This window comes from Shewanella sp. SM55, assembly GCF_025654025.1.
Taxonomy (GTDB): Bacteria; Pseudomonadota; Gammaproteobacteria; order Enterobacterales; family Shewanellaceae; genus Shewanella; species Shewanella oncorhynchi.
The window spans coordinates 1-57,671 of the sequence record NZ_JAKKRS010000021.1 but is presented as its reverse complement, the minus strand read 5'-3'; the positions used below and the strand labels follow the sequence as shown (position 1 = coordinate 57,671).

The window sequence follows — 57,671 nt, the reverse complement described above, 5'->3', positions numbered from 1 at the left end:
CATCTTGATTATCCTGCGACCGAGCGAAATGAATTGGTACGGCATTGCTGTGCTGTTTTCTGCTTTTACCTTTGCAGTGAATCAGTTAGCACTTAAAAAAGTGCCCCATGCTGAGCATCCCGTGCTAACGCTAATGCTATATAACTTGCTGGGTATTCCGGCAACGTTAGTGATTGCAGCGTTTCAGGGGATTGAGGGTTTGAGTTGGGAGCTGGTGGGCGTGGCCTTGCTGAGCAACGCATTTTTATTGGTTTATCACTGGTTTTGTGTGCTGGCTTACCGCAAGGCCCAGGCGAGTGATATCGCGATTGCGGAATACACAGGCTTGTTGTTTATTGTCTTTTTAGGCTGGTTGTTGTTCGATGAATGGTTGGATAACTTAAGTTGGCTCGGTGCCGCCTTAATCGTATTGCCTTCGTTGTTTTTACCTTGGCTAGGATCGCTCCTATCAAAATCGGCACCTAAGATAGCAGATACACTCACGGGAAAATAACAGCGAGGGTTAAAGCCTAAGTGGGCGAGTTAGCTCACCACTTAGGCTCAAGTTTTAAATAGGTAAACTGCAAAATTACTTAGCATACTCAAATACTTTCACCACTTTACGCACGCCAGCAGTATTACGGGCGATATCAACAGCTAAGTCTGCTTGTGAGCGATGAATAACCCCCAGCAGGAAGACTTCACCATTTTCAGTGATGACTTTAATGCGAGTCACATCCAAATCTTTTTCGTTCAGCATGCGGCCCTTCACTTTGGTCGTAACCCAAGTGTCATTGCTGCGGGTGGTGAAAGAGGTTGGATTGCCAATGCGGATTTGATTATGTATTTTGCCGCCGAGCTTAAGATCTTGTACGACCTTGATGGCTTTATCCCTTAACGTAGAGTTAGGGGCTTGGCCTATCATAAGTACATTGCCATTGACGGATACACCTGTGATATTCGTTTGTTTTTTAAGATCTTCTTGCTCTAGCAGTGCGCTGGTGATCTTAAAATCAGTATTGGTATCATCAAGCTGAGTCTTAACAGTACGTTCGTCGTTGGCCATCATAGCGCCACTGACTGCGCCCACCATAACGGCACCGGCGCAGCCCTGAAGCAGCAAGCAAACCATTAACAGCGGGGCAGCGTGTCTCATTGCTGCTCGTCCTGTGGGAAGAGGGTGCGGTCAATATTGTCACACAGGCAATGGATCACCAGTAAGTGCACTTCTTGGATACGTGCAGTGACATTTGAAGGCACGCGGATTTCCACATCGTTCACGCTCAGTAGGCCAGCCATAGCGCCGCCATCTTTACCTGTTAGCGCTACGATAGTCATGTCGCGGCTTAATGCGGCTTCAATGGCTTTAATCACGTTACCTGAGTTACCACTGGTCGAGATTGCTAGCAGAATGTCGCCCGGTTGACCTAAGGCAAAAATCTGTTTTGAGAAAATCTCATCATAGCTATAGTCGTTGGCGATAGCTGTGATGGTTGAAGTATCGGTAGACAGAGCGATGGCTGGTAAGGGGGGACGCTCAATCTCGTAGCGGTTTAGCAGTTCTGCTGAGAAATGTTGCGCATCACCAGCACTGCCGCCGTTACCGCAAGCAAGGATTTTATTGCCACCCAAAAGACAGTGCACCATCATCTCGGCCGCTTTGGCGATGGATTCTGGCAGTGCTTCGGCTGCATCGATTTTTGTCTGGATAGATTCAGTAAAGCTGTCTTTAATGCGTTCTAACATGGATAAATCCTTTCAGGATAAAGTGTTGCTATCATGCCATATTTCCACAAGCGTGTTGAGGCACAGACGTTAAAATAATTTGTGTAGTCACTCTTTTACTATTGGCGCTTAAAAGGCATCGACCAGCCAATGAATTTGATCGGCTTCCATGGCGATGACATCGAAACGACAGGGCACATCGAGTCTATTGAGTTGTAAATAGTGGCTAGCCGCTTTGCGAATTCGCGAGATCTGCGCGCTGCTTAGGGCCTGTAATGCGCCGCCATATTGATTTGCCGAACGATACTTCACTTCGACAAATACCCAATGGTTTTTATGGCGCATGATTAAATCAATTTCCCCAAACGGATAGCGGACATTACGTTCGACAAAAGTTAAGCCTTGTTGTTCAAGGTAACGTTGGGCGTGCGATTCTGCCTGCTGTCCGAGTGTCATAGCTGGCGGAAGCTACCTCTTTCATAACGTCCCCAGCTTAATTGGCGGTTGACTATGCCATCTGGACTGACAGATAAAGCACCACTGCGACCATTGAATTGATAACCCGTGAATGAGCGCATTTGCGCCAAACGGCCGATCAAATCCATTGCATCATAACCCATAACAAACAAACGTTTCTGACTGTTATTCCAGCCCGAAAATAGTGTGTTGACCATCAGATTTTCTTCGCCGTTTTGCATTAGCCAAGGTGCGTCGCTTAGGGTCAGGTTATTTAAATCCTGCGCCGTTTGTGTGCTTTCATTTTCAACTCGGCTGCGGCTTGAGGTATATAAAGGCACAGGTTGTGTGAAAACGCTAAAGTTGACGTCGATAAAGGCCTTGAGCAGGGTTAGATCCTGTGGCGTTGAAATCATATAAATGGCATCAATATCTTGGCGTGAACGGAAGTCGGCTTGTACTGAATTGCCTAACAGCTCTTTAATACGGGCGATCCGCTCTTGGCTATCGCGCACGCCAAGGGCATCTTGTACTGTGGTGCGCATTTTATCACCGCCATCGAAGTAGTGAACTTCGACAGGGTTATCGCTCTTCTTTTTCCATGCTTGAATAAAGCTTTCGGCCATGCGTTTGCCAAGGGTATCGTTACTGGCCAGCAGTAACGGCATAGTTACGCCATCTTGATATAAATGCTCCGCCGCATCGGCCGCCTCTTGTGCGGGAGATAATGCAAAGTAGAACTTATTTGGATCGGGGGTGAACTTATCTACTTGATTTAAAAATAGTTGCGGCACAGGCGTAGCAGGTGCTGTATTGGCTGTTTTGTCTGGGTTAGCAGTATTAGTCACCGCATTAGTGGTGGCTGTGTTTGCCGCATTGATCACTTGCAGTTGTTCAATTTCAGTAGGCAATAATGGGCCAATAATAAATTCGGCTCCCGCAGTTAGCGCCTGTTGGTAAGCGCTGGCAGCATCGTTTGCCGTGTCATAAAAGTTGACTGCGACTTGGTCATTTTGCTTGGCCATGTAACTGGCTAATATGCCTTGGCGAATTGCATTGGCAGCGTTAGCTCTTGAGCCTGTCAGCGGCAACAGCACAGCAATGTTTTTTGGCGTAAATGGCTTAGCGTTTAAGGCTCTGTCAAGATCGGCGGGCAGCTTAGCCGCTGCAGGATGATAAGGATTTTGTTTCTGCCATTCGCCTAAGTAGCGTACTAACTGTGTCGGATCGACAGCATAATGCTTCGCGATATAAGCCAGTTGTAACCAACCCGTAAACACAGGAGTCTTAGCATCTTGGGTAAAGGCTTTTAAGGTTTGTTCGTGCATTGGCTGCAGAACTTGCCAAATCGCGTTATTCACCTCGTTGGCTTGGGCGGGGGGCAAGTAAGTCGTCAGCAAACTCAGTTCACGCACTTGTTCAATAGGCTGTTTATTCAATTGATATAAATGCGCCTTGAATTGGTGATAAGCCGTCATCTGCCAGCTTGGCAAACTCCAATTGCTTGGATAATTCAGAACTTTAAGTGCATCACTATAGGTGGACGTGTGTTCAAGCACGCGCGCGGTCAAGTATTTATGTTCGGCCAGAAATGTTGGGCTCTGATTCAAGCTTGGCTGTATCGATTTTAGTAGCTTCTGCGCCGCTGCGTAGTCGTTGGCATTGATGTAGGCATGGGCTGCGAGCAGCAGATTAGTATCGCGCTGCTTCGGATCTTTGCTATTGGCGGCTTGTGCCAAATACACATTGGCCGACAAAGGTGCGGATGCTAAAGAGGTAGCCACTGTGGGTGCAGTTCCGGTCGAGGTGGGCGTTGAAGTGCCACAACCCGCCAAGATTACCGATAAAATGGCCACGGAAACGAACTTAGTTGTATTCAGGCTTTTTAACACTGGGCTTCACTCTGGTAAGATGCAGCCTCTAGTTTAACCTTCTCTCGCGCTTGACGAAAGTCTTGGCACTGTCATTACAGAGGTATATATGGACCAAAGCGTCGCACTCTACATAGTTCCTACTCCCATAGGTAATTTGGGCGATATGAGCTCACGGGCAATAGAGGTGCTGAATCAGGTTTCATTGATCGCCTGTGAAGATACTCGCCACAGCGGTAAGTTATTGAGTCACTTTGGTATTACCACAAAAACTACGGCGCTGCATGACCATAACGAGCGTGCTCGTGCCCAGTGGATTGTCGATCAGCTTGCAGCTGGGCTGTCGATTGCATTAATTTCAGATGCGGGTACCCCGTTGATTTCCGATCCGGGTTATCACTTGGTCTCCCATGTGCGCCAATCTGGGTTTAATGTGATCCCCTTGCCCGGCCCTTGCGCGGCAATTACCGCCCTGAGCGCCTCGGGTTTGCCATCGGACCGTTTTTCTTTCGAAGGTTTTCTGCCCTCTAAAGAAAAAGCCCGCGCTGATAAGTTATTGGCACTGAAAGAAGATCCACGCACGCTGATATTTTATGAATCACCCCATCGCATCGAGCACAGTCTAACGACTATGGTTGAAGTACTTGGTGGCGAACGCCATGTCGTCATGGCGCGTGAAGTAACCAAAACCTTCGAAACTTTTTTATCTGGTCCTGTCTCAGAGGTGCTTGCCACCGTAAGTACTGACCCGAATCAGCAGAAGGGTGAAATCGTGCTTATGGTGCATGGCTACCATTTGAGTGATGACGAAGCAATTCCCACCGTCGCCATTAATACGCTCAAACTCTTATGTGAGGAATTGCCATTGAAGAAAGCTGCAGCAATTGCCGCGCAAATTCATGGACTTAAAAAGAACGCTCTGTACAAATACGGCCTAGAGTCTGATTTATAAGCGCTAAAACGGTTACGAGCGGATTATCTGTGGTGCATCAGGGTGGCTTAGGCTATAATCCGCGCCGAGTTGGCCAGACAGTCGCCGCGTTCGCAAGAACGGGGAGGAAAGTCCGGGCTCCAAAGAGCGGGGTGCCAGGTAACGCCTGGGCGGTGCGAACCGACGACAAGTGCAACAGAGAGTAGACCGCCTGCCTGATTTATCAGGTCGGTAAGGGTGAAAGGGTGCGGTAAGAGCGCACCGTGCGGCTAGCAATAGTTCGTAGCAAGGTAAACTCCACCCGGAGCAAGACCAAATAGGGTTCCGTATGGCGTGGCTCGCGTTGGAACCGGGTAGGTCGCTTGAGCCTGTGAGCGATTGCAGGCCTAGATGAATGACTGTCCAAGACAGGACCCGGCTTATCGGCCAACTCACCTCATTCAACAAAAAGCCCGTTTGTCGTAATGACAAACGGGCTTTTTGTTTTTTAACTTATACGGTAATGATAAGTTTTATTTGATTAGCTTATTGAAAAATAAGAGTTATCTATTTCTTTCGTACATTCAGTCTATCGCTTATTTAGCTTTCAGTTTAGCCGCCATTACAGCTATTTTTAGTCCTTCTTCGTCGCAGGTAAAAATTACTCAATGCAGGTAACATCTACCGTTAACTGAGAGAGTTAATAGAAATAAAGTAGTTATAACCTTTTGTTTTTATGCGTTTATATTGTTTGGTATAGCCATTGCATTGGTTTGTACGCAAAGTGCAGCATCTTGTTGCATTGCACAGTGTTCACCAAGGAGGCTTTCTATGGCCAGTTCAAAAAGCGTAGCAGAACAAACTAACAGTAAAGATAGCGGTGCTTTAAATTCACCCACAACAGCGAAAGCAACTGAAGTGACGCACCATGCTGTTGATGTAGTAGCAGAGAAAGCCGCAGTTGCAGAAGACACTTTGCGTAAAACGGCGGCTAGCTCACAGGAAACTCTGGCGCTCAAGCAGGAGGAAATCAAATTACAACTGCAAAGTTCTTATAGCAAAACCCGTGAGTTGGCAGCGCAAAATCCATTGGCTACTGCTGGGATTGCCTTTGCCGCTGGCGTGGTATTAACGGCTTTATTGCGCCGTCGCTAAGGTGGATTTATGCAAAACCGTGCAAGGTCAGAGGCGCCAGAACAAAGGCCCGTCCAGCATAGTGCGCAAACCGCCAAAACTGGGCAGACAGCATCAGCTGCTGCCCAGCATAAAGTTACTGATCAGGCAATGGAGCAACTGGCTGAAATAGCTGTTCTTAGCAGTTCAGTGAAGCAAGCCTATCTCGATCAGTTGAAGTTGGCTGGGAAAATAGCAACGGCAGAATGGCGGTTAACAGGGCGTAGCCTGATTATTGCTGCGGCTTTAGTCGTCTGTTTTGGTACTGGCATTACGTTATTCTGGGGCAGTATTTTATTGCTGCTGGGCTATATGCTGTTTCAATTGAGCGGTTCGTTATTGGCCACAGTGAGCGCTTTGGTGGTGCTACAGTTTGTTTTATTGCTTTGGTGTTGGCGTAGTCTTGGCTATGTGCTGTCACAAACTGGCTTTTCGAAGACTTTGCAGCAATTACGGCTTTTACTCTCGACTCGAGAGTCGGAACATCAAAAATAGGGGGTGCGACTATGCTAATTCAACAGTTACTTAAAAAACAGCAGTTGAAGCTGACTGTGCTGACGGAACAAGGCCAGTTGCAGCATGATTTGTTACTGATGAGGAAACGACAATTAGCGCAAAGCAGTCGTGATTTTATAGGGTCGACACCAGGTTTAATCGTCAGTTTTAGCCTTGGCTGCCTGTTTCAAATGCGCCACAACAGCACTGTAAAACTACTGCGTAGCACCTTTGGTTTGCGTTGGATTACCAAACTCATCGCTTGAGAATGATGTAAATGCTGTGATTTTTACCTTAATGATTTCCATTGGTGTGGGCTTCGCTGCTATTAGTTGTCGTCAATGCAGCTACAATCATGCCTCGAGTCAGTAAGTGTAAGTATTTTGCTTGTTGTGTAGGACAAGGTGTGGGACTGGCGATAAGTTGTTGAATTTGGCATAAATAAAGAGCTGCTATGCTATGGGCTAATGTGTAGCTTGGAATAATAAATTCGTCAGTGTTGAAGGTGTTGATCAATTTATTTTCGATATGTTGCACAAGTTTAGTTTGTAATTGTTTAGTTGCAGCATCGAGGTCGCTACCTAGTCTAAATGACATGGAACGGCGAAACATGCTGTTTCGGCTAAAAGTAATAAGCAGTTTTTCCAATGAGGGTGGTGTGTTAGTTGAAAGCCAGTCTTCGGTTGACCGTAGATCTTCAAAGATATTTTCAAAAATATTTTGATGTAGTGCAATAAGAATATCCAACTTGCGTTTGAAGTAGCGATAAAACGTCGTGCGCCCGACATCGGCTTTGTGCGCAATATCTGCCACTGCAATATCACGATAATCTTGTTGTTTAAGCATTTCCTTGAAAACGTGGAGAACCTTGAGCATCGCTCGCGGGCTTTGTTTTATGCGCATGTGGGGCTTGGTGTGCATACTGGATTTTGCTCCAAATTCAATTCAGGCGTTTGATTATACATTAGCCTCAATGGCTCTTGTGTTGTGATTTTTGCTTAAGTGGAACAGATAGGCTCAGGTGTACCATTTGAAACATTCGGGCGAGTTTGTGCCTGATGGTTGGGAATAATGGGCTTTATAGTGACGGTCATAGGGTTAACTGCAACGACAGTGTTACCTGAAATATGAAATTGTCACTACCGATGGAGAATCTATGATGAGTGAAAATATTGAAGCGGCTCAAAGTGATCAAACAAATAATCCAATCAAGCACAAATTAAGAGTAGGTATTTTCCTTTATCCCGGCATGACGATGCTCGATGCCTATGGGCCACTACAGTTTTTAGCCTTTGTGCCATCATTTGAAACCTTCACTTTTGCGAAAACCAGCACGCTATTACCCTGTGATGCGGGCGTTAACTTACAGCCTAATTACGATTTCGATAATTGTCCGCCGATAGATATCCTTTTAGTGCCTGGGAGCGCAAATCCTTTGGCGCAAATACAGGATGAGAAAGTCATTTCTTTCTTAAAACGCAAGGGGGAGCAAGCGCAATACATTACATCTGTATGCACTGGTGCCTTGATTCTTGCGGCAACAGGTTTACTTAATGGTTATCGCACGACCACTCACTGGGCTTATGCTTCAGTGTTGGCACAATATCCTCAAATTACCTTTGAAAATAAACGTATTGTGATTGACCGTAATAGGATCAGTGGCGGCGGTATTACTGCAGGGCTCGATTTTGCTTTGGCACTCATTGCCAATATAGAGGGTGAACAACAGGCTAAAACACTGCAGTTATTGTTTGAATATGATCCTAAACCGCCCTTTAATAGCGGTTCTCCCATATTGGCAGACGCTTCTCTGGTACAGAGAGTTGAGCAGGAGGTTAGGCAGATAGCGTCAGGATTATTTTAGGCCATAAGGCGTCAAGGATTGTCTTAAAAAGTACATAGTTGATACGATTATTATGTACCTTAGGTTTAAAAACTGCTTTTCACTAGGAATCGCCATTCCCAGCTGTTTACTGACTCGCCGCCCGTGTAAGGGAGTGAAAAATCAATATGGGCTACGTTGCCATAGCTGGATCGAGAGGAATAAATCCGCGCGCCTATGCCTATGCTACCTAGTGGACCGCTGACTTCGTTATTCTCGGCGAGTTGACCGCCGGAGGCTTGACCCAGATCGGCAAAGACTGCCCAGCCTAATTCAGCCAGTTGGTATAAGTTGATATTGGGGTAATTGCGTATCTCGGCGGTCAGTAACCACTGATTATCCCCTTGTTGGTATTCGTTTGGATAACCGCGCACGCCAGTTTCATCCCCTAATCCTTTTGTTAGATCCAGATAAGTGTTCTGTGAAAGGCTAGCCCAAGCTTTGCCATAAGCCGTCCACTTAGGATGAATTTGATAGAAGTATTCGGCTTGAATATCAAACTTATAAGTATCTTTTTGGGTGGTGCCGATAGTGCTTGTTCCCCCCATTTCTAACAGCCACAGTTGATCGTTAAACTTATACCCGCCAGTGCTTTGCCAGTTAACGTGGTAGCCTAAGGGATTATTATCACCTATATCATTGGTTTCTATACCGAATTGCAAATAGTGATGCCAACCTAAGTTAAAGTCTTCATTGTTGGTGATCAGGTGAACATTATTCAGTACGTGGAAATCATCTTCGATAAACTCGTACGCGACCCAAGGGTACATAAAGTCCCTGTCTTGAGGGAGCATGGACGTAGGATAGCGCTCAGAATGGGCAAACTCGTGCTTGTCTTGGGTGACACCAGTAATAAAGCGAGAAAGGTGCTGACTGTTTTTATTAATTAACCAGCCATATTGCAGATTGAGATAGTCGACTGTGTGTGTGAACTCATTCACCTCTTGCCCATTTTGTCTGAGGGTATCTGTATGGTTATCGTCTAAAAACTCCGCCGAATACATGGTACTCGTATTGAGGGAATAGAAGGGCTTACTCACATAAACGTGTTTAGCTTGGCCGTCGCTATTGTCGTAGAACTCAGCGGCAACTGTGCCGTGTTCAATAATGCTGAGCGGCGCTTCAAAAGCAAATTTATAGCCATTCCGAGATTCATTGGATTGATATTTAAGTCGAGTGCGGATCCCCGTTCCAAGCAAGTTGTCTTCTTTGAGCCCGAAGGAGTAACGGGTGTCGCCACCTGAACTACTCAAACTCGCTGTCGGTAATAATGACCAATTATCCCAGGTTTCCACCACCACGGATTCAACGGATGGATCGACATCGGCTTGGGGATCTTTTTCTGCGATATAAATTTTCGCATCGCGAATATAAGGCATTGCCCGTAAAAGTCGTTGGGATTCGTCGAGATCTTTTTGTGTAACAGTATCATTTTCGCTGAAGGTTAGATTATCGAGAACCACATATTCTTTGGTATTGATATGCAGGGCGTTAGCCCAGCGGTGAATGAAAAAAGCATCGGGATCTGACTCATCAAAAATGGGGTTGTTGACCACCACAATCTTGCTGACTTTTTGTTTTGTTTGATCTTTGTTTGCGGGATCGGCGAGCTTAGCCTCTTCTGCTTGGGCAACTCTGATTAGGTTGCCAACACAACAAGATAGGATGCATGCATACTGAAAAAATTTCTGCATAAAAGGCCACTCCCATGAAATCGACGACTGCAGCGAAAACAATTTCACGTTGCAATTCACAATTTAATAACACATGGAAAACGAGTGTTAGTCAAGGAAACATTTTAATAAGTTTCTTATTTTACTTAAGGTTAGCTTAAGATTATCTTGAGGTAGCGGCTGGGCGCGGGCTCCAGCCGGATTAGCGATTGTTACAGTGTACGCCTAGGTGGGACAGCGACGTTAGCAAAGATGAGCCCCGCAATTAGCGACATAAAAATCAAAAAGATTTGCGAGCCTATGTGCGACTGATTGAGCATGGTCTCACCTGAGATCAGTGCATTGAGTCCGATATAGGTTTTACTGCCGGGGACTAAGATCACTATTCCCTGCAACAGGGCGATGGAGGCTGGCGCCTTCATCCAGCGGGCAAAGAGGTTAGAATAAATTCCTACTGCCAAGGCACCAAAGAAGATCCCCACCGAATCACCAAAATAATGTCCGCCGAGCATGGCTGAGAAAAACGCCACTATCCCAGCCAATACGCCCCAAGGCGAATCTTGCATCCTTGCTTTGAAGATAAAAACCAGCGCCATAGATAGAATCGGAACCGCCGACCAAATTGCCCAGCGAGGTAAACCCTCAGGTTCAATATGAATCGCTTCGCCGAACATAGCTTTACCGATTGCCATGCCGAGCACTGCGCCAAAGTACAGCTTAAATAATTGCATGCTCGCATCCATGATGCGCGCCGTGCCAGAAATTAAATCCCGTGCGGCGAGTTCGGCTAAACCTAAGGTTAAGGCTAAGCCGGGAATAAAAATAATAATGGAAGAGAGGATCACTACTGGGATATTAATATTTGGATCGATACGCGCTATGCCACAGGCTGCGATGGCGCAAAGGATAGTGGCGAAGGGTTCGAGCACTTCTGCCATGCGGGCAGAGCGTTCGGCACGATATACCAAGCCATAGACGAATAAGCCTAATAATCCTGACCAAAATACATCATTCCAACCCGTACCCATCAGCATAGCGAAAGCGGCGGCAGAAGTTCCAAAAGAAAAGCAAGTTAATACAGGGCCATAGGGGTTGGGTTTATTGGCAATTTCTTCTAAGCGATCTAAGGCCTCGGCCAAAGTACGTTTACCTGAGGTTAACTCATCGACCAATTCATCGGTGCGGGCGAGTGAGCCTAAATCGAGTTCACCAGGCTTAACGCGAGCGGCATGGTTATATTCTTGATCGGTATCATGTTGCAAAACGAAGGTCATCGACGTCGGAGAAATAAGGAAATAGCCTTCGATACCTAAGGTGCGAGCAACGGTTTGTAAGTGGGTTTCTAGACGATAAGCGGGTGTGCCAAACTTATGCAAGGCTTTTCCTAGCTTTATGATAAATCTGCGTTTTTCGATAAACTCGTCGTTATCCAATCGGGGTATTCACTGTATAAAAAGTTGTAGGGAATGACGCGCGCATATTAACCTATCTTGTCTATAAAAGGTTAATGGCTTTTAACCTTAATACAAATAAATTGCTGATTTTTTGCAGCTCGGGCTATAGTCAGCTTTTTGATAAGGGGAAATATGCATGTCTTTGATGGTAACGGGTCTTTACGCTAGCCTCACAGGGCTATTAATTGTCGCTTTAGCTTATCGAGTAGTGAAATTAAGGCGAGGTCAGAAAATCGGCCTAGGGGATGGTGGTAACAGCACCTTAGCTTTGGCTAATCGAGTGCATGTTAACCTGATCGAAAATGCGCCTATCGTATTGATTTTAATGCTGGTGGCAGAAGCGGGTGGCTTGCCTGCATTTTATTTACACTGTTTTGGGACTGTGTGGATAGTGGCGCGCTTACTCCATGCTATTGGCTTAACTCAAGGCCAAGGTGGTTATCATTTTGGTCGTTTTTGGGGGGTATTGCTCACTTGGCTAGTGATTATCAGTTTGGCGCTGATGAATTTGCTGCATTTTGCTCAAGGTTTAGGAAAGGGTCTCTAGGCTCGCAGGTTTGGGCGGTCAATTCCGCCCTAAGCCATATCCATAGCGGATTTAGGGGTATTACGCTTCTGGCTCAAATACCCCTGAAAATGCCTCGATTGGTGTTTTTTTAATCGCATCTATCCTCCATTCCCTGCTATACTCCGCGTCCCTAAATTGGCGTAACTTATTTTCGTGGCGCCTTTATTTGACATTACGTTTTCGGGTCACAATCCATGCAAGTTGAATCCACACTCTTTAGTCATCCCAAGTATTGGGCCACGGGCGACAGCACTGCGCCTTTCTTACCTATGTCTCGCAAGGAGATGGATAAGCTTGGTTGGGATAGCTGTGACATCATCATAGTCACAGGCGACGCTTATGTGGATCACCCAAGCTTTGGCATGGCAGTGATCGGCCGTATGTTAGAGGCTCAGGGTTACCGAGTTGGGATTATTTCCCAGCCAGATTGGTCGAGCAAAGACGCCTTTATGCAATTGGGCCGCCCGAATCTGTTTTTTGGCGTCACCGCCGGTAACATGGATTCGATGATCAACCGTTACACTGCCGACCGTCGTTTACGCTCCGACGATGCTTATACTGCGGGGGATATTGGTGGTAAGCGCCCAGATCGCGCCGTGACTGTGTACACCCAGCGCTGTAAGGAAGCCTTTAAAGATGTGCCTGTGATCATTGGCGGTATTGAAGCTAGTTTGCGCCGCATCGCCCATTACGATTATTGGTCGGATAAAGTACGCCGTAGTGTGATTTTCGATGCTAAGGCCGACATTCTGATGTACGGCAACGCCGAGCGCCCTTTAGTCGAAGTGGCACGCCGCTTAGCTGCCGGTGAACCGATCAGCTCGTTACATGATGTGCGTGGCACAGCTGTTATCCGTAAAGAGCCGCTGCCCGAATGGCGCGGTATGGACTCGCGCAAGATTGACCAACTGCACAAGATAGAGCCGCTGCCGAATCCTTACGGCGCCGATGATGTGGGTTGTGCTAACTTGTCCGGCCCGTCGGATGTGAAGATATTCGATAACGAAGCCCCTAAGCCTATTAGCGTTCAACCGCCTAAACCTAAGCCATGGGATAAAACCTATGTGCTGCTGCCAGCGTTTGAAAAAGTCTCTGAAGACAAATATTTATATGCCCATGCTTCACGGATTTTGCACCAAGAGCAAAACCCAGGTTGTGCCCGTGCGTTATTTCAACCCCATGGCGACCGCGCCGTTTGGGTGAATCCGCCCGCATGGCCGCTCAATACCGATGAGATGGATGCGGTATTCGATTTACCCTATCAGCGTATTCCTCATCCGATTTACGGCAAGGAAAAAATCCCTGCCTATGACATGATCAAGACGTCAATCAACATCATGCGTGGTTGCTTTGGTGGCTGTTCTTTCTGCTCGATTACCGAGCATGAAGGCCGAATCATTCAGAGTCGTTCACAAGAGTCGATTGTTAAAGAAATCAAAGATATTCAGGAAAAAGTGCCAGGCTTTACTGGGGTTATTTCCGATTTAGGCGGCCCAACCGCCAACATGTATCGTTTAGGTTGTACCAGCGAAAAGGCTGAAAAAACCTGTCGTCGTTTATCCTGCGTGTTCCCATCGATTTGCGGCCACTTAGGCACAGATCATAAACACACTATCGACCTGTACCGCGCTGCGCGTGCTGTACCTGGTATCAAGAAAGTATTGATCGCCTCTGGCGTGCGTTACGACTTGGCGATCGAAGATCCGGCCTACGTCAAAGAGTTAGTGCAGCATCACGTTGGTGGCTACTTAAAAATCGCCCCTGAGCATACCGAAGAAGGTCCGCTCAGTAAGATGATGAAGCCCGGCATGGGCGCCTACGATAAGTTTAAAGAATTGTTCGACAAGTTTTCTAAGGAAGCGGGCAAAGAGCAGTTCCTGATCCCTTACTTTATTTCGGCCCATCCAGGCACGACCGACGAAGACATGGTGAACTTAGCGCTGTGGTTGAAGGAGCGTAAGTTCAAGCTCGACCAAGTACAGAACTTTTATCCGTCACCGATGGCGAATGCGACCACGATTTATCATACCGAGTTAAACTCGCTGAAAAACGTTAAGCACACCAGCGAAGTGGTATCTGTACCGAAGAAAGGGCGCCAACGTCGCTTGCACAAAGCATTGCTCCGTTATCACGATCCTGCGGGTTGGCCATTAATCCGTGAAGGCTTAACCGCCATGGGGCGTGAAGACTTGATTGGTAATAGTCCGCATCAGTTAGTGCCACCAGAAGGTCGAAATGAGCGCGGACCTAAGTGGATGAAAGATGCCAATCAAGGCCAAAAAGCCTTTACTCGCTTCTCGGGCAATCAGTTTGATGACCGCAAGGGCGACGGTAAATCTAAAAGTGCAGCTAAAGGCGGCGCGCAAGCTCAGGCTGGTGCTGAGTCAAAACCCGCCGCTAAAGGCGGAAAACCTGCAGCGAATGTTGCTAAGCCTGCCGGTTCTAAGCCAGCAGGAGCTAAACCAACTGGCTCTAAACCTAGCGGAGCTCATTCGAGCCGTCCGGGAGCGAAAGCGCCTTTCGGCCAGTCTGGTTTTAAGGCCGGAGGCGCTCAAGCTAAAAGCGGCTCTCAGGCTAAAGGTGGAAGCCCATCAAAAACGGGTGGCAAATCTGCAGGAAAGCCCTCTCAGGGTCGCCAACAGGCTAAGTAACACTTTTCGCCATCACAAATAATGTTTAAAGGCCGCTCCAGATATGGTTTGGAGTGGCCTAGCTAGCATGGTCATGCCGCTAAAATAGTCCTCAACTGGTATCGCAGGGCGAACTATTATAAGATCCCTGTCTGATGTTTATGTCTACTATTTGTTTATATTCGATATTTTAGCTATACATCTCACCCATATCCGCGGTTCGTTAACTAACATTAGATATTATGAATAAAAAGCGTAGACCCAGTCTTCAAGACGTCGCCGATCAAGTTGGGGTCACCAAAATGACGGTGAGTCGCTATTTAAAAAATCCAACAAGGGTGGCGCAAAGCACTCAAGAGAAGATTGCTGTCGCACTAGAAACCTTAGGTTATATTCCTAATCGCGCGCCGGAAATTTTAGCGCAAGCAACCAGTCGCGCCATTGGCGTGTTAGTGCCTTCGTTAACCAACCAAGTATTTGCTGAAGTGCTGCGCGGTATCGAGAATGTGACCGGCAAACGCGGTTATCAAACCATGCTGGCTCACTACGGGTATCAGGCCGAATTAGAAGAAGAGCGGGTGGCATCACTGCTCTCTTACAATATTGATGGCTTACTCTTGTCCGAAAGTTACCACACGCCGCGTACCGTGCGAATGATTGAAACGGCGGGCATTCCGGTCATCGAAATGATGGATAGCGTGTCGCCTTCGATTCAACAGTGTGTGGGTTTCGATAACACTGCGGCCGCATGCGAAATGGTTAAGGCCATGATTGCACAAGGCTATCGCCACATTGCCTACCTAGGCGCGCGCATGGATATTCGTACTCAGCTTAAGATGCGAGGCTACGAGTTAGCGATGCAGCAAGCTCAGCTTACACCTTTGGCGATGACCACAAATGAGGCCTCGTCGTTTTCCTTGGGGGCGTCGTTATTGCAACAAACATTAGCGAAATATCCCTATGTGGATAGCTTTTTTTGCACCAACGATGATTTGGCTGCGGGGGTGATATTTGAGTGTCAAAGACAAGGCATCAAGATCCCTGAACAAATTGGCGTTGCAGGGTTTCATGGCCATGATATTGGCCAATCTATGACGCCAAAATTGGCGAGCATTATTACGCCGAGAAAAGAGATTGGTCGAATTGCTGCCACTGAGCTATTAGACAGGCTAAATGGCAAAGAGATAGCAGAATCGGTTATCGACCTGGGCTATCGTATTGATTTAGGGGAAACACTGTAGACTTCCCCTCGTTCTTTCGCTTAACGACTTATGTTTGTCATCACAGGTTATCGTTAGAGAAACGCAGAGATGATGACTGCGACTATGCCGCCCGTCGTACCAATAATGGTCTCCATTACCGTCCAGGTTTGCAGTGTTTGTTTTTCTGACAATCCAAGAAAACGGTTAGCGAGCCAGAAGCCTGAATCATTGACATGCGAGAGCACAATCGAACCTCCGCCAATGGCAATCGTAATTGCCGCCAATTGAGCACCATCTAAGTTTAGTGGTTCAAGTATTGGGATGATAAGGCCGCAAGCCGTTAACATGGCCACGGTTGCCGACCCTTGGATCACGCGCACCGACGCCGACAAAATAAATGCCAGTATTACAATCGGTAATCCCGAACCTGCCAACATATTGCCTAATGCATCGCCGACACCTGAGTCAATCAGCACTTGCTTAAACACGCCGCCAGCACCGGTGACGAGAATAATGATCCCAGCAGGTTGGAGCGCACTGCTACAGATTTCCATGATGCGCTCATTGGGAATATTGCGTCTAACGCCCAGTACATAGAATGCGATTAAACATGCTAGCAAAATGGCGGTGAAGGGATGACCTATCAAGGCGAGCCAATTATGCAGGTCGGATTTTTCATCAATAAAGCGTGACACCACCGTCTTTAAACCGATAAGCAGCAGTGGGAACACCACAATACTGATTGATAGCGCGAATGAGGGGATTGGTCCGCCTTCTCGTTCACCTTTTTCCTGCTGCTCGTGGGCAGGCAGCTCAACATGGACTTTTTGGGAGATGAGGCTGGCAAAGAGTGGGCCGCCTAGAATCATCGCCGGAATCGATGCCAATAAACCGAAGACTATCATGTAGCCAAAGTCGGCATTGAGCTGGGAAGCGACCAAAATAGGCCCTGGTGCAGGGATGAGAAATGCCTGACAGGTGGCAATACCCGCGAGCAGTGAAATACCAATTTTAACGACGCTGCCGCCCCCTTTACGAACCACGGCAAAGGCGATGCCAATCAGCAGTACCACAGCAACATCGAAGAAGAGAGGTAATGCACAGATAAAGCCTGTAAAGGTCATGGCCCAGTGAGCTTTGTCGTTACCAAATTTATTCAGCAGTGTATGGGCTATCTGATCTAGCGCGCCAGTCTCTTCCATTACCCGGCCAAACATGGCTCCCAAAGCGACCACCACCGCCACAAAGCCCAGTGTTCCCCCCATACCTTGTTGAATAGTATTAGTGATATCGGCTGGGTTCATGCCAGAGAAAAGGCCGGCAATGATCGACACCAGTATCAGTGATACTACTGCATGTAATCTCACTTTCATCACTAAGAACAGTAGCAGGGCGATTGAACCCAGTGCTGTCAGAATCAATGACATATCAGACATAAGAGGACTTTTCCTTGTTAGTTAAGTTGTCCACATTTTTGTAGGTTACCGGTAACATGTTACCCGTAATATGGTAGAGTGGGAAGTGACTAAATTCGAGAATTGGCATGAGGTTAACAAAGTGACTGAGAGAAAAAAAGGCAATAGCTATGTGTTCATGGGCGTCTCTAGTTGTGGCAAATCTTCGATTGGTGCCGCGGTCGCAGAGGCTTTAGAGACGAAATTTATTGATGGTGATGATCTGCATCCTAGAGCCAATATTATCAAGATGAAATCTGGCTCACCGCTCAACGATAGCGATCGCGCTCCTTGGCTTGAGCGCATCAACGACGCTGTGTATAGCATTGAGCAAAAGGGGGAGCAGGGGGTTATTGTCTGCTCTGCACTGCGTCGCCAGTATCGTGACTTAATCCGTCAGAACAACAGCAAGCTGGTGTTCATTCATCTATACGGAGATTTTGAATTAGTCAAAGAACGCATGTTTGCCAGAAAAGCCCACTTCATGCCGATTGAGCTACTCAAGAGTCAGTTCGACACGCTGGAAATGCCCGCGACTGATGAAGCTGACGTTATCCAAGTGAGTATAGATGGTACTTTCAAAGAAGTCGTACAACGCTGTATTAATGCGATAAATGGCGAAGGGTAGGTAAGTCATTGGCTCTTAACGCGAGGCTTGGCTGCTTTATCATGATGTTGCAGATTAGTTTTTAAAGCGAAGAGGAATCGGAACGACAGTCGTCGGAATTTAAATTACCGCTGAAGATCGTGGCAAAGGTGGATCTAGCAGCTCATTATTGAAAAAAGCCACTCCAGAAACTAACTTGGAGTGGCGTAGAGATAATGGTAAGCCTGCGGTACCATCCAATGAGTGTTACGGCGAGCGTTTGTAGACGGAACGTGCGCCGCACCTCAGCCTCAAATAAGCTCACGCATATGAGCGATGACGCGAGCTGCCTATCCTGCTAAACATGATTTAACTCAACATGTGATTAGAACTGTCACTAAAGACTGTTACTCAAAATCGTCCTGCTTCATGCGACTAAGCAATGCCAAAGTAGAATGAGCGCTTTAGAAACCTTAGCTAACATCTCCTTTAGTCCTAAAAAAAGTAGTTGATCCCCACTGCGAAGCTGTTGTCTTCCTGTGCTTCGAGTGCAGGATCATCCATATCACTGAAATCTAGCTTCATCTCGGCAAACATCACAGTGTCGTTACTGTAGCGATAATGCAGCCCCAGCATGGCAAATTGGCGAGTCCATTGACCTTGAATAGGCGTAGCTGCATCTGTGTCTAAATCTAAATAACTGAGTACAACCATGGGCACAAAACCGTTGTCGAATTGATAGGCAGTCATCAACTCGGCACCAGTGGCGTCGTAGAGATCGCCGTTGACCAGTTCATTATTTTTACTTTTGTGAGCATTAAAGCCCACATAGAGACCGTTGGCCTCACGCCCTTCGGCATAGTGATAGTAGTCACCATACATGGCACCAATGCCGACAATTTCATTGGTTTCATCGACTTGGGTATTACCTAGGTGGCCTTCAAAATCACCGCGGTTAAAACCTGCGAGTAGCTTAAATTTATCGGTTACCGCATAAGTAATACTGGCGCCGTAGCTGCTGTCAAAACTCAGTTCTGAGTTGGTCATCTCGCTACCGTCATCGTTTTTTAGGCTGACATCACCATTGGTTTTGGCGGCATATTGCAGGGCGATTTGTACTGGGCCTAAATTATTACGGTAAATGAAGGCGGAATCGGCACGGCCTGTACCTGTGAGGCTGCCATCACCGAAGGTGTAAGCGCCAACGCTGTAACCTGCAAATACGTTCGGTAAATCTGTAGTGCCTGCTACATCGTAATAGGCGCCCCATTGTTTACCGAAACTCAGGTTGCCCCATGTATCATGGGACATGCCAACATAACCTAAGCGGTTATAGAGAAAATCATCGGTTTTTTCGGCGGCGAGTTTGCCCCCTTGCATCACTAGCCCATCGTCGCTGGAGACCATGTTGATCCCCCATTCTGTTGTAGCAAAAGCGGTCCAGCCATTTTTCTCGCTGCGCTCGAAGCTGAATCTTAGGCGTGATGAGTCGTCGATAACTGAAGTATCGTGGCTGTCATTTAATGCTGCAAACCCTAACCAACCCGTTAAATCTAAGGTATTTTTTTGATCTTTATAGAGTTCAACCGCCTGACTGCTGGTGGCCGTTAATAGCATAGGTAACACTAAAGCGAGACAAGTCTTATTCATAAATCCCCCGATAATGAGCAAGTATTCTCCAGGGGATCATAGGCTTGGCCTATGATCCCAGAGTTATCGTTAGTCTTGATGTGGATGTTGGTATTAATTGTTTCCGATCATGCGTTAGCCGTATTTAGGCTGGACGTGTGTCGGCAACAGGCGCTTGGTTTGAGATCACGCCGAAAATAGTCCAACCGAAGAAGGTGGCTATGGCGCCAAGCATCACTGCGGTTTCGCCAGAGCTGTACAGAGCATAGAAGCTATACAACGCACCGATTACGGCGATCACGTTGGCAACGCGGGCTTTATTGATAGGCACTTTTTGCTGTCTTTGCATTATGCCAAGCGCGGCCATAGATAAGATATAAGGCACAATGTTGGTGACGACGGCGAGGTTAACGAGTGCTTCGAACTGCTTACTCAGTGATGGGCTAATGGTCATCAGCGATAATGCTGTTTGGATCGAGACGATAATAGTCATGCCCCAAATTGGCGCATCGGCTTTACTGACTTTAGAGAATATTTTAGGAAAAAATCCTTCATCAGCAGAGGCTTTAAACACTTGGGCAATAGTGAACTGCCAACCTAAGAGTGATCCAGTACAGGAGATAATGGCGCAGGCCATCACGATTTTACCAACTACTGGATTAAACATTTGTGCGAAGGCTAAGCCGAATGGCGCATTTGACATTGCAAGCTCGGCATTTGGCACAATACCGGCAATGACGTTAGTGGAGACAATATAAATCACTGCAGCACCTAAGGTACCGCCCATAACAGCGATAGGTACGTTTTTTTCTGGGTTATCGACGGCTTCTGAGTTTGCACAGGCCGATTCTAAACCGAGGAACGCCCACAAAGTCATAGCGATAGAACCGCCTAACGCTTTGAAGAATGGCATATCATGCGGGTTCCATGCACCTTTATAGAGGTCGATGTCAAACCAGAACCAACCAATTAAAGATACGCCAATCACAGGCAGAATAATCCCCCACACAGTCACGCTACTGACGCGACCCGTGATGCGGGCACCACCGAAGTTAGCAATGGTTGCCAACCAAAGTACGCCAATGGTCGCAAGACAAATTGCCATCGGGCTTAAGTTAACTTCCAGCAACACGGCAGCGTAACCCACGGCAGAGATGGCAATCGCGACGTTGGCGATTAACAGCGAGACGGCATAGGTGTAGTTGGCCATAAAGTTGCCAGAACGGCCGAAGGCATACTCGGCATAACCGCCCATACCACCGGATTTTTTACTGAACATACCGCACTTAGCAAAGGCGAAGGCGAGGGCCGTTGACCCTGCTGCTGTTACTAACCAAGATAAAATGGAGATAGTACCGACTTGAGCTAATTGGGTTGGCAGCATAATAATGCCCGAACCCATCATGTTGACTATGGTGATAATAGTTAATTGGACGACGCCAATTTTATTTTCTGATTTACTCATACTAATAACCTAATTTAGGTGACTTATTATAGGAGGCATGAATTTGACTGCAGAGTGGGGTTAATAAACTCTGCAGTCAGTCTTCATTATTTATTTAGTACATAGCCCATTGCTTGAATTTTGCCGTCTGCGGTATTTTCGAGATAAACACCTTGCAGTTCTGGTGAGAATCCAGGTAATAGGTTGATGCCTTCTTCAAGGGCAAGGAAATAACGCTGAACAGAACCGCCCCATATTTCACCTGGCACCATACATAACACGCCTGGTGGGTAAGGGAGCGCGCCTTCTGCTGCAATTCTTCCTTCAATTTGCGAGAGTGGGACTAATTCTACTTTGCCACGAATAAACTCTAGGTTTGCTTCCTGCGGGTCCATCACTTTTGTAGGGAAATGCGCTTTACGGAACATTTCTTTCTGCAGTTGTTTTACGTCATGGCTGACATAAAGATTGTGCATTTCTTGGCAGAGTTGACGGATAGAATAGTCTTTATAACGGGATTTATTGGCGTTATAAACGTTAGGTAATACTTCAGATAATGGCGCATCTTCATCGACTAATTTCTCGAAACGAGATATTTGTGATACCAGATGTTGCATCTTGGCCATATCTTCCGCAGGTGTCATTAGGAATAAAATCGAATTCAAGTCGCACTTCTCTGGAATAATATTATTTTCCCGTAAGAAGTTAGCCAGAATAGTCGCTGGAATACCAAATTCGGTATATTTGCCAGTTTCAGCATCTATGCCCGGTGTTGTTAATAAGAACTTACAAGGGTCAACAAAGTATTGGCCTTTTTCATAACCTTCGAAGGAGTGCCATTTCTGACCAGGTTCGAATTCGAAGAAGCGTAAGTCATCGGCCATTTGTTCGGTTTCATAGTCTTGCCATAGGCGGCCGTCGATCATTGTTGGCACGAATGGTTTGATATATTTACACTTTTTGAGCAATAGCTTACGTGCTTCGATACCCGCTTTTACCGCTTCGCGCCACAGATAACGACCGCTTGCGCCTTCATGCATTTTCGCGTTTACATCTAGCGCTGCAAATAAAGGATAGAAGGGACTGGTAGAGGCATGCATCATAAAGGCGTTGTTGAAGCGTTTATGGTTGCAATATCTATCTTGGCCTTTGATATGTTTATCTTTTTTATGGATTTGCGAGGTTTGTGAGAACCCTGCCTGCTGTTTATGCACCGACTGAGTCACGATAATGCCTGGATCTTCAGCAGTCAGTTCGAGCAAGAGTGGTGAGCAGTCATTCATCATAGGGATGAACTGTTCATAACCCACCCAAGCCGAGTCGAATAAGACGTAGTCACAAAGATGGCCAATTTTATCAATCACTTGTCGAGCATTGTAGATAGTGCCGTCATAGGTGCCGAGTTGGATTATCGCCAAGCGGAATGGGCGTTTTTCATCGGCTCTTTCTGGCGCGACTTCACGAATTTGCTCTCTTAAATAGGACTCTTGGAAACAGTGGGCATCAATGCCACCAATAAATCCGAAGGGATTACGTGCCGTTTCTAAATAAACAGGTGTAGCACCTGCTTGAATTAATGCGCCATGGTGGTTTGATTTGTGGTTATTGCGGTCGAATAACACGAGGTCGCCTTTCGCTAACAGCGCATTAGTCGCGACTTTATTTGATGACGAAGTGCCGTTAAGTACGAAATAGGTTTTATCGGCATTAAAAACTTTGGCAGCGTATTTCTGTGCTTCCAGTGGAGCGCCTTCATGGATCAGTAAATCACCCAGTTTCACGTCGGCATTACACATATCCGCGCGGAAAATTGTTTCGCCAAAAAAGTCGAAGAATTGGCGGCCCACAGGATGTTTACGGAAGAATTGTCCGCCTTGGTGACCAGGACAGGCAAAGGTAGAGTTACCCATTTCGACGTATTTTTTTAACGTACCGAAGAAAGGTGGCAATAGCGCTTGTTCATATTTACTTATTGCAGTCTCAACCTGTTTTCCGTAGAAGTCAGTGTTATCACCGCAGAGTTCAAATACCCCTGTAATCGATGAGCAAACATCATCAGGGAAGGTTTCTTCACAGCAAACTGAAACGAAAATGGGCAGTTTCAATCCGGTGTTTTTAATCTTTTCAACAATACCATTTCTAACATCATCAACAGAGACGACAGCCGCGCCCACATCGCAAAAATCTGTGGTTAATACATTGACAACTTCTCTGTCGATATCGAAACAAGATCTAACAGATAAGCTAGCGGCTACTTTTAATGATTTCATAGTTAATTTCCCTTTTACTTTATAAAAAATAGATACAAGTGTGCCTATACCTAATTAAAAACATTAATGGTATGAAAATTAGATATAGCTATTCCGTGCGCAGATTAAATGTGGTTATGCCAAAGTTACGAAATAAATATAAGTAGAAATATATTTATTGAGCGTATGAATAGCTTAGCCGCAGTAAAACTGCACTGATAAAAGAATGCTTTGATTAAGGTGTTAGATAATAAACCAAATGAAAACAGTACGATAAGTGTTTGCGCCTATTAGAGCAATAGCACTTTAGACCTGTTAATTGGCCTACTACCTACGCTAAGGTTAGCGGAGGAAGATAAAGGAGTGATCGAAATAGTCACGTTGACTAGGCATCATGATATGCCGTGTGCGCCTGATATGCGCCATAATTTTAGATTTCCTCTTCATATACGACTCCATTATGACTTAGAGAAAATGGTTAGGTTTTTATTACGTAATGAAGTTTATATGCGAGTTATAAATAAAATCATGACCTATGTCTTATTTTTAAATAATTAGCACGTCAATTTAACTTAATTTATCAATATTAAATGGAGTCAATCATGCTTAAGTATCTTTATCTAAATTATGAAAGTAAATATTGTCAGAATTATTTAAATAATATTATTTGCATAAAATATCTTATTTCAAATATCTAATCTTAATTAAAAGGCTGCTGTAATCATTATTCTGATTTATACCGCATTCCATATTTGCATTGTTATGCAGATATTTTCGTTACAAAATCATCTTTCTGCTTGAAAAATGCAAAAGTGATAACTTTTTTCTCACATTTGAGCATTTGGGGCAGAAAGTTGTCGTTTTAGGGCAGATGTTATTTTTTTGATTGACGTAAAGTGAGTCAGGTCGAACATGAATAGGAGATAGACATGAATAAAGGGTGGTTAGGGGCGAGTTTAGTGCTTGGGTTATTCGTTGGACAGGCAAGTGCTATGACATTAACGAGCAAAGATATGAGCGAGGGCAATAAACTGACATCGCAATTAGTGTTTAATGGCTTTGGTTGCCAAGGGGAAAATATTTCGCCGCAACTGACTTGGACTGACGTGCCCACAGGAACTAAAGCATTTGCAGTGACAGCTTATGATCCTGATGCACCAACGGGCAGCGGTTGGTGGCACTGGGCCGTATATAACTTACCCTTAGCGCAAACTTCGCTCGCACAAGGTGCGGGCTCGCATGTTGATGCACTGCCCAAAGGCGCCATTGCCTTGAAGAACGATTTTGGTACTACAAATTTTGGTGGCGCATGCCCGCCCCAAGGTCATGGCGTTCACAGGTATGAATTTACTGTGTGGGCATTACCCAGTGCTTTAGAATTGCCAAAGGACGCTAGCCCTGCCTTATTGGGCTTTATGCTCAGGGCACAAGCGCTCGGCAACGCCAAGTTGACTGCGGTATATAATCGATAATCCATTGATAATTAGGCTGGTGTCATGATCCGTATGTTTGAATATGATTCGAAGCAGGCACAATCTTTATCTCAAGTCCCTGTACATCAGCCGTCGATTATTCGGGTTATCTATGGTGAAAAGTCTCTGCTCTGGCAAGATGAATCTGTTTTAGTAGGCCAAGGGCAGTTACTGTTAATTCCTGCTGGTTCGCATATTAGTTTTGTTAATCGACCTTTTCTTGGGCGTTATCGGGCGGTGCAGTTATTACTCCCCCACGATTTACCCCAAGGTATTTTATCAAGCGCTACCGATTGGCGTGACCCTATGCCAGTCCAAAACGTATCACGCGCTGTGGACTTAGCTTGGAATGCGCTATTACAGAGTTTGACCTTGTCTCTGGCCGATCCTGTTCAACTGCATTATTTGGCCGCGTTACTGTTAAGTTTGCCGGATAAACGCAGTGTGAACTGGTTGTATGGACACACCCAACGCAGCGTGACTCAAGCGGCCTTGGCCTTGATGAGTGTGAGTCCTTCGGCATCATGGCAGCAGGAGGATATTGCCGACAAGTTACACATGAGCACGGCAAGCCTTAGGCGTAAATTGGCCTTAGAAGACACCAGTTTTAGGCAGTTACTGGTAGAAGTGCGGCTTTGTCATGGTTTAGCCATGTTGCAGAATTCGAGTGAGCCAGTATTACAAGTGGCTTTGGCCTGTGGTTATCAATCTGCGGAAAAGTTTTCCTTACGTTTTAAGCAACTATTTGGCCTGACCCCCGCGGCTTATCGTCGTACACTGTGAAGTGGCATGGGTGTATACCCAAACAACTTTAGGGTACTGGAGAAATATGATGGCGGATGAGCAATTTACTGACAGCGGATTTTGGAACAAGATCAAACTCTTTAGCCGTCAAGCAGGTAGAGAGGTCATCGAGCGGGCACTATGGCTTTATTATGCAGCGCAACAACCCAATACGCCTAAGTGGGCTAAGTCAGTCATCTACGGCGCGTTAGCGTATTTTATTTTGCCTTTAGATGCGATTCCCGATCTGACTCCTTTAGTTGGCTTTACCGATGATTTAGGTGCCCTTGCCGCTGCCCTGACTATGGTGACCTTATATATCGATGATGAAGTGAAATCCCTTGCGGCGGATAAACTCGCACTGTGGTTTGGAGATAAGCCGAGCGAACCTAAGACTTAAGCCTATTGCAAACGCAATCGCCTAAGTGATGCAAAATTGTGCTAAAAATATGATTTCATTAGGAGTCGTTGATTTGGTTTTGACTGAGATTTTCTGGGGTAAAAATATTTTTTTGCAAATGTTTCACTATTGCTTGATTGCGCTATATGCTAGCGCTGTTTTGTAAACCCCTTGTGTTTGTTTAGGCAGATAAATGAAAAATATTATGGTAGTGATCCTATGGCTTTTAGGTGTCTCTGCCGCTACCCCCGCGTTTGCCGATGAGGCCTCTCCGGAACAACTCGCCCGTCTTTACCTCGATTTTATGGCACAGAATAGTCGCCAGAGCGAAGCTTTGTGGCCCGGTTTTCGCCTTGAAGATAAAGTACACCTTTTTAGTTATGCTGGTAATGTCTGGCTTCGACAGCCTGGTGGCGAAATAATTCAAGATAACAGTGTGTTAGAGTCGGTCAATCTGCACTCTGGTCTATCGGTGAGTTTCGGCTTTCCACAATATAATGGCCAGCCAGGCGTATTGATCCAGCTCGAAGTGCCGAACATCCAATTTACTCGCGACACTAAGCCAACGGATTTAGCTTTTTTAATCTGGGCGAGCAATGGCTTGCATGAAGCCTTCCATTTTTATGCCCAATCCGAATGGCGAGTATTGGAAGACGGTAAGCGTTATGAGGGCGAGGTCTTTCCGCTCAACTTCGATGCTCGCTATTATCGTTTACAGTTATTTGATGCCTTAATGGCGGCGCTGGCACAACCCGAGCAACAGTCATTATACCTTAGCTATGCAGCCTATTGGTTGCAGCAATGGCGCCAAATTGCGCCGAATGAAGATCGAGTCGGTTACATCAATGATCTTGTTGAAGGCAGCGCTAAGTATGTGGAATTGGCCGCTGGTGCGCGTGTGTTGAGTCAAAATCAAACTTTACTTGGTTATCAGCAAATACTGACAAAATATGTGTATGACTATTATCAACAGCAGAAGATGTGGGTTGGTTGGACGGCTGAGGCGGCAAATATTGGCGCTCTGGCGGGCATATTGTTGGATAGCACTCAAGACCCTTATGTGTGGAAAGAGTCGGTCATGTCGGGTATGTTACCTGTGGATTTACTACTGAACCGCGTAAAGCCTGTATCCCCGCTAGACAAGAAAGACGCTAAACAAAAGAAACAGCTGCAGGAGATGCTAGCGTATTACCCTGCCACTCAAGCAAAACTGTCTCAGTTGTTGTTGAATGTGCAGGATCCAAAAGTGCCGTTATTGGTTATGCCGAGCGTGAGCGATAGTAGCAGTTTTATTGATGTGGGTGACGTACGTTCTGGCTTTTATGTAGTGCCCTATCAAGAGGAAATGACTCAAGCTTATTTAGGGATGAGCGCGCAATTTAGTAACTTGTCAGTGAGTGGCAGTCCATTACTCGATGTTCCAGTACAAAATTTTTGTGAGGGCATTGAGGCGGCAACTCTGTTACCTTTAGCATTCCCCTTTCAGCGTGAGGGTCAGTATCTGGTATTCAACGAAGCGGAAGTCCATGGAACTATTAGGGTTTCTGCGAGTGTTGTTGATGGAAGAACCCTCTACTGTGCGATGAATTAATAATGAGAAAAAATCAGCTCGAATTTACCTACATGCGTGGCATTGCGATTATCTTTATCGTGCTTGGCCACAGTATTTACAACTCTGGTGAAGGTTTCCCGCTGTTGCTGGAAAATCTATTGCGTGGTGGCACGGCGTTATTTGTGTTTATCTCGGGATACTTTTTCCATCGCATTTTTTATAAGGATTTCGACTACAGCAAGTTTATGAAGAACAAAGTACAAAACGTACTTTATCCTTTTTTAGTTGTGTCATTAATTGGTCTATTTTGTTTGTGTTTGCGCTGGATATTTATGGAGCATCAGCCGCTCGATAATGTCTTGCTGAGTATTTTTTATACTGTGCGTAACGGTTATATTCTGTATCCGCACTGGTACATTCCCTTCATCATGGCGGTGTTTTTATTCTCGCCGATTTTTTTATGGTTTATCCGTTGCTCGCAGCAGATGCGTTGGACACTATTTGTACTAAGCTGTGTGGTAGCAATCCTATTGCATAGACCTATAGGTAACGTCAATTTCATCCACTCAGTCGTGTATTTTGTACCTTTCTATTTGATTGGTATTCTATATTCGCAAGATGAACATATTGTGACGCGCTTTGGCTCTATTTTCACCGCACTAGCGATGATTTTTTTAGTGGTGAGCTTAGTCGAACAAACTTACATAGTGCAGCATATTGGTAACTATCATAAGGCACCATTTGAGTACAACGGTATCGATTGGCAGTTTATTCAGAAACTTTGTTTATGTGTATTAGTACTGAATTTCTGTGAATGGTTGTCGGGACGAAGTCGTTTGCCTTGGTTAGTCGAAGTCGCTGAGATGAGTTTTGCAATTTTCTTTATTCATCCACTCTTCGATATGCTATTTAACACGGCTGCAACCGTAATGCGTTTCCGCTTCCCACCAGGTTCTGCTGTGACTAGCGTGCTCTTTTCCGCTGGGATTTTCATTTTCATGATGGTAGGCAGTATTATGACGGCTCGCTTTATCAAAAAGCGTCTGGGTAATCGTTCGCGTACTTATATCGGCTGGTAATCACTTTGGTTTATCATCACTAACACTAGGTGAAATTCAGTTTGAATTTATTTCCTAGTGTTAGGGTGTTTTCCATCTAAAAAAGTGGAGAACATAATGAATCCCAACATTACCCTACCGAGCCTTGGGCTTATCAGTTTGTCTTTTATCGCTTTGCCATCCATCGCCGCTCAAGTTGAGTCGCTATCCACCAAGACGCAGAATACTTTTTTCGCACAAATTGCGGCCCATTGTGGCCAAGCCTTTGCGGGAAAAGTGGTATCGGGTGACAGTGCCGATTCGGCCTTTAGCGGCAAGTCGTTAATTATGCACGTGCGTGAATGTAGCGACACTGAGCTTAAGATCCCGTTCCATGTGGGTGATGACCACTCGCGTACTTGGGTGCTGACTAAAACGCAGCAAGGGCTTAAGTTGAAGCACGACCATCGCCATCAGGATGGAAGTGAAGATGCTGTGACCATGTATGGCGGCGACACTATGAATGATGGGACAGTACAGAAACAGTCATTTCCCATTGATAGGGAATCTATCGATAACTTCGTCAAGAATGGACTCACTCAGTCGATTACCAATGTGTGGCACATGGAAATTACGCCAACGATTTTTAGTTACCAACTCACGCGAGAACAACGCAATTTTAAAGTCGATTTTGATCTTACCCAGCCAGTAGCATTACCACCCAAACCTTGGGGACACGACTAGTGTTGTTATTAAGCTAGCTCAAAATGGTGTTCATCACCTGCTTATGTTGCCCGTTTATGTGGATAACGACACTACACGGGCTCAGCCTCGCATCAAATCCAGTCAAATCGTTGTGACATCCTCGCCAGCAAACCCTAGTGCGGTAAGTTCTTCATCTAGTATCACTGCTATGTAATGACGCCATTAACTGGCAATAAGCCAATAAGCCAATAAGCCAATAAGTCCATTATGTCTAAAAGGATTAATAATAGTTTTTTTCAGTTTTAAGTGTTCTTTTTATTCATTTTATTGTGTTGCGGAATACTAGAATTGCGGTTCATTTAATACTTAATTTTTATGGATAAACAAGATGGTTATACCTAAAAATAGGTATTTATGTCTTGAGGATAATTTTTTAAATATTCACCTAAATTAAACATAAATCTGAGATTTAAACCGGATTTAATCACTACTTCTGCTAATTTATAGTCTAGGCTAGAAAAGTGCAGTTGAAAGATGGTGCACCTAGGTCTAGACTGAAAAATTAAAGGACTGATTCACTAATGATTATAAAGTTAAGTGACCCAAAGGGAAGAGGTGAACTATGCGCTTTTATATGGCAAGACAGCCTATACTGAATAGAAATAAAAACGTTGTTGCTTATGAGTTGCTCTTTAGAAATAGCCGGGATAACTATTTCCCACAGGGTGTTACAGACAATGTTGCTACAGCTAAAGTGTTTGTAAATAGTTATTTAAGTATGGATCTAGAGGATTTAACCGAAGGGAAGCCAGCATTAATTAATTTTCCATCTCATTTCTTGCGAGACCATTTATTATACATGTTCCCATACAAAAATATTATTGTTGAGGTATTGGAAACTGTTAGCCCAAGCGAGGATAACTTTATTTTAATTAAAGAGTTATTTAACTTGGGTTATTATCTTGCTTTAGATGACTTTGTTTATTCTCCTGAGTGGGAACGTTTTTTTCCTTTTTTTAAACTTATAAAAATTGATATAATTTCAACGCCTTTGGATAGTGTTTCTCATCTGATCCCTAAATTTAGACAGTATAATTTAAAACTACTTGCAGAGAAAGTTGAAACATTGGAAGAGTATAGGCTAGCTAAGTCACTCGGTTTTGATTATTTTCAAGGTTATTATTTTTATAAGCCAGAACTCATAGAGGGGAGTGAAATAGGTGCTACACAACATTTTGTTATGTCTATTTATAATGAGGTTTTTAAGTCTGATTTTAGTTATAAAAAACTTGAAAATTATTTTTCTCAAGATTTAGATCTTACTTATAAATTACTAAGATATGTCAATTCAAGTCAGTTTGAGCATGTGAATGAATTTACCTCTATTAAGCAGACTATGGTTTTTTTAGGTGAAAATAAACTTCGTAAGTTTGTAAGTCTCATTATTTTGGCTGAACTTAACCCCAATAAACCAGTTGTGTTAATTAATAATACTATAATCAGGGCTCGGTTATGTGAAGAGTTAATATCATTAATGGGATTTCCTTTGTTGAAAGAGTCAGCATTTTTGACTGGATTATTATCTACTTTAGATGCCATTTTAGATAAGCCGATGAACAGAGCGATAGAGCCGCTTCCTCTTGAACAGCAAATAAAGCGTGCTTTACTTAATAATCATGGATACCTAGCTCATTGTTTACAACTTACTCTGGCGTATATGGAAGGTGATTGGGTTACTGTCGATTATTTCATTGATAATTATAATATTGATCCTGAGAGGCTCATCTCAGCGTGTGATAAAGTGTATAGCTGGTTTAATCAGTATAAAAATTCAGTTCAGTAGTAATGAATGCTAGTTTGCAATAAGGATATGCGATGATGAATGGTATTGATTTAGACTTGTTTGATTCTTGTGCATTTATGTTATCACCTGAGGGGGAGTGGTTAGGCGAGAATCAAATTTTCTCAAATAATAATTTTTTAAAAAATGCCAAGAAAAAAATAATTCAGCATTTTGAAAAGATTAAACAGAATATCACGCCTAATGAATGCTTAATGATAGGAAGTAACTGTTTAAAGTTTAGCCTATTAAAGATGGCAAATAAAAAATTTATTGTGCTCTGTGTTGTAGAGCATGATGCGTCAATAACAAAAAATTTCGAGTATAGCCAATTTAGGTGTGAGAATCCTGCGGGTGATGACTCTAGATATCAGGAAATTACTTCAGATGGTGTTCTTGTCGTAAATAGTCTTGGTAATATTGATTTTATTGGTGGCGGGGTTAAATACCTTTTCCCATATTTACATTTTTATAATTATATTGGCAAGTCATTTTTTAGTTTAATTCAAGATATTGTTAGCTATGAGGTTGTTGGTAGAGATAATTATAGAATTATGAAGTGGTTTAGATATAAATGTGCAACTAATAAAAAAATATGCCTATCTTTTAAAACTAAATCAGGGTTGTATTTTGAGTATAGAGATTTCTTCCTTGATGATAGAACTCGGTTTGGATTAATTATAGATGAATCTAAACGATATGAGAAAGAAAAAGTATTAATAGAGAAATGTTCAGAGCTGGAACAATTGAATAGCTTTCAAAGTGATTTTATTGCCACTCTAGGTCACGAGATTAGAACACCATTAAATGCAGTGCTAGGCTTAATTGAGCTCAGTTTAGGTAATGTAAGGGCACAGGATAAGAAGTTATTATCTGTCGCATTCAGTACTTCAAAACAAGTTCTATTACTCATTAATAGTATGTTGGATTTTAAAAAGACAAATGAGAGTAGTGCAGATGTTAAAAATGACTCGGTAGATGTTAGGTTGTTAGGCGAATCTGTTGTTGATGCGTTTAGCCTTCAAGCAGATAAAAAAGACATTAATTTAGACTTTTTTATGCCATTGAATTTTAATCGCAGGGTTATTTGTGATGAAGTTAAACTAAATCAATTTATCTATAATTTAATCTCCAATTCAATTAAGTTTTCCAATAAAATTGACTCGTCGATTCTATTAGAAGTAGAAGTTCTGGAACAGTCATTCGAAAATGTAAAACTAAAGTTTTCTGTTATTGATAATGGTATCGGTTTAACTGAAGAGGAACAATCAAAAGTGTTCGGTAAGTATGAGCAGGCATCATCAAATTCTTACCGTCAGTATGGTGGTGTTGGCTTAGGACTATACATAAGTAAAAGTATATGTCGTTCAATGGGAAGTGACCTTCAGGTTATTAGTCGTATCGGTGATGGTAGCGTTTTCTATTTTGTTATTGATTTTGCTTTAGATAGTCACTTTACGGCACCTGATGTAAGCGGCTCCTATCGTTCTGATATTGATGCTTCAGTAACAGCATATACTAACAGTTCCATTTTTCACGAATCAGTTTCAAGATATTCCAAAGAGCTTGATTTCGAGTTGCTATATTTACCAAGTAATGAATTACTGGAATTTGAAAATGAAAGCTCAATACTTTTTATTGACTTGAATCAAAATGATATTATCTCAAAGAATGAATTTGTAACTAGTCTTTTTACAAGAAAAGAAAGAGTTGCAGAGTTGAGGAGAGTGTCACTTTCTAAGTCTAACTCCGACTACGAAGTAATTTCATATCCACCACTCAGAATTCAATCAGTAACTGATTTTGTTAATGTTAAAAATTATTTTAATATTATTGACGAGCAGGCTTCGGATAGTGCTGATTATAGTAATATTAGTGTGTTAGTTATTGATGATTGTCAAGAAAACTTATTTGTTATCGAAAAGCAGTTATTATCTGTTGGAGTCATAGTTTCCTGTGTTCAAGATCCGATGCAAGCAATTGAGCTTTTTAAGACAAATAAATTTAATGTCGTTATTTCTGATGTGATAATGCCAACTATATCGGGCTCAGACCTCATTGGCGTCATTAGAGAAGTTGAAGGGTATCGGGAATTAGCGCCATCGATTATTGTGATGTTGACCGCTGATCATGGCGACATATGTAAAGATGAATGTTTGAAGGCTGGAGCAAATCGCGTACTTGTAAAGCCTCTGACATTGAATGATTTGATTGGCCTTTTAGATGAAGTAAAAGTCACTTTGTCAAATAATGCAAGTTTAAAAAAGTCTACAGTCAAAACTGATAATGCTTCTTTTGATAATAGTTTTTTCTGTTGTGATGAAGCACTGCAGGAATTAGTAGACATCTTACAGATAGTCAACTTATCTGATATATATAATTTTGTAGGTGAAGATATAAGCGATGAAGAGTTATCGATTTTTTAGAGCAATATTACAGTAATTTACTTGTTAAGCGTGAAGCATTAAGGTCTGCAATTGTGGATAATGATCTTCGTATTATTACTGCAATTAGCCATACCCTTAAAAGTAATTCTCTTTACATAGGGGCAAAAAAATTAAATTTATCTTGCCAAGAACTAGAGCGTGTGTCGCGTAACAATGCTATTGATTACAAAGTTATCTTAAAATATTGGCAAGAGGTTGATGATGATTTATTTGCGTTAATTGAGTTTTTTATGCAAAGGAGTAATGCTAGTGGATAGAGTCAATTTTGAGCATATCGTTCTCTATACGAACGACCAAGATAATGATAGATTATTGATAAGTGTTCTTATGCGTCACTTTTCTCGTATTCATGTGATTAAAACGAATGCTGAGCTTGTTGAGCAAATAAAACAATCAGCCCCAAAAGTGATTCTTGTTGCAGCTGAAACTTTACAAGAAACTTTACTTATTTATTATGAAGCAATAGAGGAATTGCAGGCTGTAGAAATATGTGAGCATGCCGTTGTTTCTCTTATTCCAAAACACCAAGAAAGAGAAGCGTACGAGGCTTATCGTAGTGGTGTGATTAATGATTATTTAATCGCTAGGCCAATGTATGAAGTGCATAGAGCGATTATAATATGTACACATTTATTGCGGGAAATTGGGTTAAGAGGGAAATATAAAAAAGTAGAAGAGTTTGTAAATGTGCAAGATAACTACTCTCCGCATATCAAGGAGATCGTCCTTAAAGGTGTTCAGCGCAAGAAAGATTTAGAACATAGCTTTGAATTAAGTTTGATTGAAATCGAGCAATCATTAGATAAGGCTGAAGCGCACCTTGCAAGTAATAGAACCGCTGAGTTAGATCTGGCTTCATTGAAGAAGATATTATCATTTATTCGTTCTAATGAAATTAGACCAGCTTTGTTGAAACTACAAAGTAAGGCGTTGCACTTACTTGAACTTGTTGTTACTGATGTATCAAATGTGGCGACGGTCGCAGAAGCCCCTTTGCCAGAACAGGAGCATATTGAGGTTAGCAACAAGGCTGCTCCAACCGTGCCTGATACTAAATACACGTTTAATCGATTGTATTCGGAGTCAAAAAATTCTCTTGTATCAGTTGAAGTTCCTGTAGTGCCAAAGATGTTAATTGTTGAGGATGATCACATTAGTTTGAATTTAACTATTATGCTTCTTAGAACGTATGCCATTGAACTTGATACATCATTGTCTGGACGTATGGCGTTAGATTTACTTTCTAAGAAAAAGTATGACGTTATTTTAATGGACATAAATCTTCCTGATACTAATGGGTTTTATATTATTAACCACATTAATAAGTCTAATGGAATAAATGCAATTACGCCCATTGTTATGTTGACTGGGAATAAAAATAAGTCATCAGTTCAGCAGGCAATAGCTGCAGGAGCTAAAGGTTACATTATCAAACCACTATATAAGGATTCGATAATTAAGCTTTTTAGGAAGTATGATATTCCATTGCATTTGCGATAGTTCTATAGACATGGGTTTTAATAGTGCTTGTATATTTTTATTTTAACCTCACAGGTATGGGCCTATATCCTTACCCGTAATATCTACCTTTTTAGGTATTTAAATTGTTGGGTTTTTATGTTTTACATTGTTCTTTCGGGTTTTTATTAGATTATACTGATGCTTTTTAAGTTATAGTCTTTAGCTTAAATATGATGTTCATCTGTGGAATGACCACCTATTGTTGGCTGGCGTTAGTGCCAATCATAGATCAAGGGAGTCGTTTTGATGGCGCTAGTTGTGATGGAGTTAGGATGGTTGACAATACTGTACATAATCATAAGTCTCGGACTCAATATATTATTTTAGCTGTGGCTATTTATGCGCTTGCAGCGCTTGGATGGATCTTTTTATCCGATCAATTGTTGCTTGTATTTACGGACACAGAAACTGTGTTTCGTTTATCCCTCGCTAAAGGTTTTTTCTTTGTATTTACCAGTGCCTTTATCCTACTTTTTGTTCTGAATGCCGTTCCTGACCGTCATAATGCTCCATCGGGTAATTTGCTTGAAATAACCTTTGCTCGCTCTGTAGCGATAAGTAATATCTCATGGCTTAAATACATTGCGATATTGAGTTTTACGCTGATAACGCTATGGTTTGCCAATTCACTTTCAGCTGAGCAGCACCAGCGTTTACTATTGCTGATTTTTATGTTGCCCATTTCATTAAGCGCTATTGGTGGCGGATTCGCCCCTGGATTAGTCGCGACATGTCTCTCTGTTCTGTGTGTCTATTATCTTCATCCAACCGCCGATAGTCTCGACAATATTCATTCGGTAGATTGGTTACAGCTTATTAGTCTAAGTGTTTACGGCATAGTGATCAGTGCACTAAGCGGCTATTTACGTGCCTCATTACAGAAATTGGATGTGAATCATCAACTGCTCGATTCTGTGGTTTCTCAAACAACCGATGGTATTTTTGTGAAGGATTTGGCGGGGCGTTATATCTTGGTCAACCAAGGTGCCGCTACCTTTGTCGGCAAGAGTATGAGTGACATCTTGGGCAAAGATGACACTGATATTTTTGATGCTGACTCTATTGATATTATCCAAGAAAAAGATCGCACTGTATTAGTGTCCGGAATGGTCACCACACATAAAGAGTATTTACATATTCAGGGTGAAGCAGCCATTTTTCAAGTGACCAAAGGTCCTGTGTTTGACGCTCAAGGTGCAATTTGTGGCTTATTTGGAATAGCAAGGGATGTCACGACTCAAGAAAAAAATGCTGAACATTTACTCATTAGTGAGTTGGGATTAAAACAAGCACAACAATTATCAGGGATTGGCAGTTGGGAGTGGGATTTAGTTACTGATTCGCATACTTGGTCTGAACAGGTTTTTGTGATTTATGGCTTGCCATATAAAGAAGCTGCCCCTTCGATAGAACAAGTGCAGAAATTATTTACTCCTGAGAGTTGGCAAGCGTTAAGTACGCTGGTGATGCGATGTGTGCATACGGGAGAAGAGTATGAATGCGAAGCTGAGTTGCTAGATCCTAATCGTGCCCATCGCTGGATTATGGCTAGGGGTCAAGCACAGCGTGATCCGCACGGTAAGATATTTAAATTGCACGGTACAGTGCAAGATATTACCCAGGCGCGACAGCTTCAACAACAACTAGCGGCTCAAACAGCACAATTACAAAGGGTTATTCAAGGTTCTGAACAAGGATTCTGGGACTGGAATGCTGTTACTGGAGAAGTGCAAATCAGCCCAAGATTTGAAGCCATTTTGGGATATCAAGCTGGCGAGATGAAGTTGACGGTTAATAATTGGCGCCAATATGTGTATGTCGAAGATGTGCAAAATATAGAGCAACAGGTTCTACAGCATCTCATCCATAAAACAAGCAGTATAGAGTTGGAAGTGCGCTGCATTAAAAAGACTGGCGAGCTGTGCTGGATATTGTGTAAGGGGCGAGTTGTTGAAGAGGATAGTCAAGGTCGAGCGTTGATGATTTCAGGAACTCAAGCCGATATCACGTTATTAAAGACCCATGAGACTGAGTTAGATCGCGTGGCAAATTATGATGCACTCACAGGATTACCAAATCGTCGCTTACTTTTAGACCGTTTTCAGCAAATGATTGCCCATGTTCAACGTAATGGCAGTCTCTGTGCCGTGTGTTTTATGGACCTTGACGGGTTTAAGGTGGTCAATGATCGTTATGGCCATGAGGTTGGTGACCAACTGTTGATCGCGATTGCAAATAATGTGTCTGTGGTGATTCGGCAGCAAGATACGTTGGCCCGGGTAGGAGGCGATGAGTTCGTTATCTTATTTGAGATGATGTCTGAGGAAGAATGTACTCAAGTACTATTACGAATACTGGCGGCGGTCGATCAGCCGATATCAATCGGCGATTTAAATCTTTGTTTAACGGCTTGTATTGGTGTGAGTTTGTATCCAGAGGATAACGTTGACCCCGACATTTTATTGCGCCATGCCGACCAAGCCATGTATATGGCAAAATCTGCAGGTAAGAATCGTTTCCAAATGTTTGATCCTGACATTGATCGTAACATTATTGCTCGGAGAACTTGGTTAGAAGAACTTAAATCAGCTTTTGAACGTCATGAATTTGTGATGTTTTACCAACCAAAAGTGAATCTCGCTACTGGTAAAATTATTGGTGCGGAAGCCTTAATTCGTTGGCGTCATCCACTGCGAGGCATAGTCGGTCCGAGTGAGTTTTTACCGGATATTGCAGGCAGTGATCTTGAAATTGCTTTAGGTGAATGGGTTATCAATACTGCAGTAGCGCAATGGCAAAATTGGCAGCAGAGTGGTCGTCCGATAGCAGTAAGTATTAACGTAAGCGCTCGGCAGCTATTGGCTGAACACTTTAGCGCGTTCTTAAAATCGACGTTAATGCAATATCCCGATTTGACGGCTTCGGATCTAGAATTGGAAATTTTAGAGAGTGCCGCCATTGAAGATATGACATTGGCAATTGATATCCTTCAGGAATGTAAGCGTTTGGGTGTTCATTTTTCCCTAGATGATTTTGGTACAGGTTATTCGTCGTTAACGTATTTACGCCAATTACCCATATCGACGATAAAAATTGATCAGAGTTTTGTGCGAGGTATGCTCGATAGCGAAGATGATTGGCGTATTGTGGAGGGTGTTATCCGCTTAGCGTCAGTATTTAATCTTAATGTGATTGCTGAAGGTGTTGAAACCATTGCCCATGGTAAAAGTTTAGCTGAATTGGGCTGCCAATTGTGCCAAGGCTATGGCATTGCTCGGCCTATGCCTGTAGAGGAGTTTGCTCTTTGGTACGATGAATGGCCATCGCAATATCAACAGATTAAACATGAATTCAAGCAAATGGACGAATTGCATCTTTAATAGCAAGTTACAGAGAGTTTTTAGCTGGCTTTAAGGATTTAGGTGCTCACTCGTGTATTTGGAATGTACTTATTTGGCGTGATGGTTCTTATCTGGAGCAAAAGTTGGCGCTGGGCTAATCTTTTGCTCCATAGTTCAGAATACTTTTAGTGTTTAATCTATATTTCTTTTTGATTTACTCGGGTTGATAGCTCTGAAGCGCTTTCTTTGCGTTCGCTATATCGGTTCGTGAGGAAATTAACATTGCCCCTCAGGAGTAAAGTGAATTTCATCAATTCCTCCATAACATCAACTACGCGATCGTAGTAAGGCGAAGGTTTCATTCGGCCTGCCTCGTCAAACTCTAACCAAGCTTTTGCGATTGAAGACTGGTTGGGTATGGTGAACATGCGCATCCATCGTCCCAATATACGCATTTGGTTTAGTGTGTTGAAGGACTGTGAACCACCACTCACCTGCATTATTGCTAATGTCTTACCTTGTGAAGGCCGGACAACACCTTCAGCCAAAGGGATCCAATCGATTTGGGCTTTCATAATACTGGTCATCGCACCGTGGCGTTCTGGTGAACACCACACCATACCTTCGCACCAACGTACCATTTCTCTTAGTTCCATGACTTTGGGATGACTGTCAGGCGCATCATCAGGAAGTGGAAGTCCAGAAGGGTTAAAAATACGCACCTCTGCGCCCATGTGTGTTAATAGTCGAGCGGCTTCTTCCGTCGTCAGTCGGCTATAGGAGCGCTCTCGTACTGAGCCATAAAGCATCAGTATTCTAGGCGGGTGGGTTAAAGGAGTTAGATTAAAACAGTCCATATCCATGTTATTAACCATTAATTCTTGCTTGAGCGCTGGCATATCGTGGTTTAGTGGTTTCATGTGCGAACTCTTTGTCCCTGTTCATTAATGATGATTTCGCCATCTTCTTTGGTGAAAGAGCCTTGTTGTGCTTTGGTCAAAATATCAAGCACTGTCTCAGACGGGCGACAGAGTTTTGTGCCTCGCGGCGTAACGACGATAGGACGGTTAATTAAAATGGGATAAGCCAGCATGAAGTTAACCAGTTCTTCATCATTAAATGTGTCTTCAGAAAGTCCTAGTCGTTCAAATGGTTCAACATTGTTACGTAGCAATGAACGCACAGAGATTTTCATCTCATTAATTAACTTAAGTAATTCATCGCGGGAGGGTGGCGTTTCTAAGTAGTGGATGATTTGGGGTTCGACTCCACTATTACGGATCAATGCTAAGGTGTTGCGCGATGTGCCACAGGCTGGATTGTGGTAAATCTTAATGCTGTCATCAATCATATTAGTCATAACATGTCTCTGATAAATAATCGCTTATAAATTTATCCATAGGCACTAAACAGATGCTCTAGTGCCCATGGACGAAGATTAGAAGGAGAGGCGCAGCGCCAGTGCCGCTAGGGTGACAAATAGCACAGGTAGCGTCATCACTATGCCGACGCGGAAATAATAACCCCAGGTAATATTAATATTTTTCTGCGCCAGTACATGCAGCCATAGCAGGGTTGCTAAACTGCCGATGGGGGTGATTTTGGGACCTAAATCGCTACCAATTACGTTCGCGTAAATCATGGCTTCTTTAATCACGCCAGTTGCATTGCTACCGTCTATCGAGAGGGCGCCAATTAACACCGTTGGCATGTTGTTCATGATGGAGGATAAAAACGCGACCAAGAAGCCCGTGCCCATAGTGGCAGCCCAAAGCCCTTGTTCTGCCAAGCTATTTAATACGCTCGATAGGTAATCGGTTAAGCCTGCGTTGCGAAGACCATAAACAACCAAATACATGCCGAGTGAAAAGATCACTATCTGCCATGGCGCGCCGCGCAGTACCTTAGTGGTATCTATGGCATGGCCTTTTTTCGCAACAACAAACAGGATCAGGGCACCCACGGCAGCGACTAAACTCACGGGCACACCGAGCGGTTCTAAGCCAAAAAAGCCCACCAAGAGTAAGACTAATACGCCCCAACCGGTTTTAAAGGTGTTGAGGTCGCGAATGGCGGCCTTAGGTTCGCGTAGTTTTTGCAAGTCGTAGGTCGCGGGAATATCTTTGCGAAAAAACAGATGCAGCATGACTAAGGTGGCACTAATAGCTGCAATATCGACGGGCACCATCACAGAGGCGTATTCGTTAAAACCTATATTGAAGAAGTCCGCCGAAACAATATTGACTAGGTTAGAGACAATTAACGGCAAACTTGCGGTATCGGCAATAAAACCCGCCGCCATCACAAAGGCTAAGGTTGCTCCGGCGCTAAAGCCCAGAGCCAGTAACATCGCAATTACGATCGGGGTGAGGATCAACGCCGCGCCATCATTGGCAAACAATGCGGCAACAGTCGCGCCGAGTAACACTATGTAAGTAAAGAGTAAACGGCCACGACCTTTGCCCCAACGGGCCACATGTAGCGCGGCCCATTCGAAAAATCCCGACTCATCTAATAATAAACTGATGACGATCACGGCAATAAAGGTGGCGGTCGCATTCCAGACAATATTCCATACCACAGGAATATCCCCTAAGTGCACCACACCCAGTAGTAGGGCCAATACGGCGCCCAAGGTAGCACTCCAACCTATGCCTAACCCCTTAGGTTGCCAAATTACTAACACTATGGTGAGAACAAAAATTGCCCCTGCTAACCACATACAAGCTCCTAAAAGGGCAGAGACTGTCTACCCGTAATCATAAAATAATGCCCTCACCTAACGATATTGTCGGTGGGTTTGAATGATTTTTTATATGTGAATTTTCGTATGTATCTTAGTGTTGAACACTATACTCAAACACCATTTTGACTAATGCATGATACTTAAGGTGATCTTATATACGGATATTTACATATATGAAAATTCGTATATATTGTACAAGGTCTTTCCAAAAGATCCATAGCCATGAAAAACGAGTGTTGTTTCTTACCGCTCACAGCTTGCTGTTTGAATGAACCTTTAGGAAAGTTAACAAAAGGATCAAAATGTTTGTATTAGTTCAGTCTAAGGGCATCAATGATTAATCCAACCCAGTTTTTTAAATGTTTAGCCGATGAAACCCGCTTGCGTTGCATGATGTTGATCCAGCAAGAGGGAGAGCTCTGTGTCTGTGAATTGACCGAGGCATTGCAAGAGACCCAGCCTAAGATTTCGCGACATTTGGCCCAATTACGTAAATGCGGTTTATTAGTTGATCGCCGTCAGGGGCAATGGGTTTTCTATCGTATCAATAATGACTTACCCGAATGGAGTCAGTTAGTGCTGAGTGAAGTTACCAACCAAAACACTGTATTCCTTGAAGAAAATATGCGTAATTTGTGTAAGATGGGCGGGCGTCCTGACCGTGCTAAAGCTTGCTGCTAGAAGACTAGCTGCAAAAATTTAACCTCAAATATACGTTTTTTCATATATTTACGTGTCTAAAGTTTTGCTTAATATTAAGGTGGCGTAACAATGCTGCAAATATTTTCAGATTTAGCGGGCTGGTTAACTTTTGATTTGATGGGTTTAGAGCCCAATACTAAGCTCGCCGACGCCATCCATTTTTTTATTGAAGATACCACTAAGATTTTTGCGCTCCTGTTGCTGATGATTTATGGCATCGCTTTGGTGCGGGCCTCGCTCAATGTCGAGCGGGTTCGGGATTACTTGGCGGGTAAAAATCGTTTTGTCGGTTACTTTATGGGATCGGGTTTTGGCGCTGTTACCCCATTCTGCTCATGTTCTAGCATTCCGGTTTTTTTAGGTTTCACTTCTGCGGGGATCCCCGTTGGGATCACTATGGCATTTCTGATCACTTCGCCGTTAATTAATGAAGTCGCCGTACTGTTGCTTGTGAGTCTGCTTGGCTGGCAGTTCACTGTGATATACGTGCTGGTCGGCATGTCAGTGGGTATGTTGGCGGGGGCATTTTTGGACTCGATTCGCGCTGAGCGTTGGCTGCAGTCCTTTGCCGCCAAAGCACTCGAGCAAGGTCAGGCGCAAGCAAGTCGCGATAATAGCGAGGGTATGACATCAACATCCATGACGTTAACGGAACGGCATGAATTTGCGAAAGGCGAGACCTTAGAGATTTTTGGCCGAGTGTGGAAATGGGTCATTATTGGGGTTGGGCTTGGCGCCGCACTCCATGGATTTGTGCCTGACGGTTGGATCGAAGCCCACTTAGGCGATGGTCAATGGTGGTCGGTTCCTGTGGCGGTATTGATTGGTATTCCTCTGTATTCCAATGCCACAGGGGTTATCCCTATCATGGAGAGCCTTATCACTAATGGCTTGCCCGTAGGGACGACATTGGCATTTTGTATGTCTACGGTTGCCGCCAGTTTTCCCGAGTTCATTTTGCTCAAGCAGGTGATGCAATGGCGTTTGCTGGCCATCGTTTTTGCTATTTTATTGATTTCATTCACCTTAATCGGTTGGATCTTTAACGCTATAGGTCCCATTCTGTGAGAATTATAAAAATGTTAAACATCAAAGTATTAGGTAGCGGATGCGCTAAATGCACTAAAACCGCTGAGATCATTACGGCCATTGCCAACGAGAAGGGCATCGGTATTTCTCTGGTGAAGGAAACCAATCCAGAAGTCATCATGGATTATAAGGTGATGAGTACGCCCGCTGTGGTGATTGATGAGAAGCTAGTGCATTGGGGCTCCATTCCCCATAGAGCCATGATTGAATCCTGGTTAGTGGGGTAACACTTTAATGTCACATCCATTTGATATTTTGCCGCTAGAGAGTGGCGCTAGGTTGATTTTTACCCCTTGCCCTGGGACTAAATCTGTCCCCCTAGCGGATGCAGTTGCCAATCTTAAAGATGCGGGGACTGAGGTCATTATCACTTTAATGCCGTTGGCCGAATTGCAAACATTTGGAGCTGCATTATTGCCCGATATTTGCCGTGAAGCGGGGATCCTTTGGCTGCATTTACCCATAGAAGATGATGCATCGCCCGCAGAGGAATTTGAGTTAGCGTTTGTAAAGCACAGAGCAGAACTGCTGACCTTGATGCAAAACAAAGCGACGATTGCGATTCATTGTCGCGGTGGTTCCGGTCGCACAGGATTAATGGCGGCAATCTTGCTGTTACTGGCGGGAGGCTCCTTGGCAGAAGTGATAACTCAAGTGCAATCCATTCGCCCTAATGCCTTAACCAATGTGCATCAACGCGGCTATATCGAACAGATAACGCTTTAATCTTAAACAAATAATATAAAACACCTAATATAAAACTGAGTGTGAAGGATGCTGGTATGACAATCAAAATCGGGATAAATGGCTTTGGCCGTATGGGACGTTTAGCATTACGCGCCGCTTGGGGCTGGGAAGAGGTTGAGTTTGTGCAGATTAATGATCCCGCAGGGGATGCGGCGACCTTAGCCCATTTGCTGACATTCGACTCTGTGCATGGTCGCTGGCAGTACGAAGCCAATGCCGATGGTGATGACATCATTATCGATGGCAAGCGTATTCGCTGTACTCGCAATAAAACCATCGCCGAAACCGATTGGTCCGCCTGCGATGTAGTGATTGAAGCCTCGGGTAAGATGAAAACCAAAGAAGTGCTACAAGCTTATTTAGATCAAGGCGTTAAACGCGTTGTGGTCACAGCGCCCGTTAAAGAAGAGGGCGTGTTAAACGTTGTCATGGGAGTGAATCATCAACTCTATGACAAAGCCATTCATCCGATTGTGACTGCGGCCTCCTGTACTACTAACTGTTTGGCGCCAATCGTCAAAGTGATCCACGAAAACCTCGGCATAGTGCATGGTTCCATGACGACTATTCACGATATTACCAACACTCAAACTATCTTAGATGCACCGCATAAAGATCTCCGCCGGGCGCGGGCCTGTGGTTTAAGCCTTATCCCTACGACAACAGGCTCAGCGACGGCCATTACCCATATTTTCCCTGAACTCAAAGGTAAGCTCAACGGCCATGCGGTGCGGGTGCCATTAGCGAATGCCTCATTAACCGATTGCGTGTTCGAGGTGAGTCGCAAAACGACCGAAGCTGAGGTCAATCGCCTGTTAAAAGAAGCTGCAGACGGACCGCTAAAAGGCATTTTAGGTTATGAGGAACGTCCATTAGTCTCAGTCGATTATAAAACCGATCCGCGTTCGAGCATTATCGATGCGCTATCGACCATGATAATCAATGGCACTCAGGTCAAACTCTACGCTTGGTATGACAACGAGTGGGGCTATACCAATCGCACCGTCGAACTGGCCCGCATGGTCGGTCTGATGGATAAGGCATAAGCTTTATGGGTAAGCTGACAGGGTTCTTGTCTAACATATCACCCGAGATCCGCCAGTATTTGGTGGTCACAGGCAACTATTGGGCATTCACGCTTACCGATGGCGCATTACGTATGTTAGTGGTGCTCCATTTTCATGGCTTAGGTTATAGCCCGCTGCAAATTGCCATGCTATTCCTCTTCTATGAAATCTTTGGGGTGGTAACGAACTTAGTCGGCGGCTGGCTCGGGGCGCGTTTAGGCTTAAATAAGACCATGAATGTGGGCCTATTTATGCAGATTGTCGCCCTTAGCATGCTGCTTGTGCCTAGCGGTATGCTGACGGTTGCTTGGGTTATGGCGGCGCAGGCCTTGTCGGGTATCGCTAAAGATCTCAATAAGATGAGCGCTAAAAGCAGTATCAAGTTGTTGGTGCCCAATGATGCTCAGGGTGAGCTGTATAAGTGGGTTGCTATGCTCACTGGCTCCAAAAATGCGCTAAAGGGCGCGGGGTTCTTCTTGGGCGGCGCCTTACTGACCCTGGGATTCCAGCAGGCCGTGTTAGGCATGGCGATTTGCCTATTGCTGGTGTGGATTTTTAGTCTGTTAAGTTTGCAGCGCGATTTAGGTAAAGCCAAAAACAAACCTAAGTTCACGGAAATTTTCTCTAAGAGTCCGGCGGTAAACACGCTTTCTGCCGCACGCATGTTTTTGTTTGGTGCGCGGGATGTGTGGTTTGTGGTGGCTTTACCCGTTTATTTGGCCTCAGCCTTTGGTTGGGATCATTGGTATGTCGGCGGTTTTCTCGCACTCTGGGTGATAGGTTATGGCATAGTGCAAGGCTTCGCACCTCGCTTGACGGGGACAAAGTCGGCGGGCAAAAACAAGGTTCCCGATGGACGTAGCGCCTTAGGTTGGGCGGCGATATTGAGCATAGTGCCGGCAGGCATTGCGCTGGCGATAAGTTATGACTTCCATGCCGCGAATATACTGATTTGGGGATTGATGCTGTTTGGCGCCTTATTCGCGATCAACTCTTCATTACACAGCTATCTTATCGTCAGTTATGCGGATGAAGATGGCGTATCGTTAGATGTGGGTTTTTACTACATGGCTAATGCTATGGGGCGTTTGATCGGGACTGTGTTGTCTGGCTGGGTGTATCAAGTGTATGGCATGGCGGCTTGTCTGTGGATATCGGCGGCATTTATTGCGTTAGCGGCGCTTATCTCAATCAAACTGCCTCGGCATAAAGCGATATCAGATGGTGCTTAATACTTACCTAAGCTATCCCTGAGTTGTTGCGGTTGTTTTTATTCAATGCCCACCAAAGTATGGAGGGTATTTTGTTAACTGAAGTTTTTTGATTTTGAGCAAACAACTCTCTCTATTTCAGCCTGTTTTATACACGTCATTATGTCGCTATTCCCAATCGCACAACTATATACATTTCAACTTATTTTGCTCAATTCTAATGACTTGGTTTTAGTTAGAACATCTGAGTCAGAAGCTTGAGGTAATCACTTAAGAAAAAACGGCGAGCATTTAGGCTCGCCGTTTGATATCACAGCCGAATGGCTCGTCTTAGTTAGCTTTAGGCTCAAAGCTAAAGGCTTGACCCGCAAGAGCGGCTTCAAACATTAAGCCGCCTTTTGCTGCGGTAAATACTGCCATACCGTTGATATAAGAGCCGCTCGCCGAGCGATTACCACCCGATTGGCCTGCGCCTGCTGAGTTGCCTGTGGTTCCTGCTTGAGCGCTTGCTCCCATGTTGATGGCAACTGCCGACGCTTGGGCGTCAAACTCGAAACTGCCGCTCGTGAAGGCTTCATAGGCTTTGGCATCTTTAAAGAAGATGATCTCGCTGTAGGCTTGTCCACCTAATTGAAAACCGATGGATAATTGAGTCAGACTCGAATCACCCATATAGGCACCGCCTTGGTAGACTCGGCCTTTGCCATAGGCTGCGCCGATCCCAATTCCGCCTTTACCCACAGTTGGGAATAAAGCATAGCCATAGGCTGTATCGAAAAATTTACTGGTTTCTTTCGCTTTTTGGAAATTGACTACTGCCTGATCGTAGCTTTCATCTGCATGTGCAGTTGGGGCAGCAAATAGGCTCACAATAAGGCATGTTGATGCCGCAATGGCTGTTAAAAATGATTTCATGGTAACGCCTCTTCAAGTCTTTAGTTGTTCCAGACTAGCCTTTATCGACACAAATGACAGCCAAAAGTGACATATGTGTCAGCTTAGGTTCAGTGTTCGACTTAATGGTTGGAGTGATATTGGTGGTGATGATTGGAGTGCAGTTTCGCCAATTAGTTCTTAGGTGGCGAAGAACCTTGGTTTTTTTCTGCATCGTCCTGCTGAACTTGATGCAAAAATTCATACTCCTCTGGGGTGAGAATATTTTCAATGACGAGTGGGCGTTGCTCTAACTCTGGTTCGGCCATGCGGCCTTTTAAGTAGGCAGAGCGGGTGATTTGCTTTAGCCCATATACCGCCAGCATATACATGCTCAGTAGTAAGGTCAGCCTTGGCAATGCGAGGGAAAGTAGCGATAGATTATCACCAAGATAGAAAGGCAAAATCACCACAAATACGCGGATTAACCAATTCAACAACATGGCCAAGGTCAAGCTTATCAACCAACGAAACCGAATGGTGCCGAGCGCTTCTTGGGTTTGAGTGACATCTCTTTGATTGCGTTTATGTCGACGAAACAACATCCACAGCGCGATAAAGTAAAAACAGGTTTGTACAGATAACAGCGCTGGGAGTAGAGCGCCCCATTGGCTGATACTCATTTCTTTAAGCATCAGAGCTATGGGTTGCCACTCGTTAATGGGATGCGCAGTTAATCTTAGGGCAATATCTAAAATGGCGAAAACTAATGTGAATGCAGATGGCCAGTAATGCTTTGAAAACCCTAGCGGTTTATTGGTTGGTGCTAAACTGCGTTTGCAATATAGATAGAGCAAAGGCATGAGCAAAAAATAGATGGGGTTAATCAGATTGAATAGGATATGAATGGGAATTGGACTGTTATCGCGGTTCAACATACCCGTGAGGAAGTATAGAGCAATAAGACTTAAGAAAGCGGCGAGGAGTTTTTGGTTAGCGTCTGGGTGATAAAAATAGCGAATATAAATAGCTAATGCGAGGCAATGTACGCCTCCAAATAATGACAACCACCAGTAAGCTTGAGTGAAAAAACTATGAAACTCGTTCATATGCGATACCTCGAGCCCTGTTATATCAGGGAAATCGGCTCGGTAAAAGTATCGCCGTTAGTTTTTCTGTTGGCTTGCTATGCGCTGATGACGATTTGAAGCCGCCTCGGGCACAACGCTGGGAACAGGAATGCGTTCCGCGAGTAAGTGTTTGATTGCACGAACGGGATGCGGTAATAACATCCGTGGACCAGAAAAGATCATGATCTCTTTGACGATTTGTTTCTGCGCGGGTTTGTAGCAATGCACTGGGCATTTATTACAGGTGGGTTTGTTTTGTCCGTAGGGGCAGCGATCTAGGCGTGTTGCGGCATAATCCAATAACTCAATGCAATCTGCACATAGGCTCGTCGCGTCTTGGCCTTGGTGTTTCGCCTTGCAATAAATCGTCACCATTGCGGCAATGGTTTGGTGTTCGTACAGGAGTTTGCCCGTAAGCAGTGTGGCTGTGCCCATTGGAATACCTTAGCTTGTCACTCGGATATCCCATCATAGGCAGTGAAATTGGCGCTGACAAAACGAAAGCACCAATTTATGAAGGTGCGCACAAAATGGGGCTTTAAATAATCCAACTATCCCTAATGTCACGCCTAAAAATAAACCTTAGATATGCATCACTTTGTCGGCAGCCAGTGTCCAGCGAGTTAAATCTTGCAGTGTGCCTATATGCGCACCTTCGATAATCATTTCCGCAGTGACGCCTCGCGCTTGAGCGCAGGTCTTGCAAAGTAGAATCGGAACTTGCTGTGCCGAGAGAATTTCAAACATCTGCTGCAGGTTGTAGCTTAAGTCCGGTGTGGTTTGATTTTTGAGTGCGCCAAACACGGCATCTGACATGAGAAAAAGTTTAAGATCGACCGCTTGCTCGTCCTGATCCTTCAGGGCTAATACGATGCGTAAGCTATTAAATAGCTTTTCTGTTCCGTAGGGACTGGCATGGGCCACGATAAGAATACTTTGCATCAGGTTTTCCTTATGTTTGTTATAAGCAGGTGGATGGGGGGGATTAGGGAACTCGATTGTGCCAGTCTAGCGCAATTGGCTATAACTATTTGAGCGCAAGATCGTATAAAAAGGCATAAATACTTGATTTGCACCGACACAATGGACTTTAATAGCGGTTAATCTCTGCTCAATTTTTAGCTAGACTCGGTTGCCATGGACACAGTCCTGATGGACGTTGGCAAACCCATTGACACGGCTTCTGATGAGAAGCGGCCATCAAAGGTGAACAAGAATGAAGATCTTAGTCGTATTTATACTGATTGCTGTCGGGGTGTTTTTATTCCTTCGCGCGCAGCGATTGGCGAAAGAAGAACAAGAGGCGATGAAACCCAAGTCGACCTCGGTAAAACCTGTAGTTCCCACCGAAGAGGCACCTATTTTCTCCGCTGTTGAGCCCGAGCGTGTAGAACCTGAGCCAGTTAACAGGGTTGAGGATACTGGTGTGGCTGAAGTAGAGCCAGTTATCGAAGTTGAAGCCGAATTAATGCCCCGTGAGACCGAAAGCCCTGCGAGCATTTCGGTGGCGCTAGACACAGATATCATCGAAGTCGATATTCCTGCGGCCCATAATGAAGAGGCGGTGATCATTTTAGGCACCACGCCTGCAGATGAACAAGATGACGTTAAGACTGAAGCAGAGCCAGCATCGAACACACGTTCTGAGGTCGGTGCGCCAGGGGCTTGGGCGAATGTGACTTTAGTTCGGGCCTTTGAGGAGTATCAAGGAGCGACGTCAGCCAGTGCTCGCTATACCGCGCTGCAAAATATGATTGCTGAATGCTACAAACAGCGTAAATCGGCGGATTACCTTAACTATGGTGCTCAATTAGCGGAAGAGTATATTGCACTGTTCCAAGCGGCTAGCGCCGAGCAAGGCAAAGATACTGAGCTTAAATCTTCCGGTTTCCTGCATTTAGCCACCTTGCTAAATGATACCCAAGCCTTCGATGCCGCCATTGTCATCTGTCGTAAAGCACTTGAGCTTGGGCTGAGCGATGGCACTGTCACTGGCTTTGAGGGCCGAATCAACCGGATTGAGAAAGCACAGACTAAAGCAACCACGGCTTGATATGTCGTAGGGAGCGCTTAGCGGGTAAACCCTTAGTCGAAAAGCGGTTATTTCCCTCGTCTAAGCAGTGTAGAATCCCTGCTAACTGAATGCGCAAAAGGCGAACTAAGGTTCGCTTTTTTTATGGGCTTAATAGGGGAAAAATGAAACTAAGCTATGCCTTACCGAATGTCTTATTCGGGCTTGGATTATTGCTACTCAGTGGCTGTACTAAAACCCCAGAATGGACCCTATTTTATTATCCCGATGTGAGTGCCATTCCGGTGACACCTTTGCAGGCCGAAGATATTAATGGTTACTACGATACTCTAGAGCAATGCCAGAGCAAGGCTCATGGTATGCAACGCCTAAGTCGTTCTGGCGTGAGTGGTTTTGGCCTTGGATCTTATCAATGTGGGCACCTATGTGAGTTCGACGATAAGTCGGTGCTGGTTTGCAAGACCATGAGCCAATAGGTGGACAAGATGAAGTTTAAACAGGATTTTTTTACTCAGCTGCCTGAGTTTTACTCGCAAGTATATCCACAAGGGATAACTAAGCCTGAATGGCTGGCATGGAGTAATGACGCCGCCCAATTGATAGGCTTAAGTCAACCCACCGATGAGCTGTTATTGGGCTTATCTGGCAATGCTGCCGTCGATGGCGCGACTTACTATGCCCAAGTCTATAGTGGCCACCAATTTGGCGGTTACACGCCGCGCTTAGGGGATGGACGTTCGATCATTTTAGGTGAAGCGATTGGTCCACATGGCGCATGGGATGTCGCTCTTAAAGGCGGCGGTCCGACGCCTTATTCGCGCCGTGGTGATGGCCGTGCTGTGATGCGCTCCGCAGTGCGCGAGTTTTTAGTCTCTGAGGCGCTGCATCATCTGCATGTGCCGACGACCCGCGCCTTGGCTGTGATTGGCTCTGACTTGCCCGTATGGCGCGAGAGCCAAGAAACCGCAGCCATTACCGTACGTTTAGCCCGTAGCCATATTCGTTTCGGTCATTTCGAGTTTTTCTGCCACAGTGAGCGCGGCCGTGCCGATAAGCTGACTCAATTACTCAACTTCACTATTACTCAGCACTATCCCCATTTGAGTTGTGATGCCGCAGGTTATAAAGCGTGGTTTTTACAGGTAGTGCAAGATACCGCTAAGATGATTGCCCACTGGCAGGCGGTCGGTTTTGCCCATGGCGTGATGAACACAGACAATATGTCGATTCTAGGTGACAGTTTTGACTTCGGTCCCTTTGCGTTCCTCGATACATTCCAAGAAGACTTTATCTGTAATCATTCTGATCCCGAAGGTCGCTATGCCTTTGGTCAGCAGCCGGGCGTCGGTTTGTGGAACTTGCAACGTTTAGCACAGGCGCTCACACCAGTGATCCCATCCGATGACTTAATTGCCATTCTTAATCAATACCAAGAGGCGCTAGTGCAGCCTTATTTGCGCTTGATGCGGGCAAAACTAGGTCTATCAGCAGTTGATGTTTCGTCGGTAGAGCAGGACAAACAGGATCTCGAACTTATAGGTCGATTTACTGTGCTGATGGAGAAAAATCAACTCGATTACACTCAGACTTGGCGTCAATTAGGCAAGTTAGATCCAACCAGCAAACACAGTGCGCTGCGGGATGACTTTATCGATGTCTGTCAGTTTGATGTTTGGTATCAAGCCTATCAACAGCGATTGGGCGTGGTGGCTGATATCCCAGCGTGGCAAACTGAGCGCAATAGTGTGAATCCCAAATATATTTTGCGTAACTATTTAGCCCAAGAGGCGATAATCGCAGTGGAAGAGGGTAATCTTGCGCCGCTGCATTTGCTGCAAAAAATCTTAACTCAGCCCTTTGCCGAACACGCAGAGCATGAAGACTTAGCCAAGCGTCCACCGGACTGGGGCCAAGGTTTGATCATGTCATGTAGTAGTTGATGGGATAACAAGCATGAAATTACCAAGCACACATTTAAAAGCCATAAGCTTAGATACCATTAGCTTAGATAGAAACGCCTTAAGTTTAGCGGTCAGTGCGGATATCGATTTTGATCGTTTCGCCGACTTTGCCGAACCCTTAGCCGCGGCGCTCGATTGCACTGTGCGCGAGCGTCAGTGGGGCGCCGACAGGCATCAATGGTTATTAGAATTTGAAGGCAGCCAGTTATGGCTCAATTATGAGTTTTACGGCAACATTTGCTGGCTCTCGACCGAACGAGAAGCCGATTTTGAGGTGCTGGAATACTTAGCCACTTTGCTGCTACCTCACCTAAGAGTGAACTGAATATGAGTCAGAATATGACGCCACCAGCCACGAGTTCTAGCGGCGCTGAGTTCCATTTTCAAGCCCTAACACCGGATTTGATCTTAGATGCGATCGAAAGTCTGGGCGTGTACCCGGAAACGGGCTTACTCGCGCTGAACAGTTACGAGAACCGCGTGTATCAGTTCCGTAGCGATGAAGGGCTGCGTTATGTGGTGAAGTTCTATCGCCCAGACCGTTGGAGCGATGCGCAGATCCAAGAGGAACATGATTATGCGCTCGCACTCGCGGCAGAAGATATCCCGATTGCCGTACCTGTAATTATCGAAGGCCATACGTTACACAAGTACCAAGGTTATCGATTTACCCTGTTTCCTTCCTTGGGTGGTCGCGCCTTCGAAGTCGATAATTTAGAGCAGCTGGAATTAGTGGGTCGGTTCATCGGTCGGATACACCAGTACGCGGCGCAAACGGTATTTGCTGAACGTGAACCGCTGAATCCGCAGATTTTAGGCGCCGAGCCGCTCGCGTGGTTAAAGCAATCTAATCTGGTGCCTAATAGCCTACGCTTGCCCTTCTTTACCGTATTAGAGCAGGTGCTGGCAAAGGCGAATGCGATTTGGGATCGCCAAGATTTTGCGGCCATTCGCTTACACGGCGATTTACACCCAGGCAATATTTTGTGGACGCCAGACGGTCCCGGATTCGTCGATTTAGACGATGCTCGCATGGGGCCAGCGATTCAAGATTTATGGATGATGCTAACCGGGGATAGAGCGCAGCAACTGATGCAGCTTGAGATTTTACTCGAAGCCTATGAAGAATTTTGTGAGTTTGATACAAGACAGTTAGCCTTGATTGAACCGTTGCGGGCGCTGCGTATGGTGCATTACAACGCGTGGATTGGCCGTCGCTGGGACGATCCGGCTTTCCCGATGAACTTCCCGTGGTTTGGGGATGAAAAGTATTGGGAACAGCAGATTTTGGCGTTCAAAGAGCAATTATTTGCCCTTAGCGAACCACCACTGAGCCTAGTGCCGTATTAGCATTGAGCAAAATATGATTTCACAGACGTATCTTGTGACATTAGATTGAACTCTTAAGCTTGAGTTACACTCAAAAAATGGAATATGTTAGTCTCCAGCCAATTTATCAAAATGATTTAAGGAATTTTCATGAAAAAAGTATTACTCATGGCCGCGGCTCTGTTAATGGCGCCACTGGCAGTATCGGCTGTGGAATACCAAGAAGGTGTGCATTACACAGTGATTAACGATGGCCCAGCAACTGCGAAGCCTGAGATTACTGAGTTTTTCTCTTTCTATTGTCCGCATTGTTTTACTTTCTCTAAAACCGTAGTGCCAAAAATTCTCACCGAGAAGCCAGAAGGCGTTGCGTTTAACCAAGCACACGTTGATTTTATCGGCAAAGAGATGGGGGTTGAAATGTCACGCGCATTTGCAGTCGCACATCAGTTAAACGTCGATGAGAAAATGGATGCGGCGTTATTCTCTGCTATTCATGAGAAGAAACAGCATTTTACTAATCGCGATGATGTTCGTGCTGTGTTTATTGCTAACGGTGTCGATGGTAAAACCTTCGATGCGGCTGCAGAGTCTTTCATGGTAAAGGCGCAAATGGCAAAGATGAAGCGTGATACTGAAAATGCTAAGCTGACGGGTGTACCTGCTCTGGTTGTTAACGGTAAGTACCGTGTTGAAACAGGGGCAATCAAATCCTACGACGAGCTGTTAGAAATTGCTTTCTACCTAGCAAAAAAATAGTTCGATAGGCGTTACCCGCACTGCTGTCATATGAGCGGATGATAATGCTGTATCGATTGCATGTTAAAGAGAGCCTAAGGGCTCTTTTTTATTGGGGCGGTTGGCAACAACAAGGCAAATAGCGCTTTGATAGGGAGTTTAACGTACTAAGTTAGGCCTCTGTAGGCTAGTCGTTTGAACTTATGGAATAAAGACGAGGCAAAAAATGGGCAAAAAAAACCGTACTTCTTGTAAAAGAAAGTACGGACTTGAGCCAGAGGACTCATTTTTACCCTGAGTAACGCTAATAATTTAGCAGAGTGTCAAAAAATTGGCAAGTGACATTATTATGGCGTTCTTCTTTTTTACTCACAGGGTGACATATTCATAGTTTAACTAAATCAAACGATTAAGTATTTTTGGCGATAAAAGATGAAAAATACCACTCTAACGATGAAACTCAAGTGGCAAAGCTTCTGTCAAACAACTGTAATCAATAACAACAAGAATGCTTGTAGGTGGTCATATGAGAGTTTTTCCTGTCTACGCACCTAAGCTTATCGTTAAGCACGCGCGTATTTTTCTCACTGGTGTTATTTGGGTTAAAGATTTAGGACGATTGGAATTTGAGAAGGGACGGTTTTTACTGCCAAGAAAAAGCCTGCCAAAAGTGAAGCAGGCTATTTTAGAATTGAACGAACTGATCGAAGCGCAGCATCATCAAACTAATGCAGTTTAGATTTCGCTGTTTAACAAGCCAACAAGGCCAGTCACTTTTTCGTTCCAAGAAGTGAGTTCTTCTTGTAGTTGCTGGTTTTGCGCATTCAATTGTTGATTGTGCTCACTCAGCGTAGACGCTTTTTGCTTCTCTTCTTCAAGCTCCATTTTTAGAAGCTCGATAGTTTCGAGTGCAGCCTGGATTTTGGTTTCCAGTTTGGACAGTAATTCAAGGCTCATCTGGAGAGTCCTATGGTTTCTGGATGGGACTGTGATTCTAGCAGTGCCTAGAACTTAAGGAATAGCGATTCTTGCCGTTTGGTTAAAAAATACCCTATTACTGGGTTCTAAATTAAGTTTTTTTGCATTTGTTATTAACTCGTTAGTATTCTTGGTTTTATTTTTTATCGGAATGGTCCATGTCGCCTAGTTTGCTCGCCATACTCCCGCTACTGTTGACCTTAACCTTAGCGCTATTTTTACGCCGCACGCTGGTGGCGTTAGGTGTAGGTATTGTCTCTGGTGCCCTATTAATCGCCCAATTTGATCCGCTGCAAACTGGGTTGTATTTGCTTGATATCGGTGTAAAACAATTTTATGCCCAAGGTGCTTGGCAAGCGTGGCATCTCAATGTGCTGTTCGCTATGTTACTGCTCGGTAGCATGACACAATTGTTAGCACGTGGTGGTGCCGTGGGTCAGTTTGGTGATTGGCTGTATAGTCGTATTCGTACTGAACGTCAGGCGCGTCTTGGGGTCGTATTTCTTGGTTGGTTAGTGTTTATCGATGGGATTTTCAGTTGTCTTGCTGTCGGCCATGTGTGTCAGCCGCTCAGCCAGCGTTATGGTATTCGCCATGAGCAGCTCGCCTATTTAGTTGATTCCAATGCTTCGCCTTTATGCGCGCTATTGCCTTTCTCCAGTTGGGGCCCTTATGTGATGGCGCTTATCGCGGGGATCAGCTTTTTACCCGTGTCGCCGCTGGAAGCCTTTATTGAGGTGGCATTATTTAACTTTTACGCCATAGTGACCTTAGGCTTGTCCGTACTCGTCGCTTGGTATGGCGTAGGTTTTCACTCTTTTGTTGCTGTTACTGCTGTGGAATCCTCCAATACGGTCGAGGTTAAGGGAAATCCTTGGCTGCTCGCAATCCCTATGCTGACTCTGCTGTCTGCTTCAGTGGGATTAACTTTGTGGTCTGGGGCTCAGCAGGTTTCTTCTTGGGATGTGTCACTCTGGCTTGCTAAGGCTGATATTGGCGCTTCTATGCGCGATGCTTGTTTGTTGGCAACCTTGGTCACTCTTGCCATGTTAGGCTTGTCTGGGCGACGTTTAACGGCATTAGTGGGGGATTTGAGCCACGGAGTTCGCATGATCGCCTTCGCCATTGCGATTTTACTCTGCACTTGGATGATTGGCGCTGTGATCCAAGATCTTGGCGTCGCTAAATTGTTGGCTGCTTGGGCTAAGGCTTATCTTTCTCCGCACCTGCTGGTAGCGGGAATGTTTTTACTCTGCGCGATAATGGCTTTTGCGACGGGTTCAAGCTGGGGAACATTTGCAATTATGATCCCTATTGGCGCAGAGATTGCCCATAACTTAGATCCTCATTTGTTGTTACCGGTACTGAGCGCTGTGATGGCGGGGTCGGTTTTTGGCGACCACTGCTCGCCCATTTCAGATACCAGTGTGCTCAGTGCGACCAGTTCTGGTTGCGCTCCCCATGACCATGTGGTGACTCAGTTGCCCTTTGCTTTGATCGCGGCATGCGCAGCCTTAGTCGGATTTCAATTAGTCAATTTAGCCGTGGTGACGCCGTTAGTGTGGCTGGCCGTGGTGAGCTGTAGCCTAGGATTATTTGCCTTGATGGCACGTTTTTATTCACCTTTGCCCAGATTCGTGGCGCAGACATAAAGCCTGTTTATCGTTAAAATAGCCGATTCGGTTCTTGCTGAGCCATTTATTTAAGTGCATCTGATTTAAGAGATTATCAATATGAGTATTACCCGTTTAGATGTAGGTACCCGCATGAGCAGTATAGTGATCCACCAAGGTACTGTGTATCTGTGTGGTCAAGTGGCGAAGGACAAGTATCAAGGTATCACCGAGCAAACTGTCACTATGCTTGAGGAGGTCGATACCTTGTTAGCGCAGGCGGGAAGTTCGCGTGAGCATTTACTGTCAGCGACTATTTATCTGAAAGATATGGGTGATTATGATGCGATGAATGCGGTATGGGATGCTTGGGTGCCTAAAGGTCATGCGCCAGCCCGTGCTTGTGTGCAAGCCGCTATTGCCGAGCCAGAATATTTGGTTGAAGTCTCAGTGATTGCGGCGGTTGCGGTTTAAGCGCTAAGCTATTTTTCGTCCCGTTTAGAAGCCTGTTTCGATCCCTATTTCGAATCCTGTCACCGAGTGTCATGACTCGGTGAAGCTTTTCTGCAATACACCTCACTAACTAAACCTGTATTGTTCAGCAGGTCCACTCTCTTCTAACAAAACCCTTTAGCTTTAACCTAATAAGTATTCCATTAAATGTGCAGGGACAAGCGGCGGATGATCCCCATATTGTTCTGAGAGTGCGCTGGCGATAGTCTCAATATCTTGTGTACGCCCAGCATGGGCATGAACTAATGAGGTGAAAGTCCTCTGTAGGAAGGTCACCGTTCAATAACATCCTGTAATTAAACGTTAACTACTAGCGAATGGCAAGGGCTTATCCGCGAGGATTGGTCTGAAGGAAGCCGCTAGCAAATTTGCGAGCTGATGAACAAGAACATCATATGAGGCGTAGGCTAGAGGTGAGTTGGCACAAGACGACGAAACCACGTGATCTAATGGCCACCGTAAAT

56 protein-coding genes and 1 other RNA gene (1 of these 57 running past the window's edge) are annotated in these 57,671 nt (G+C 44.7%); 37 read left to right on the top strand and 20 right to left on the bottom strand.

The features are described from left to right. Positions 1-493, top strand: partial view of a DMT family transporter gene (locus tag L5L91_RS21385; RefSeq protein WP_131525400.1) — the 3' portion only. Its footprint begins 392 nt before the window's first position; the window shows 493 of its 885 coding nt (coding positions 393-885); the start codon falls outside the window, past its left edge; it ends in the stop codon at positions 491-493. A 75-nt stretch (positions 494-568) separates the two neighbouring features. Here L5L91_RS21385 and dolP read toward each other — a convergent pair whose 3' ends face one another. The 4 genes from dolP to L5L91_RS21365 form a co-directional block, all read right to left on the bottom strand. Further along, on the bottom strand, positions 569-1,135 hold the full coding sequence (dolP, locus tag L5L91_RS21380; RefSeq protein WP_105250526.1) for a division/outer membrane stress-associated lipid-binding lipoprotein: 567 nt from the start codon (positions 1,133-1,135) through the stop codon (positions 569-571). After that, a complete protein-coding gene (locus tag L5L91_RS21375) occupies positions 1,132-1,725 on the bottom strand; it encodes a phosphoheptose isomerase (RefSeq protein ID WP_105250525.1) in 594 nt (197 codons plus the stop codon). The genes dolP and L5L91_RS21375 overlap by 4 nt, the downstream gene beginning before the upstream one ends. A 108-nt stretch (positions 1,726-1,833) precedes the next feature. After that, positions 1,834-2,160 carry a YraN family protein gene (locus L5L91_RS21370; protein ID WP_105250524.1) on the bottom strand — a complete coding sequence of 109 codons (327 nt, stop codon included), beginning with the start codon at positions 2,158-2,160 and terminating at the stop codon, positions 1,834-1,836. Then, on the bottom strand, positions 2,157-4,052 hold the full coding sequence (locus L5L91_RS21365) for a penicillin-binding protein activator (protein ID WP_263163884.1): 1,896 nt from the start codon (positions 4,050-4,052) through the stop codon (positions 2,157-2,159). Before L5L91_RS21365 ends, L5L91_RS21370 begins: the two co-directional genes overlap by 4 nt. 88 nt (positions 4,053-4,140) lie before the next feature. Between L5L91_RS21365 and rsmI the strand changes: the two genes are divergently transcribed. From rsmI to L5L91_RS21340, 5 genes are all read left to right on the top strand, one after another. Further along, on the top strand, positions 4,141-4,983 hold the full coding sequence (gene rsmI / locus L5L91_RS21360) for a 16S rRNA (cytidine(1402)-2'-O)-methyltransferase (RefSeq protein WP_105250522.1): 843 nt from the start codon (positions 4,141-4,143) through the stop codon (positions 4,981-4,983). 65 nt (positions 4,984-5,048) lie between these two features. Next, positions 5,049-5,400, top strand: an RNA gene (gene rnpB, locus L5L91_RS21355) — RNase P RNA component class A. A 372-nt stretch (positions 5,401-5,772) separates the two neighbouring features. After that, positions 5,773-6,096 (top strand): DUF883 C-terminal domain-containing protein, encoded by a 324-nt coding sequence (locus L5L91_RS21350; RefSeq protein ID WP_105250521.1) that lies wholly within the window; start codon positions 5,773-5,775, stop codon positions 6,094-6,096. 9 nt (positions 6,097-6,105) lie between these two features. After that, positions 6,106-6,609 (top strand): hypothetical protein, encoded by a 504-nt coding sequence (locus L5L91_RS21345; RefSeq protein WP_263163886.1) that lies wholly within the window; start codon positions 6,106-6,108, stop codon positions 6,607-6,609. An 11-nt stretch (positions 6,610-6,620) separates the two neighbouring features. Further along, complete coding sequence (locus tag L5L91_RS21340) at positions 6,621-6,875, top strand: hypothetical protein (RefSeq protein ID WP_113941445.1); 255 nt, start codon at positions 6,621-6,623, stop codon at positions 6,873-6,875. Between the two features lie 28 nt (positions 6,876-6,903). Here the strand turns inward: L5L91_RS21340 and L5L91_RS21335 are convergent, their stop codons facing one another. After that, complete coding sequence (locus L5L91_RS21335; protein ID WP_263163888.1) at positions 6,904-7,530, bottom strand: TetR/AcrR family transcriptional regulator; 627 nt, start codon at positions 7,528-7,530, stop codon at positions 6,904-6,906. Positions 7,531-7,765: 235 nt separating this feature from the next. Between L5L91_RS21335 and L5L91_RS21330 the strand changes: the two genes are divergently transcribed. Continuing rightward, a complete protein-coding gene (locus L5L91_RS21330) occupies positions 7,766-8,473 on the top strand; it encodes a DJ-1/PfpI family protein (RefSeq protein ID WP_263163890.1) in 708 nt (235 codons plus the stop codon). Positions 8,474-8,538: 65 nt separating this feature from the next. On the opposite strand, the gene L5L91_RS21325 is transcribed toward L5L91_RS21330, so the two are convergent. After that, positions 8,539-10,185 carry a hypothetical protein gene (locus L5L91_RS21325; RefSeq protein WP_263163892.1) on the bottom strand — a complete coding sequence of 549 codons (1,647 nt, stop codon included), beginning with the start codon at positions 10,183-10,185 and terminating at the stop codon, positions 8,539-8,541. Between the two features lie 191 nt (positions 10,186-10,376). After that, positions 10,377-11,597 carry a threonine/serine exporter ThrE family protein gene (locus L5L91_RS21320; protein WP_105250515.1) on the bottom strand — a complete coding sequence of 407 codons (1,221 nt, stop codon included), beginning with the start codon at positions 11,595-11,597 and terminating at the stop codon, positions 10,377-10,379. 157 nt (positions 11,598-11,754) lie between these two features. On the opposite strand from L5L91_RS21320, the gene L5L91_RS21315 reads away from it, so the two are divergent. The 3 genes from L5L91_RS21315 to gntR all read left to right on the top strand — a co-directional run bounded on the left by L5L91_RS21315 (position 11,755) and on the right by gntR (position 16,057). Next, the gene (locus tag L5L91_RS21315; RefSeq protein WP_263163894.1) at positions 11,755-12,165 is read left to right on the top strand and encodes an MAPEG family protein; all 411 of its coding nucleotides are present in this window, start codon (positions 11,755-11,757) and stop codon (positions 12,163-12,165) included. 215 nt (positions 12,166-12,380) lie between these two features. Then, positions 12,381-14,837: a YgiQ family radical SAM protein gene (locus L5L91_RS21310; RefSeq protein WP_263163896.1), complete on the top strand. Its 2,457-nt coding sequence runs from the start codon at positions 12,381-12,383 to the stop codon at positions 14,835-14,837. Between the two features lie 221 nt (positions 14,838-15,058). Next, positions 15,059-16,057: a gluconate operon transcriptional repressor GntR gene (gntR, locus tag L5L91_RS21305; RefSeq protein ID WP_113941439.1), complete on the top strand. Its 999-nt coding sequence runs from the start codon at positions 15,059-15,061 to the stop codon at positions 16,055-16,057. A 53-nt stretch (positions 16,058-16,110) separates the two neighbouring features. Here gntR and gntU read toward each other — a convergent pair whose 3' ends face one another. Continuing rightward, positions 16,111-17,454, bottom strand: coding sequence for a gluconate transporter (gntU, locus tag L5L91_RS21300; RefSeq protein WP_105250511.1), 1,344 nt, complete (start codon positions 17,452-17,454; stop codon positions 16,111-16,113). Between the two features lie 85 nt (positions 17,455-17,539). On the opposite strand from gntU, the gene L5L91_RS21295 reads away from it, so the two are divergent. Next, positions 17,540-18,100 (top strand): gluconokinase, encoded by a 561-nt coding sequence (locus L5L91_RS21295; protein WP_263237686.1) that lies wholly within the window; start codon positions 17,540-17,542, stop codon positions 18,098-18,100. Positions 18,101-18,553: 453 nt separating this feature from the next. On the opposite strand, the gene L5L91_RS21290 is transcribed toward L5L91_RS21295, so the two are convergent. From L5L91_RS21290 to speFL, 4 genes are all read right to left on the bottom strand, one after another. Then, positions 18,554-19,708 carry a porin gene (locus L5L91_RS21290; protein WP_263147622.1) on the bottom strand — a complete coding sequence of 385 codons (1,155 nt, stop codon included), beginning with the start codon at positions 19,706-19,708 and terminating at the stop codon, positions 18,554-18,556. 124 nt (positions 19,709-19,832) lie between these two features. Beyond that, positions 19,833-21,152 carry a putrescine-ornithine antiporter gene (gene potE / locus L5L91_RS21285; RefSeq protein WP_105250509.1) on the bottom strand — a complete coding sequence of 440 codons (1,320 nt, stop codon included), beginning with the start codon at positions 21,150-21,152 and terminating at the stop codon, positions 19,833-19,835. An 86-nt stretch (positions 21,153-21,238) separates the two neighbouring features. After that, positions 21,239-23,401 (bottom strand): ornithine decarboxylase SpeF, encoded by a 2,163-nt coding sequence (gene speF / locus L5L91_RS21280; protein ID WP_263237685.1) that lies wholly within the window; start codon positions 23,399-23,401, stop codon positions 21,239-21,241. A 321-nt stretch (positions 23,402-23,722) separates the two neighbouring features. Continuing rightward, positions 23,723-23,806, bottom strand: coding sequence for a leader peptide SpeFL (speFL, locus tag L5L91_RS22760; protein ID WP_224022194.1), 84 nt, complete (start codon positions 23,804-23,806; stop codon positions 23,723-23,725). A 503-nt stretch (positions 23,807-24,309) separates the two neighbouring features. Between speFL and L5L91_RS21275 the strand changes: the two genes are divergently transcribed. The 11 genes from L5L91_RS21275 to L5L91_RS21225 all read left to right on the top strand — a co-directional run bounded on the left by L5L91_RS21275 (position 24,310) and on the right by L5L91_RS21225 (position 38,517). Next, entirely contained in the window at positions 24,310-24,852 is a 543-nt protein-coding gene (locus L5L91_RS21275) for a YbhB/YbcL family Raf kinase inhibitor-like protein (RefSeq protein WP_173248074.1), read from the top strand. A 24-nt stretch (positions 24,853-24,876) separates the two neighbouring features. Beyond that, positions 24,877-25,635 (top strand): helix-turn-helix transcriptional regulator, encoded by a 759-nt coding sequence (locus tag L5L91_RS21270; protein WP_263163900.1) that lies wholly within the window; start codon positions 24,877-24,879, stop codon positions 25,633-25,635. A gap of 49 nt (positions 25,636-25,684) precedes the next feature. Further along, a complete protein-coding gene (locus L5L91_RS21265) occupies positions 25,685-26,035 on the top strand; it encodes a YkvA family protein (RefSeq protein WP_113941434.1) in 351 nt (116 codons plus the stop codon). A 193-nt stretch (positions 26,036-26,228) separates the two neighbouring features. Beyond that, complete coding sequence (locus tag L5L91_RS21260; RefSeq protein WP_263163902.1) at positions 26,229-27,626, top strand: hypothetical protein; 1,398 nt, start codon at positions 26,229-26,231, stop codon at positions 27,624-27,626. Positions 27,627-27,628: 2 nt separating this feature from the next. Next, a complete protein-coding gene (locus L5L91_RS21255; RefSeq protein WP_113941433.1) occupies positions 27,629-28,666 on the top strand; it encodes an acyltransferase family protein in 1,038 nt (345 codons plus the stop codon). 96 nt (positions 28,667-28,762) lie between these two features. Further along, on the top strand, positions 28,763-29,368 hold the full coding sequence (locus tag L5L91_RS21250; RefSeq protein WP_219251800.1) for a hypothetical protein: 606 nt from the start codon (positions 28,763-28,765) through the stop codon (positions 29,366-29,368). Positions 29,369-29,951: 583 nt separating this feature from the next. Beyond that, complete coding sequence (locus L5L91_RS21245) at positions 29,952-31,172, top strand: EAL and HDOD domain-containing protein (RefSeq protein ID WP_105250501.1); 1,221 nt, start codon at positions 29,952-29,954, stop codon at positions 31,170-31,172. Positions 31,173-31,204: 32 nt separating this feature from the next. Next, the gene (locus L5L91_RS21240; protein WP_263237684.1) at positions 31,205-33,595 is read left to right on the top strand and encodes a hybrid sensor histidine kinase/response regulator; all 2,391 of its coding nucleotides are present in this window, start codon (positions 31,205-31,207) and stop codon (positions 33,593-33,595) included. Between the two features lie 53 nt (positions 33,596-33,648). Next, positions 33,649-33,873 (top strand): Hpt domain-containing protein, encoded by a 225-nt coding sequence (locus L5L91_RS21235; protein WP_263237683.1) that lies wholly within the window; start codon positions 33,649-33,651, stop codon positions 33,871-33,873. Next, a complete protein-coding gene (locus tag L5L91_RS21230) occupies positions 33,866-35,116 on the top strand; it encodes a response regulator (protein ID WP_263237681.1) in 1,251 nt (416 codons plus the stop codon). Before L5L91_RS21235 ends, L5L91_RS21230 begins: the two co-directional genes overlap by 8 nt. Before the next feature lie 293 nt (positions 35,117-35,409). Next, the gene (locus L5L91_RS21225) at positions 35,410-38,517 is read left to right on the top strand and encodes an EAL domain-containing protein (protein ID WP_263237679.1); all 3,108 of its coding nucleotides are present in this window, start codon (positions 35,410-35,412) and stop codon (positions 38,515-38,517) included. 158 nt (positions 38,518-38,675) lie between these two features. Here L5L91_RS21225 and arsH read toward each other — a convergent pair whose 3' ends face one another. The 3 genes from arsH to L5L91_RS21210 form a co-directional block, all read right to left on the bottom strand. Then, complete coding sequence (gene arsH / locus L5L91_RS21220) at positions 38,676-39,377, bottom strand: arsenical resistance protein ArsH (RefSeq protein WP_263237700.1); 702 nt, start codon at positions 39,375-39,377, stop codon at positions 38,676-38,678. Between the two features lie 17 nt (positions 39,378-39,394). Next, on the bottom strand, positions 39,395-39,829 hold the full coding sequence (gene arsC / locus L5L91_RS21215; protein WP_263163998.1) for a glutaredoxin-dependent arsenate reductase: 435 nt from the start codon (positions 39,827-39,829) through the stop codon (positions 39,395-39,397). Between the two features lie 87 nt (positions 39,830-39,916). Beyond that, the gene (locus L5L91_RS21210) at positions 39,917-41,200 is read right to left on the bottom strand and encodes an arsenic transporter (protein WP_263237677.1); all 1,284 of its coding nucleotides are present in this window, start codon (positions 41,198-41,200) and stop codon (positions 39,917-39,919) included. A 357-nt stretch (positions 41,201-41,557) separates the two neighbouring features. On the opposite strand from L5L91_RS21210, the gene L5L91_RS21205 reads away from it, so the two are divergent. The 6 genes from L5L91_RS21205 (at position 41,558) to arsJ (ending at position 46,061) form a co-directional block, all read left to right on the top strand. Further along, the gene (locus tag L5L91_RS21205; RefSeq protein ID WP_263178906.1) at positions 41,558-41,905 is read left to right on the top strand and encodes a metalloregulator ArsR/SmtB family transcription factor; all 348 of its coding nucleotides are present in this window, start codon (positions 41,558-41,560) and stop codon (positions 41,903-41,905) included. 90 nt (positions 41,906-41,995) lie between these two features. Next, positions 41,996-42,994: a permease gene (locus L5L91_RS21200; protein ID WP_263237676.1), complete on the top strand. Its 999-nt coding sequence runs from the start codon at positions 41,996-41,998 to the stop codon at positions 42,992-42,994. 11 nt (positions 42,995-43,005) lie between these two features. Further along, on the top strand, positions 43,006-43,242 hold the full coding sequence (locus L5L91_RS21195) for a thioredoxin family protein (RefSeq protein ID WP_220777286.1): 237 nt from the start codon (positions 43,006-43,008) through the stop codon (positions 43,240-43,242). A 7-nt stretch (positions 43,243-43,249) separates the two neighbouring features. Continuing rightward, positions 43,250-43,741: a tyrosine-protein phosphatase gene (locus tag L5L91_RS21190; protein ID WP_263163921.1), complete on the top strand. Its 492-nt coding sequence runs from the start codon at positions 43,250-43,252 to the stop codon at positions 43,739-43,741. Between the two features lie 56 nt (positions 43,742-43,797). Continuing rightward, positions 43,798-44,808 carry an ArsJ-associated glyceraldehyde-3-phosphate dehydrogenase gene (locus tag L5L91_RS21185; RefSeq protein WP_263163924.1) on the top strand — a complete coding sequence of 337 codons (1,011 nt, stop codon included), beginning with the start codon at positions 43,798-43,800 and terminating at the stop codon, positions 44,806-44,808. Positions 44,809-44,813: 5 nt separating this feature from the next. Then, the gene (gene arsJ, locus L5L91_RS21180; RefSeq protein WP_263163926.1) at positions 44,814-46,061 is read left to right on the top strand and encodes an organoarsenical effux MFS transporter ArsJ; all 1,248 of its coding nucleotides are present in this window, start codon (positions 44,814-44,816) and stop codon (positions 46,059-46,061) included. A 309-nt stretch (positions 46,062-46,370) separates the two neighbouring features. Here the strand turns inward: arsJ and L5L91_RS21175 are convergent, their stop codons facing one another. The 4 genes from L5L91_RS21175 to L5L91_RS21160 all read right to left on the bottom strand — a co-directional run bounded on the left by L5L91_RS21175 (position 46,371) and on the right by L5L91_RS21160 (position 48,985). Then, positions 46,371-46,955 carry a YSC84-related protein gene (locus tag L5L91_RS21175; RefSeq protein ID WP_219251787.1) on the bottom strand — a complete coding sequence of 195 codons (585 nt, stop codon included), beginning with the start codon at positions 46,953-46,955 and terminating at the stop codon, positions 46,371-46,373. Positions 46,956-47,107: 152 nt separating this feature from the next. Beyond that, positions 47,108-48,022 (bottom strand): hypothetical protein, encoded by a 915-nt coding sequence (locus tag L5L91_RS21170; protein WP_263207520.1) that lies wholly within the window; start codon positions 48,020-48,022, stop codon positions 47,108-47,110. 57 nt (positions 48,023-48,079) lie between these two features. Beyond that, complete coding sequence (locus L5L91_RS21165) at positions 48,080-48,478, bottom strand: nitrous oxide-stimulated promoter family protein (RefSeq protein WP_071940633.1); 399 nt, start codon at positions 48,476-48,478, stop codon at positions 48,080-48,082. A gap of 147 nt (positions 48,479-48,625) precedes the next feature. Next, the gene (locus L5L91_RS21160; protein ID WP_263237675.1) at positions 48,626-48,985 is read right to left on the bottom strand and encodes a DsrE/DsrF/TusD sulfur relay family protein; all 360 of its coding nucleotides are present in this window, start codon (positions 48,983-48,985) and stop codon (positions 48,626-48,628) included. A gap of 274 nt (positions 48,986-49,259) precedes the next feature. Between L5L91_RS21160 and L5L91_RS21155 the strand changes: the two genes are divergently transcribed. The 7 genes from L5L91_RS21155 (at position 49,260) to L5L91_RS21125 (ending at position 54,842) form a co-directional block, all read left to right on the top strand. After that, entirely contained in the window at positions 49,260-50,096 is an 837-nt protein-coding gene (locus tag L5L91_RS21155) for a hypothetical protein (RefSeq protein ID WP_263182422.1), read from the top strand. A 143-nt stretch (positions 50,097-50,239) separates the two neighbouring features. Continuing rightward, positions 50,240-50,551, top strand: coding sequence for a hypothetical protein (locus L5L91_RS21150; RefSeq protein WP_113941607.1), 312 nt, complete (start codon positions 50,240-50,242; stop codon positions 50,549-50,551). 9 nt (positions 50,552-50,560) lie between these two features. Further along, complete coding sequence (locus L5L91_RS21145) at positions 50,561-52,015, top strand: protein adenylyltransferase SelO (protein ID WP_219251785.1); 1,455 nt, start codon at positions 50,561-50,563, stop codon at positions 52,013-52,015. Between the two features lie 13 nt (positions 52,016-52,028). Next, positions 52,029-52,361, top strand: coding sequence for a DUF3630 family protein (locus L5L91_RS21140; RefSeq protein WP_219251784.1), 333 nt, complete (start codon positions 52,029-52,031; stop codon positions 52,359-52,361). Between the two features lie 2 nt (positions 52,362-52,363). After that, positions 52,364-53,386, top strand: coding sequence for a serine/threonine protein kinase (locus tag L5L91_RS21135; RefSeq protein WP_263237670.1), 1,023 nt, complete (start codon positions 52,364-52,366; stop codon positions 53,384-53,386). 129 nt (positions 53,387-53,515) lie between these two features. Next, a complete protein-coding gene (locus tag L5L91_RS21130) occupies positions 53,516-54,124 on the top strand; it encodes a thiol:disulfide interchange protein DsbA/DsbL (RefSeq protein ID WP_131524948.1) in 609 nt (202 codons plus the stop codon). A gap of 505 nt (positions 54,125-54,629) precedes the next feature. Beyond that, positions 54,630-54,842 carry a DUF1107 domain-containing protein gene (locus L5L91_RS21125; protein ID WP_006083486.1) on the top strand — a complete coding sequence of 71 codons (213 nt, stop codon included), beginning with the start codon at positions 54,630-54,632 and terminating at the stop codon, positions 54,840-54,842. On the opposite strand, the gene L5L91_RS21120 is transcribed toward L5L91_RS21125, so the two are convergent. Continuing rightward, the gene (locus L5L91_RS21120) at positions 54,839-55,060 is read right to left on the bottom strand and encodes a cell division protein ZapB (protein ID WP_006083484.1); all 222 of its coding nucleotides are present in this window, start codon (positions 55,058-55,060) and stop codon (positions 54,839-54,841) included. The two genes, L5L91_RS21125 and L5L91_RS21120, sit on opposite strands and share 4 nt — an antisense overlap. A gap of 179 nt (positions 55,061-55,239) precedes the next feature. On the opposite strand from L5L91_RS21120, the gene L5L91_RS21115 reads away from it, so the two are divergent. Together L5L91_RS21115 and L5L91_RS21110 are read left to right on the top strand one after the other, a co-directional pair. Then, a complete protein-coding gene (locus L5L91_RS21115) occupies positions 55,240-56,733 on the top strand; it encodes a Na+/H+ antiporter NhaC family protein (protein ID WP_263163944.1) in 1,494 nt (497 codons plus the stop codon). An 81-nt stretch (positions 56,734-56,814) separates the two neighbouring features. Continuing rightward, a complete protein-coding gene (locus L5L91_RS21110; protein WP_173248029.1) occupies positions 56,815-57,168 on the top strand; it encodes a RidA family protein in 354 nt (117 codons plus the stop codon). The last annotated feature ends 503 nt before the right edge of the window (positions 57,169-57,671 follow it).

Coding starts and splice junctions, on each gene's coding strand:
- L5L91_RS21245 (WP_105250501.1), top strand. CDS start 29,952: ATGCGCTTTTATATGGCAAGACAGCCTATACTGAATAGAAATAAAAAC.
- L5L91_RS21150 (WP_113941607.1), top strand. CDS start 50,240: ATGAAACTAAGCTATGCCTTACCGAATGTCTTATTCGGGCTTGGATTA.
- L5L91_RS21125 (WP_006083486.1), top strand. CDS start 54,630: ATGAGAGTTTTTCCTGTCTACGCACCTAAGCTTATCGTTAAGCACGCG.
- L5L91_RS21140 (WP_219251784.1), top strand. CDS start 52,029: ATGAAATTACCAAGCACACATTTAAAAGCCATAAGCTTAGATACCATT.
- L5L91_RS21255 (WP_113941433.1), top strand. CDS start 27,629: ATGAGAAAAAATCAGCTCGAATTTACCTACATGCGTGGCATTGCGATT.
- dolP (WP_105250526.1), bottom strand. CDS start 1,135: ATGAGACACGCTGCCCCGCTGTTAATGGTTTGCTTGCTGCTTCAGGGC.
- L5L91_RS21290 (WP_263147622.1), bottom strand. CDS start 19,708: ATGAATAAGACTTGTCTCGCTTTAGTGTTACCTATGCTATTAACGGCC.
- L5L91_RS21110 (WP_173248029.1), top strand. CDS start 56,815: ATGAGTATTACCCGTTTAGATGTAGGTACCCGCATGAGCAGTATAGTG.
- L5L91_RS21160 (WP_263237675.1), bottom strand. CDS start 48,985: ATGCAAAGTATTCTTATCGTGGCCCATGCCAGTCCCTACGGAACAGAA.
- L5L91_RS21250 (WP_219251800.1), top strand. CDS start 28,763: ATGAATCCCAACATTACCCTACCGAGCCTTGGGCTTATCAGTTTGTCT.
- potE (WP_105250509.1), bottom strand. CDS start 21,152: ATGAGTAAATCAGAAAATAAAATTGGCGTCGTCCAATTAACTATTATC.
- L5L91_RS21240 (WP_263237684.1), top strand. CDS start 31,205: ATGATGAATGGTATTGATTTAGACTTGTTTGATTCTTGTGCATTTATG.
- L5L91_RS21350 (WP_105250521.1), top strand. CDS start 5,773: ATGGCCAGTTCAAAAAGCGTAGCAGAACAAACTAACAGTAAAGATAGC.
- L5L91_RS21225 (WP_263237679.1), top strand. CDS start 35,410: ATGGTTGACAATACTGTACATAATCATAAGTCTCGGACTCAATATATT.
- arsH (WP_263237700.1), bottom strand. CDS start 39,377: ATGCCAGCGCTCAAGCAAGAATTAATGGTTAATAACATGGATATGGAC.
- L5L91_RS21170 (WP_263207520.1), bottom strand. CDS start 48,022: ATGAACGAGTTTCATAGTTTTTTCACTCAAGCTTACTGGTGGTTGTCA.
- L5L91_RS21260 (WP_263163902.1), top strand. CDS start 26,229: ATGAAAAATATTATGGTAGTGATCCTATGGCTTTTAGGTGTCTCTGCC.
- L5L91_RS21165 (WP_071940633.1), bottom strand. CDS start 48,478: ATGGGCACAGCCACACTGCTTACGGGCAAACTCCTGTACGAACACCAA.
- speF (WP_263237685.1), bottom strand. CDS start 23,401: ATGAAATCATTAAAAGTAGCCGCTAGCTTATCTGTTAGATCTTGTTTC.
- L5L91_RS21315 (WP_263163894.1), top strand. CDS start 11,755: ATGTCTTTGATGGTAACGGGTCTTTACGCTAGCCTCACAGGGCTATTA.
- L5L91_RS21200 (WP_263237676.1), top strand. CDS start 41,996: ATGCTGCAAATATTTTCAGATTTAGCGGGCTGGTTAACTTTTGATTTG.
- L5L91_RS21175 (WP_219251787.1), bottom strand. CDS start 46,955: ATGAAATCATTTTTAACAGCCATTGCGGCATCAACATGCCTTATTGTG.
- L5L91_RS21135 (WP_263237670.1), top strand. CDS start 52,364: ATGAGTCAGAATATGACGCCACCAGCCACGAGTTCTAGCGGCGCTGAG.
- L5L91_RS21375 (WP_105250525.1), bottom strand. CDS start 1,725: ATGTTAGAACGCATTAAAGACAGCTTTACTGAATCTATCCAGACAAAA.
- L5L91_RS21120 (WP_006083484.1), bottom strand. CDS start 55,060: ATGAGCCTTGAATTACTGTCCAAACTGGAAACCAAAATCCAGGCTGCA.
- L5L91_RS21310 (WP_263163896.1), top strand. CDS start 12,381: ATGCAAGTTGAATCCACACTCTTTAGTCATCCCAAGTATTGGGCCACG.
- L5L91_RS21335 (WP_263163888.1), bottom strand. CDS start 7,530: ATGCACACCAAGCCCCACATGCGCATAAAACAAAGCCCGCGAGCGATG.
- L5L91_RS21205 (WP_263178906.1), top strand. CDS start 41,558: ATGATTAATCCAACCCAGTTTTTTAAATGTTTAGCCGATGAAACCCGC.
- L5L91_RS21195 (WP_220777286.1), top strand. CDS start 43,006: ATGTTAAACATCAAAGTATTAGGTAGCGGATGCGCTAAATGCACTAAA.
- L5L91_RS21190 (WP_263163921.1), top strand. CDS start 43,250: ATGTCACATCCATTTGATATTTTGCCGCTAGAGAGTGGCGCTAGGTTG.
- L5L91_RS21130 (WP_131524948.1), top strand. CDS start 53,516: ATGAAAAAAGTATTACTCATGGCCGCGGCTCTGTTAATGGCGCCACTG.
- L5L91_RS21115 (WP_263163944.1), top strand. CDS start 55,240: ATGTCGCCTAGTTTGCTCGCCATACTCCCGCTACTGTTGACCTTAACC.
- arsC (WP_263163998.1), bottom strand. CDS start 39,829: ATGATTGATGACAGCATTAAGATTTACCACAATCCAGCCTGTGGCACA.
- L5L91_RS21275 (WP_173248074.1), top strand. CDS start 24,310: ATGAATAAAGGGTGGTTAGGGGCGAGTTTAGTGCTTGGGTTATTCGTT.
- L5L91_RS21265 (WP_113941434.1), top strand. CDS start 25,685: ATGGCGGATGAGCAATTTACTGACAGCGGATTTTGGAACAAGATCAAA.
- arsJ (WP_263163926.1), top strand. CDS start 44,814: ATGGGTAAGCTGACAGGGTTCTTGTCTAACATATCACCCGAGATCCGC.
- L5L91_RS21330 (WP_263163890.1), top strand. CDS start 7,766: ATGATGAGTGAAAATATTGAAGCGGCTCAAAGTGATCAAACAAATAAT.
- L5L91_RS21155 (WP_263182422.1), top strand. CDS start 49,260: ATGAAGATCTTAGTCGTATTTATACTGATTGCTGTCGGGGTGTTTTTA.
- rsmI (WP_105250522.1), top strand. CDS start 4,141: ATGGACCAAAGCGTCGCACTCTACATAGTTCCTACTCCCATAGGTAAT.
- L5L91_RS21325 (WP_263163892.1), bottom strand. CDS start 10,185: ATGCAGAAATTTTTTCAGTATGCATGCATCCTATCTTGTTGTGTTGGC.
- L5L91_RS21340 (WP_113941445.1), top strand. CDS start 6,621: ATGCTAATTCAACAGTTACTTAAAAAACAGCAGTTGAAGCTGACTGTG.
- L5L91_RS21370 (WP_105250524.1), bottom strand. CDS start 2,160: ATGACACTCGGACAGCAGGCAGAATCGCACGCCCAACGTTACCTTGAA.
- gntR (WP_113941439.1), top strand. CDS start 15,059: ATGAATAAAAAGCGTAGACCCAGTCTTCAAGACGTCGCCGATCAAGTT.
- L5L91_RS21145 (WP_219251785.1), top strand. CDS start 50,561: ATGAAGTTTAAACAGGATTTTTTTACTCAGCTGCCTGAGTTTTACTCG.
- speFL (WP_224022194.1), bottom strand. CDS start 23,806: ATGGCGCATATCAGGCGCACACGGCATATCATGATGCCTAGTCAACGT.
- gntU (WP_105250511.1), bottom strand. CDS start 17,454: ATGTCTGATATGTCATTGATTCTGACAGCACTGGGTTCAATCGCCCTG.
- L5L91_RS21270 (WP_263163900.1), top strand. CDS start 24,877: ATGATCCGTATGTTTGAATATGATTCGAAGCAGGCACAATCTTTATCT.
- L5L91_RS21345 (WP_263163886.1), top strand. CDS start 6,106: ATGCAAAACCGTGCAAGGTCAGAGGCGCCAGAACAAAGGCCCGTCCAG.
- L5L91_RS21185 (WP_263163924.1), top strand. CDS start 43,798: ATGACAATCAAAATCGGGATAAATGGCTTTGGCCGTATGGGACGTTTA.
- L5L91_RS21210 (WP_263237677.1), bottom strand. CDS start 41,200: ATGTGGTTAGCAGGGGCAATTTTTGTTCTCACCATAGTGTTAGTAATT.